The 56889-nt window shown below is 71.9% G+C and carries 50 protein-coding genes and 1 pseudogene (1 of these 51 only partly in view); 34 read left to right on the top strand and 17 right to left on the bottom strand.

Annotation, left to right across the window (positions count from 1 at the left end; genetic code table 11):
• The 6 genes from AB0I15_RS54765 to AB0I15_RS54740 form a co-directional block, all read left to right on the top strand.
• Positions 1-509: the 3' portion of a hypothetical protein gene (locus AB0I15_RS54765; RefSeq protein WP_358115687.1), read on the top strand. It extends 400 nt beyond the left edge of the window; the window shows 509 of its 909 coding nt (coding positions 401-909); its start codon lies beyond the left edge, outside the window; its stop codon occupies positions 507-509.
• Positions 510-578: 69 nt separating this feature from the next.
• On the top strand, positions 579-845 hold the full coding sequence (locus AB0I15_RS54760) for a hypothetical protein (RefSeq protein WP_358115684.1): 267 nt from the start codon (positions 579-581) through the stop codon (positions 843-845).
• 17 nt (positions 846-862) lie between these two features.
• Positions 863-2263, top strand: coding sequence for an FAD-binding oxidoreductase (locus tag AB0I15_RS54755; RefSeq protein WP_358115681.1), 1401 nt, complete (start codon positions 863-865; stop codon positions 2261-2263).
• 83 nt (positions 2264-2346) lie between these two features.
• Positions 2347-3927, top strand: coding sequence for an MFS transporter (locus AB0I15_RS54750; RefSeq protein WP_358115678.1), 1581 nt, complete (start codon positions 2347-2349; stop codon positions 3925-3927).
• Between the two features lie 26 nt (positions 3928-3953).
• A complete protein-coding gene (locus tag AB0I15_RS54745; protein ID WP_358115676.1) occupies positions 3954-5105 on the top strand; it encodes an FAD-dependent monooxygenase in 1152 nt (383 codons plus the stop codon).
• A gap of 221 nt (positions 5106-5326) precedes the next feature.
• A complete protein-coding gene (locus tag AB0I15_RS54740) occupies positions 5327-6358 on the top strand; it encodes an acyl-CoA desaturase (protein ID WP_358115673.1) in 1032 nt (343 codons plus the stop codon).
• On the opposite strand, the gene AB0I15_RS54735 is transcribed toward AB0I15_RS54740, so the two are convergent.
• On the bottom strand, positions 6348-6638 hold the full coding sequence (locus AB0I15_RS54735; protein WP_358115671.1) for a hypothetical protein: 291 nt from the start codon (positions 6636-6638) through the stop codon (positions 6348-6350). The genes AB0I15_RS54740 and AB0I15_RS54735 overlap by 11 nt on opposite strands.
• A gap of 63 nt (positions 6639-6701) precedes the next feature.
• Here AB0I15_RS54735 and AB0I15_RS54730 point away from each other — a divergent pair, with 63 nt between their 5' ends.
• From AB0I15_RS54730 to AB0I15_RS54720, 3 genes are all read left to right on the top strand, one after another.
• Positions 6702-7298, top strand: coding sequence for a hypothetical protein (locus AB0I15_RS54730; RefSeq protein WP_358115669.1), 597 nt, complete (start codon positions 6702-6704; stop codon positions 7296-7298).
• 96 nt (positions 7299-7394) lie between these two features.
• Complete coding sequence (locus AB0I15_RS54725) at positions 7395-7997, top strand: copper resistance protein CopC (RefSeq protein WP_358115667.1); 603 nt, start codon at positions 7395-7397, stop codon at positions 7995-7997.
• Positions 7987-8976 carry a hypothetical protein gene (locus AB0I15_RS54720; RefSeq protein WP_358115665.1) on the top strand — a complete coding sequence of 330 codons (990 nt, stop codon included), beginning with the start codon at positions 7987-7989 and terminating at the stop codon, positions 8974-8976. Before AB0I15_RS54725 ends, AB0I15_RS54720 begins: the two co-directional genes overlap by 11 nt.
• Before the next feature lie 22 nt (positions 8977-8998).
• On the opposite strand, the gene AB0I15_RS54715 is transcribed toward AB0I15_RS54720, so the two are convergent.
• Together AB0I15_RS54715 and AB0I15_RS54710 are read right to left on the bottom strand one after the other, a co-directional pair.
• The gene (locus AB0I15_RS54715) at positions 8999-9985 is read right to left on the bottom strand and encodes an aldo/keto reductase (RefSeq protein WP_358115662.1); all 987 of its coding nucleotides are present in this window, start codon (positions 9983-9985) and stop codon (positions 8999-9001) included.
• Positions 9986-9996: 11 nt separating this feature from the next.
• On the bottom strand, positions 9997-10206 hold the full coding sequence (locus tag AB0I15_RS54710; RefSeq protein WP_358115660.1) for a hypothetical protein: 210 nt from the start codon (positions 10204-10206) through the stop codon (positions 9997-9999).
• 103 nt (positions 10207-10309) lie between these two features.
• Between AB0I15_RS54710 and AB0I15_RS54705 the strand changes: the two genes are divergently transcribed.
• The gene (locus tag AB0I15_RS54705) at positions 10310-11167 is read left to right on the top strand and encodes a helix-turn-helix transcriptional regulator (protein ID WP_358115657.1); all 858 of its coding nucleotides are present in this window, start codon (positions 10310-10312) and stop codon (positions 11165-11167) included.
• Between the two features lie 10 nt (positions 11168-11177).
• On the opposite strand, the gene AB0I15_RS54700 is transcribed toward AB0I15_RS54705, so the two are convergent.
• From AB0I15_RS54700 to AB0I15_RS54685, 4 genes are all read right to left on the bottom strand, one after another.
• Entirely contained in the window at positions 11178-13079 is a 1902-nt protein-coding gene (locus tag AB0I15_RS54700; protein ID WP_358115654.1) for a hypothetical protein, read from the bottom strand.
• A 159-nt stretch (positions 13080-13238) separates the two neighbouring features.
• A complete protein-coding gene (locus AB0I15_RS54695; protein ID WP_358115651.1) occupies positions 13239-13856 on the bottom strand; it encodes a pentapeptide repeat-containing protein in 618 nt (205 codons plus the stop codon).
• A gap of 56 nt (positions 13857-13912) precedes the next feature.
• Entirely contained in the window at positions 13913-15073 is a 1161-nt protein-coding gene (locus AB0I15_RS54690; protein ID WP_358115649.1) for a cation:proton antiporter, read from the bottom strand.
• A gap of 8 nt (positions 15074-15081) precedes the next feature.
• Entirely contained in the window at positions 15082-15453 is a 372-nt protein-coding gene (locus AB0I15_RS54685) for a TrkA C-terminal domain-containing protein (RefSeq protein ID WP_358115647.1), read from the bottom strand.
• Positions 15454-15961: 508 nt separating this feature from the next.
• On the opposite strand from AB0I15_RS54685, the gene AB0I15_RS54680 reads away from it, so the two are divergent.
• The 3 genes from AB0I15_RS54680 to AB0I15_RS54670 all read left to right on the top strand — a co-directional run bounded on the left by AB0I15_RS54680 (position 15962) and on the right by AB0I15_RS54670 (position 18200).
• Positions 15962-16606 (top strand): response regulator transcription factor, encoded by a 645-nt coding sequence (locus tag AB0I15_RS54680; RefSeq protein ID WP_358115644.1) that lies wholly within the window; start codon positions 15962-15964, stop codon positions 16604-16606.
• A 96-nt stretch (positions 16607-16702) separates the two neighbouring features.
• A complete protein-coding gene (locus AB0I15_RS54675) occupies positions 16703-17119 on the top strand; it encodes an ATP-binding protein (protein WP_358115642.1) in 417 nt (138 codons plus the stop codon).
• A 70-nt stretch (positions 17120-17189) separates the two neighbouring features.
• A complete protein-coding gene (locus AB0I15_RS54670; RefSeq protein WP_358115640.1) occupies positions 17190-18200 on the top strand; it encodes a PAS domain S-box protein in 1011 nt (336 codons plus the stop codon).
• Positions 18201-18275: 75 nt separating this feature from the next.
• Here the strand turns inward: AB0I15_RS54670 and AB0I15_RS54665 are convergent, their stop codons facing one another.
• A complete protein-coding gene (locus AB0I15_RS54665; protein WP_358115638.1) occupies positions 18276-19472 on the bottom strand; it encodes an acetate kinase in 1197 nt (398 codons plus the stop codon).
• Positions 19448-21751, bottom strand: coding sequence for a phosphoketolase family protein (locus tag AB0I15_RS54660; protein WP_358115635.1), 2304 nt, complete (start codon positions 21749-21751; stop codon positions 19448-19450). The genes AB0I15_RS54665 and AB0I15_RS54660 overlap by 25 nt, the downstream gene beginning before the upstream one ends.
• Before the next feature lie 54 nt (positions 21752-21805).
• Between AB0I15_RS54660 and AB0I15_RS54655 the strand changes: the two genes are divergently transcribed.
• The 5 genes from AB0I15_RS54655 (at position 21806) to AB0I15_RS54635 (ending at position 27962) form a co-directional block, all read left to right on the top strand.
• A complete protein-coding gene (locus tag AB0I15_RS54655; protein ID WP_358115632.1) occupies positions 21806-23512 on the top strand; it encodes an IlvD/Edd family dehydratase in 1707 nt (568 codons plus the stop codon).
• A 156-nt stretch (positions 23513-23668) separates the two neighbouring features.
• Positions 23669-25300: a glucose-6-phosphate isomerase gene (pgi, locus tag AB0I15_RS54650; protein ID WP_358115629.1), complete on the top strand. Its 1632-nt coding sequence runs from the start codon at positions 23669-23671 to the stop codon at positions 25298-25300.
• 1 nt (position 25301) lies between these two features.
• On the top strand, positions 25302-26669 hold the full coding sequence (zwf, locus tag AB0I15_RS54645; RefSeq protein ID WP_358115627.1) for a glucose-6-phosphate dehydrogenase: 1368 nt from the start codon (positions 25302-25304) through the stop codon (positions 26667-26669).
• 27 nt (positions 26670-26696) lie between these two features.
• Complete coding sequence (locus AB0I15_RS54640; RefSeq protein ID WP_358115624.1) at positions 26697-27050, top strand: spore germination protein GerW family protein; 354 nt, start codon at positions 26697-26699, stop codon at positions 27048-27050.
• 276 nt (positions 27051-27326) lie between these two features.
• A complete protein-coding gene (locus AB0I15_RS54635) occupies positions 27327-27962 on the top strand; it encodes a LysE family translocator (RefSeq protein ID WP_358115621.1) in 636 nt (211 codons plus the stop codon).
• 68 nt (positions 27963-28030) lie between these two features.
• Here the strand turns inward: AB0I15_RS54635 and AB0I15_RS54630 are convergent, their stop codons facing one another.
• A complete protein-coding gene (locus AB0I15_RS54630) occupies positions 28031-28753 on the bottom strand; it encodes a VIT1/CCC1 transporter family protein (protein ID WP_358115619.1) in 723 nt (240 codons plus the stop codon).
• A gap of 220 nt (positions 28754-28973) precedes the next feature.
• Here AB0I15_RS54630 and AB0I15_RS54625 point away from each other — a divergent pair, with 220 nt between their 5' ends.
• The 3 genes from AB0I15_RS54625 to AB0I15_RS54615 all read left to right on the top strand — a co-directional run bounded on the left by AB0I15_RS54625 (position 28974) and on the right by AB0I15_RS54615 (position 32036).
• A complete protein-coding gene (locus tag AB0I15_RS54625; RefSeq protein ID WP_358115616.1) occupies positions 28974-29858 on the top strand; it encodes a Gfo/Idh/MocA family oxidoreductase in 885 nt (294 codons plus the stop codon).
• Positions 29859-29934: 76 nt separating this feature from the next.
• Complete coding sequence (locus AB0I15_RS54620; protein ID WP_358115614.1) at positions 29935-30942, top strand: NAD-dependent epimerase/dehydratase family protein; 1008 nt, start codon at positions 29935-29937, stop codon at positions 30940-30942.
• 38 nt (positions 30943-30980) lie between these two features.
• Positions 30981-32036: a dihydrodipicolinate synthase family protein gene (locus AB0I15_RS54615; RefSeq protein ID WP_358115612.1), complete on the top strand. Its 1056-nt coding sequence runs from the start codon at positions 30981-30983 to the stop codon at positions 32034-32036.
• A 173-nt stretch (positions 32037-32209) separates the two neighbouring features.
• Here the strand turns inward: AB0I15_RS54615 and AB0I15_RS54610 are convergent, their stop codons facing one another.
• Positions 32210-33415: a hypothetical protein gene (locus tag AB0I15_RS54610; protein ID WP_358115610.1), complete on the bottom strand. Its 1206-nt coding sequence runs from the start codon at positions 33413-33415 to the stop codon at positions 32210-32212.
• Positions 33416-33462: 47 nt separating this feature from the next.
• On the opposite strand from AB0I15_RS54610, the gene AB0I15_RS54605 reads away from it, so the two are divergent.
• The 5 genes from AB0I15_RS54605 (at position 33463) to AB0I15_RS54585 (ending at position 38672) form a co-directional block, all read left to right on the top strand.
• Positions 33463-34620, top strand: a complete 1158-nt coding sequence (locus tag AB0I15_RS54605) for a DegT/DnrJ/EryC1/StrS family aminotransferase (RefSeq protein WP_358115607.1) — start codon at positions 33463-33465, stop codon at positions 34618-34620.
• An 86-nt stretch (positions 34621-34706) separates the two neighbouring features.
• Positions 34707-35954 (top strand): sugar ABC transporter substrate-binding protein, encoded by a 1248-nt coding sequence (locus tag AB0I15_RS54600; RefSeq protein ID WP_358115604.1) that lies wholly within the window; start codon positions 34707-34709, stop codon positions 35952-35954.
• Positions 35955-36011: 57 nt separating this feature from the next.
• On the top strand, positions 36012-36878 hold the full coding sequence (locus AB0I15_RS54595; RefSeq protein WP_358115601.1) for a sugar ABC transporter permease: 867 nt from the start codon (positions 36012-36014) through the stop codon (positions 36876-36878).
• Entirely contained in the window at positions 36875-37741 is an 867-nt protein-coding gene (locus AB0I15_RS54590) for a carbohydrate ABC transporter permease (RefSeq protein WP_358115598.1), read from the top strand. Before AB0I15_RS54595 ends, AB0I15_RS54590 begins: the two co-directional genes overlap by 4 nt.
• A 55-nt stretch (positions 37742-37796) precedes the next feature.
• Positions 37797-38672 (top strand): dihydrodipicolinate synthase family protein, encoded by an 876-nt coding sequence (locus tag AB0I15_RS54585; RefSeq protein WP_358115596.1) that lies wholly within the window; start codon positions 37797-37799, stop codon positions 38670-38672.
• Between the two features lie 57 nt (positions 38673-38729).
• On the opposite strand, the gene AB0I15_RS54580 is transcribed toward AB0I15_RS54585, so the two are convergent.
• Genes AB0I15_RS54580 through AB0I15_RS54570 form a run of 3 tightly spaced genes read right to left on the bottom strand, consistent with a single transcriptional unit; the run spans position 38730 to position 42155 of the window.
• The gene (locus AB0I15_RS54580) at positions 38730-40661 is read right to left on the bottom strand and encodes a hypothetical protein (RefSeq protein WP_358115593.1); all 1932 of its coding nucleotides are present in this window, start codon (positions 40659-40661) and stop codon (positions 38730-38732) included.
• 43 nt (positions 40662-40704) lie between these two features.
• A complete protein-coding gene (locus tag AB0I15_RS54575) occupies positions 40705-41433 on the bottom strand; it encodes an amidohydrolase family protein (protein WP_358115590.1) in 729 nt (242 codons plus the stop codon).
• On the bottom strand, positions 41430-42155 hold the full coding sequence (locus AB0I15_RS54570) for a hypothetical protein (RefSeq protein ID WP_358115588.1): 726 nt from the start codon (positions 42153-42155) through the stop codon (positions 41430-41432). The genes AB0I15_RS54575 and AB0I15_RS54570 overlap by 4 nt, the downstream gene beginning before the upstream one ends.
• A gap of 74 nt (positions 42156-42229) precedes the next feature.
• Between AB0I15_RS54570 and AB0I15_RS54565 the strand changes: the two genes are divergently transcribed.
• From AB0I15_RS54565 to AB0I15_RS54550, 4 genes are all read left to right on the top strand, one after another.
• Entirely contained in the window at positions 42230-44284 is a 2055-nt protein-coding gene (locus tag AB0I15_RS54565; RefSeq protein WP_358115585.1) for a hypothetical protein, read from the top strand.
• 9 nt (positions 44285-44293) lie between these two features.
• A complete protein-coding gene (locus tag AB0I15_RS54560; RefSeq protein WP_358115582.1) occupies positions 44294-44989 on the top strand; it encodes an amidohydrolase family protein in 696 nt (231 codons plus the stop codon).
• An 82-nt stretch (positions 44990-45071) separates the two neighbouring features.
• On the top strand, positions 45072-45791 hold the full coding sequence (locus AB0I15_RS54555) for an amidohydrolase family protein (protein ID WP_358115579.1): 720 nt from the start codon (positions 45072-45074) through the stop codon (positions 45789-45791).
• Positions 45788-47056, top strand: coding sequence for a DegT/DnrJ/EryC1/StrS family aminotransferase (locus AB0I15_RS54550; RefSeq protein WP_358115576.1), 1269 nt, complete (start codon positions 45788-45790; stop codon positions 47054-47056). Before AB0I15_RS54555 ends, AB0I15_RS54550 begins: the two co-directional genes overlap by 4 nt.
• A 58-nt stretch (positions 47057-47114) precedes the next feature.
• Here the strand turns inward: AB0I15_RS54550 and AB0I15_RS54545 are convergent, their stop codons facing one another.
• From AB0I15_RS54545 to AB0I15_RS54535, 3 genes are read right to left on the bottom strand one after another with little or no spacing between them, the layout of a single operon-like run.
• Complete coding sequence (locus AB0I15_RS54545; protein WP_358115573.1) at positions 47115-47969, bottom strand: carbohydrate ABC transporter permease; 855 nt, start codon at positions 47967-47969, stop codon at positions 47115-47117.
• On the bottom strand, positions 47966-48952 hold the full coding sequence (locus AB0I15_RS54540) for a sugar ABC transporter permease (protein WP_358115570.1): 987 nt from the start codon (positions 48950-48952) through the stop codon (positions 47966-47968). The genes AB0I15_RS54545 and AB0I15_RS54540 overlap by 4 nt, the downstream gene beginning before the upstream one ends.
• 3 nt (positions 48953-48955) lie before the next feature.
• The gene (locus tag AB0I15_RS54535; protein ID WP_358115567.1) at positions 48956-50245 is read right to left on the bottom strand and encodes an extracellular solute-binding protein; all 1290 of its coding nucleotides are present in this window, start codon (positions 50243-50245) and stop codon (positions 48956-48958) included.
• A 356-nt stretch (positions 50246-50601) separates the two neighbouring features.
• Here AB0I15_RS54535 and pulA point away from each other — a divergent pair, with 356 nt between their 5' ends.
• From pulA to AB0I15_RS54515, 4 genes and pseudogenes are all read left to right on the top strand, one after another.
• Entirely contained in the window at positions 50602-53259 is a 2658-nt protein-coding gene (pulA, locus tag AB0I15_RS54530; protein WP_358115565.1) for a pullulanase-type alpha-1,6-glucosidase, read from the top strand.
• A gap of 117 nt (positions 53260-53376) precedes the next feature.
• Entirely contained in the window at positions 53377-54021 is a 645-nt protein-coding gene (locus tag AB0I15_RS54525) for a hypothetical protein (RefSeq protein WP_358115562.1), read from the top strand.
• A 110-nt stretch (positions 54022-54131) separates the two neighbouring features.
• Positions 54132-56435: a hypothetical protein gene (locus AB0I15_RS54520; RefSeq protein ID WP_358115559.1), complete on the top strand. Its 2304-nt coding sequence runs from the start codon at positions 54132-54134 to the stop codon at positions 56433-56435.
• A gap of 73 nt (positions 56436-56508) precedes the next feature.
• A pseudogene (locus AB0I15_RS54515) lies at positions 56509-56889 on the top strand (hypothetical protein); the annotation flags it as partial.

Here is a 56889-nt window from a genome sequence, read left to right as displayed (position 1 = left end):
ACGGCCTCAGCCCGGACGACAAGCTCGCCGGTCAGCCCCCGGCGATGCTCGTCGCGGACGTGTGCGCCGCGATCGAGCGGCGGCTGCGCTGGCCCGAGCGGCTGGCCGAACTCGGCGGGTTCGAGCGGGCCTCCGGCCTGCCGCACCTGCAACTGCTTCTCGCCCAGGTCGTCGGCCTGGAGGCGAAGGTCGCGGGCGCCTGCGAAGAGCACCTCGTCATGGCACGGGTGCTGGCGCGGGCCGTCTGCGAGCACTACGCGCGGCACACGGACCTGCGCCGCGCGCAGCGCGAGGTGCTGGTGGAGTCGCACCGATGGGTGCACGCCAGCTCAATGATCCGCGGCTCGGTCACGACGAGGCCGAGTCCGCACGGTGCCGGCCGTCCCCACATGGGGCTGGCGGAGCGCCGCATCGCCGCGAGCGTCATCAACCACGGCGTGCCACGGGCCACCCCCGCGGCCGTCACTCCACGAGCCGAACACAACGGCATCGAGGAGGGCGCGCGCTGACCTCGACCCGCTCAACGGCGAGCGGTCGCCCGGAAAACCCCATACGAGTCCGGTAGGAGAGCTCCCGTCATGCGAACCCCCCCGCATCTTCCCGCCCGAACCAGGCGCGAGCACCGAGACACCGACCATGTCCGGCGCCACCCGTACGGCCTGCACGAGATCCCCGTCCAGTCGCCGCCGCGCGGCACGCTCGACCTCCCCGCCGCGATCCCGCCCGCCGAATCCACCGAACCCACCGAACCAGACGAGTACGTCGAGCGGCGCCTGCTCGGGATCAGGGAAATGTCCAACCAGGCCATCGGTTCCATCGACGACCTGCTCCAGCACACCGCCTAGACCTGGTGAGGAGAATCATGCAGGGACTATCGCGAGTGGAGCTGAAGTCGCGGGACGTCGGCGGGCACCAGCCGCGTTCCGTGACGGGCGTGGAGAGCCCGCGCAGCCTGGACGAGGTACGCGCACTCGTACGACGGGCCATGACGGACAAGCTTCTGCTGTACCCGATCAGCACCGGCAGGAACTGGGGCATGGGCTCCGGCATGCCGGTCACGGACGACAACCTGGTCGTCGACCTCAGCGGCATGAACCGGGTGCGCAGCCTCGACCTGGAGGCCGGCTTCGCCGTCATCGAGCCGGGCGTGACCCAGCGGCAGCTCGCCGCCGTGCTGCGCGACACCCCGTGGATGCTGAACGTCACCGCCTCGTGCGCCGACACCTCCGTGGTCGGCAACGCCCTCGACCGCGGCGACGGCTGCATCCGCTCCCGGGTGCACGACGTGGCCGGGATCGAGGCCGTGCTGGCCGACGGGAGCGTCATCACCACCGGCGGGCTCGACCCGGCGGGGCGCTATCACGGCCGGGTCGCCGGGCCCGACCTGACGGCCGCCTTCGTCCAGCACAACCTGGGCATCGTCACCGCCATGGCCGTGGCTCTGGTGCCGCGCCCGCAGACGGTCGCACTCGTGCACGGCCGCCTGGGCCGCGACCAGGTAGGCGTCACGCTCGGGGCGATCACCGGGTTCCTGCGCCGGGGTAACCCGGCCGAAGGGCTGCTGCGGGTGCGCGAACTCTCGCTCACCCCCGGCGAAGGCGACTGGACGCTGCCCGCGGGCGTCGACCCGAGCCTGTTCACCATCCTGGGCCCGCTCATGGGCAGCGACGCCACCGTCGAGCTGGCCGAGGAACTCCTGCGCAAGGCGCTCATCGAGGTCGAGGGCGCCGAGGCGCTGCGCGTGATGGACGCGGCCGAGGTCGGGCCCGACGATCCGCTCTACCCCAGGGCGCTCATGGCGCAGGGCATCCCCACCTGCCGCGGCGTGCACAACGCGCTCGGCGTGACCTCGTGCGACCAGATCGACGAGGGCGCGATGGGCTTCCTGGCGCTGCTCCCGCTACTCCCCATGCACGCACGCAGGACCGAGCACATCCTGGCCGCCCTGCAGACGGCCGTGGACGCGCACACCACCGCGCTCATGGTCGAGTGGAACCTCGTCAGCAGGCACCTGGCCAACGGCGTCATCCAGATCTTCTTCGAACGCGGCGCGCCCGAGGCGGCGTACCGGGCCCACCAGCTCCGCAACGACGGCAACTGCCTGCTGCGCGGGCACGGCTGCGCCATCTACCGCTCCGACATCGACCACGCCGCCGCCGACGTGTGGTCGGAGACCAGCACGGCCGGTCTCGGCATGCTCCACCGGCTCAAGACCGCGCTCGACCCGGACGGCCTGCTCTCGCCCGGCCGGTACGGCGCCTGAAACACCCCCACCGGCTCCGCCGTTCGCACAGCCGGAGTGTGCCCCCGGCGGAGACCATCCAGAGGTTCTCGAGGAGGCAACACGTGCGTTCGTCACCAGCGGCCGTCCGGGGGACGGGCTCGACCGGCGTGGACCGCCGTCACGGAGTGATGTTGCGGCTGGTCGGCGCGGGCGTCATGTTGACGGTGATGGCAGATACCACGGCCACCACACTGGCGGTCGGGGTCCTGCGGTACACCCCCGCGGGCACCGGCATGCCGCTCGGTGACCTCGTCTGGCTGACCAGCGCGGCGTTCATCCCGATCGCGGCGCTGCTGGCCACCGCGGGGCGCTGGGCCGACCTGTTCGGCCGCCGCCGGGTGCTGGCGGTCGGTCTCGTGGTGTTCGTGCTGGGCGGGATCGCCACCGTCACCGTGGAGTCCTGGTCGTCCGTGCTGGCCGCACGGGCCGTCCAGGGCGCCGGTGCCGCGGCGATGATCCCGGCCAGCCTCGGACTGCTGCTCGGGGAGCTGCCGGAGTCGCAGCGCCGCGGCGCGATCGCGCTGTGGAGTTCCGCCTCCGGGCTCGGCTGCCTGCTCATGCAGGCGGGCGGCGGCTGGCTGGCCGCCACCGTCGGCTGGCGGTCCCTGTTCGTGCCCGACGTCATCATCGGCATCGCGCTCCTGATCGCCTGCGTCGCGCTCCCGCCGGGCCGGCGCTCCGCCGCCAAGGGCGTGCCCGACGTGCTCGGAGCCTGGCTGCTGGCCGCCGGCATCGCCGTGGTCGTCCTGGCCATCTCCAAGGCCATGGCCTGGGGGATGGACGTGGTGTGGCTCGGGCTGGCCGCCCTGGCCCTGCTCGGTGGCGCGCTGGCGCAGGCCAGGCATCACCGGCTGCCCGCGATCGACCTGGCCCTGTGGCGGCGTCCCCGGTTCGTCTGGGGCTGGCTGGCCACCTGGGGCTTCGGCGCTCTGTCGTACGGGCTGCTGACCGTCCAGCCCCTCTACCTGCTCCACCTCGGCTACCCCATGCTCGAAGTGGCCATGTGGCTGACCCCCACGTCGGTGGCCGTCGTCATCACGAGCTTCCTGGCCGGGCGCATCGTGAAACGGGTCGGCGCGTACGGGCTCATCTACGCCGGCTCCCTGCTCTGCGGCGGCGCGTGCGTGCTCGTGCTGACGCAGGCGGGTCCCACCGTGTGGGGCCTGATCGCCAGCGTCGTGGTCGGCATCGGCGTGGGCGCGCTCGCGCCCGGCACCTCCGTCGCCACCACCCTGGCCGCCCGCCCCCACCAGTACGCCTCCGCCGTCGGCGCGGCCACCATGGCGCGCATGGTCGGCGGTGCCGTCGGCATCGCGGTCGTGTCGGTCGTGATCGACCACCCGTTCATGACCGGCCCCTTCGCCGGCCTGGCCGGAGCGCTCGCGCTCTGCGTGGCCATCTCGGTGCTGATCGGCGCACTGGCCCTCACCAAGATCACCCGGCAGCGGCCGGACCCGGGTGACGTCATGATCAAAGTGCCGCGCCGGCTGCTGCTCGAGCTGCGCATGACCCTCGCCACGGTGGCGGCGGAGGCCGATGCGCTCCTGCCAGTCGAGACCCGCACACCCCCCACGGACCCTATCCCGCGGCAGCGGACGGCCGAACCTGGTCCGCTCGCCGGAACCCGCGGGCATACGAACTAGTTCAACCATTCGAAAGGGCTCTCGTCATGGCAACCTCATCGTGCGACGTAGCCATCGTCGGCGCCGGGCTCGGCGGCTGCTTCCTGGCCTTACTGCTGGGCCGCCGCGGCCGGCACGTCGTCGTCATCGAGCAGGGACCCTCGGTCCCGAGCGCGGGTGCCGACTTCCTCAAGCCCCCTGGGCTGCGAGTGCTCGCCCGGCACGGACTGGCGGGCCTCGTCGGCCGCCACGGCCTCAGGCGCGACCTCATCCGCTACTACCACGATGGCGAACCCATCAAGGAGTGCCGCTTCCCCGACGGCGGCTTCCTCATCCGCCCCTACCGGGAGCTCGTCGAGCTCATCTACACCTCCTGCGTGATGGAGGGCGTCGAGTTCCGGTTCGACGCGAGCATCGATGACATCGCCTTCGGCGACGGCCCCGTGGGCCGCCAGGTGGAGGAGCTGACGCTCAGCGACGGCCGGCGGCTGCGGGCCGGCGTCGTGATCGGCGCCGACGGCACCAAGTCCGCCGTACGCCAGGCGCTCGGCATCGAGCAGCAGACGATGCCGTACGAGCGGCTGCTGATGCGGGTGGCCACCGTGCCGCTGACCGCCAGCGTCGCCGAGCTCAACCGGCTCTACTTCAGCTCCGACGGCTGGCTCACCTACCTCTACCCGCTCAACAGGGACCAGGCCAGGGTGTTCGTCGGCTTACCCCCCGAAGACGACAAGGAGATCTTCCAGGACGGCGTCCCCGCGCTGCTCGACGAGCTGAAGAAGTTCGTCACCGACAGCCCCGACGCCTTCGACTCCCTGCACCCCGCCACCTGGCAGCGGATCAAGGTCTCCTCGCTGCGGGTGGGGGCCTACCACAAGGGCAACGCCGCCCTGCTGGGCTCGGCCGCGTTCGCCTGCCACCCGATGACGGGCATGGGCATGAGCTACACGCTGCACGACGCCGAGATCCTGGCCGACGTCATCTGCGCGGCCGGGGACGACGCCGAACTGCTCGACCGGCTGCTGACCGCCCGCTACGAGCCGCGCCGGCACGCGCACCGGCAGCTCATCGACTACGGGGACGCCCTGGCCGCGACCTTCCGCGACCGGGAGGCGTATCTCGCGGCCTTCCGCCCGGACCTGCACGTCCACGGTGAGGCCGCGGCTCCGGCGCGCATGCCGGTCCTGCAGCTCACGTGAGCCGGCGCCCCCGCCGCCCGCCATTCCGACAGGTGAGGTCGCCCCCTGCAACGCTGAGTGCGCTGGGCCGGACCGATCCCCAGGCGGCGGGGGAGTCGTTTCCGTTCCCATGGTAGGGCCTGCACTACCGGGAACCAGGGTGACAGCGGGGGTCCGGACACGCCGGCGCCTCGCGATGCTGATGAGACGACACGAACGCCTCGTCGGCATCGGAGGAAATCTTGACTGTGGTGGACACGCCCCGCGCACGGGAACGGGGGAGCGACTTCGCGAAGCTGTCACGCCGCGTCGCTCAGGAGGGCCTGCTGGACAAGCGGCCCGGCTACTACGTGGCCAGGATCACGCTGGTGGCCGCCCTGTTCGCGGGAAGCTGGGCGGCCTTCGCCATGATCGGCGACTCCTGGTGGCAACTTCCCGTCGCGGTGCTGCTGGCGGTGGCGTTCGCCCAGGTCACCCTGCTGGCCCACGACCTGGCGCACGGGCAGATCTCCCGGTCGCGGCGCACGAGCAGAGCGGCCGGGCTGCTGGCCGGCAACCTGGCCGTCGGGCTCAGCTACGGCTGGTGGATGGACAAGCACACCCGCCACCACGCCAACCCCAACCATGAGGACCACGACCCCGACGTCTCGCCCGACATCCTCGTCTGGTCGGAGAAGCAGGCCGAGCACAGCCGGGGGATCGCCCGGTTCATCGGCCGGCGGCAGGCGTACCTGTTCTTTCCCCTGCTCACGCTCGAGGGGCTCAACCTGAAGGTGTCGAGCTTCCGCGCGCTGCGCCGCGCCTCGCTCAAGAGCCGGGGGCTCGAAGGGCTGCTCCTGACGGCGCACGTCGTGCTCTACCTCGGCGCGGTCCTGCTCGTGCTGCCCCTGCCGATGGCCCTGCTGTTCGTCGCCGTCCACCAGGCCTGCTACGGCGTCTACCTCGGGTGCACGTTCGCGCCCAACCACAAGGGCATGCCGGTGCTCACCGCCGAGGACGAGCTGGACTTCCTCCGCCGCCAGGTGCTGACCTCCAGGAACGTGCGCGGCGGCCGTTTCGTCAACACCGCGCTCGGCGGCCTCAACTTCCAGATCGAGCACCACCTGTTCCCCAGCATGCCCACGGCCAACCTGCGCAGGGCGCAGCCCATCGTGCGCGAATACTGCGAGTCGCTCGGCGTCGACTACGTTGAGTGCGGCCTGTTCGAGTCGTGGGGCCAGGCGCTGCGCCACCTGCACGAGGTGGGCCGGCCGCTGCGCGAGGTCAGGACGTGACGATCAGCTCCAGGCCGCCGAAGTCCTCCCTGAACTGATGACCGGCCTCGGCCAGGATCGTTCTCAGCGCCAACTGCACCGCTTCGCGGATGGTGGCGTACTTGACCAGTTGGTCGGCGGCGGTGTCCCAGGTGATGACCACACCCCGCGTGGGATCGTGCCAGACGCCGAGCCCGCCGTCGGCGGACATCAGGGACGGCTCGATGGTGAAGCCCGCGTCCGTTAGCTCCTGGCGGACCAGCCGTTCCAGGTCCGGGCCAGCGCTGAAGGCGGTGTCCATCGCGGTCCGCTGCCCCTGCGAGCGGGTTGTGAACCTCCGGGACCGGGCGAACCATGTGTAAGGATGGCGGCTGTGTCCTTCGCGCTACGTGCCACCCGGTGCGCCGCCCCGCCGGTGGCCGCCGCGGTGCTGCGCCTGGCGCGGGCCGTGGTGTTCGCGACGGTGTGCGGCGCGGTGTCCGCGGTCGGGCACGCGCTGGCCGGCGGGGCCATGGTGCCGTTCGGGGTCTGCCTGGGCGGGGTGCTGGCGGCGCTGGGGCTGGCCTACCTGATCGACGGGCGCGAGCGCGGCCCGGCGGCCGTGCTGGTGGCGACGGTGAGCACCCAGATGGTGCTGCACCAGCTCTTCGAGCGGCTGGCCCCCGGCGGCGGGCCCGAGCAGGCGCACGGGCATCCCGCTCCCGGCATGGTGCTGGTCCACCTCACGGTGGCGGGGCTGACGGCGTGGTGGCTGCACCGCGGCGAGTGCGCGCTGTGGCTGATGATCCGCCTGTACGCCGCGCCGCGCCCGGTCCTGCGGCTGCTGGTCGCGGCCCCCGCCGGGGAGATCGCCGGGCCGCCGGCGTGGCGCCCGGCGACGTACGACGTCCCCGCGTACGCGGGAAGGCTCGTCTCCCGCACGATCAGCAGGCGGGGCCCGCCCGTCGCGGCGCGTCACTGACGCCGCGCGTGTGCTCCTTTTCCCCATAGCCCTGCCTGTGTCCGGACGCCGGCGCCGCGGGCCCGGTCGTCCGGAAGATCATTCTGGAGACCCATCATGGCTTTCTCGCCGCGACACGTCCTGGGGGCGGCGTTCGCCTGCGCCCTTTTCCTGACTTTTCCAGCTCTGCCCGCCTACGCGCACGACACGCTCAAGAGCAGCTCACCCGCCAAGAACGCCCAGGTCTCCTCCGTGGAGAAGATCGAGCTCGAATACACCGCGAGCGTCAAGTTCCCGTTCGTCGTGCTGCACGACGAGGCCGGCAAGGAGGTCTCCCTCGGCAAGCCGCGACTCGCCGGGCCCAAGGTGTTCGCGGAGATCGCTCAGCCGCTCACGCCGGGTTCGTACGTGATCGCCTGGCGTGTCGTGTCCTCTGACGGTCATCCCATTGAGGGCGAAATCCCCTTCCGCGTGAAAGGATCAGCTTCTCCCTCGCCCTCCGGCGAGGGGAGCACGGCGGGCAGCGCGTCCAGTGCGCCCACCGGACCGGCCACGGGGGCGGCGGAGCCCTCGCAGGCGGCCGGGGAGCGGACCGTGGCGGCGGCGGGCATCCCCGGCTGGATCTGGGGCGGGCTGGCCGTGCTCGTCGTGCTGGGTGCGTTCGTCCTGCTCAGGACGTCGCGCCGCGGCTCGGACCGGGAGGACGTGAATGCGGATTGAGCAGGCCAGACAGCTCGCGCGCAAGTGGGTGCTCGAGGAGGGCGCCGCGCTGCCCGGGTTCGACGGGGCGTTCCTGACCGGGTCGGCACTGTGGGCCGACCCGGGCGACGAGCTGCCCCCGACCTCCGACGTGGACGTCACGCTGATCGCCGGCCCGGCCGCGCACCTCGGGAAGTTCCTCTACGAAGGGACGCTCCTCGAGGTCTCCGCGATCTCCGGGCTCGGCTCACCGCACGAGGTGCTCAGCGACTACCACCTGGCCGGCAGCCTCCACCTGCCCGGTGTGCTCGCCGACCCCTCCGGGCGGCTGGGCGAGCTGCAGCGCGTGGTCGCCCGCGACTTCGCCGAGCGGCCCTGGATCCTGGCGCGCTGCACCAACGCCATGGACCGGGTCCGCGGCTGGATCAACGGCATGGACGAGTCCGCGCCGCTGCCCGACCAGGTCAACTCCTGGCTGTTCGGCACCGGGGTGACCGCGCACGTGCTGCTGGTGGCCGCGCTGCGCAACCCCACCGTCCGCCGGCGCTACGCCGACGTCCGGGAGCTGCTCGCCGAGCACGGGCGGCTGGACCACTACGAGAACCTGCTCGACCTGCTCGGCTGCCGCCACCTCGACGCCGCCCGGGTGGAGTGGCACCTGGCGGCGCTGGAGCGGGTGTTCGACGCCGCCGCGCCGGTACGGGCGCCGTCGTACCGGTTCGCCTCGGACATCACCGAGGTGGCGCGGCCCGTCGCCATCGACGGCACCCGCGAGCTCGTCCGGCAGGGGCTGCACCGCGAGGCCGTCTTCTGGCTGGTCGCCACGTACGCGCGCGCCCTGGCCAAACGGGCGGCGGCCGGGGAGAGCGGCTACGAGGACGGCCTGCTCGAACTGCTCGCCGACCTGGGCGCGGAGACCTTCGCCGACCGCCGCCACCGGGGGGACCTGGTCCTGACGGCGCTGCCCGGACTGTGGCAGACCGCCATGGCGCTGTGCTGACCGCGCGCGGCCCCGCCTTCCGTCAGCGGCCGTCCAGGCGGTGGAGGTCGTCGCCGTAGATGTCGGGGCTGCGGTCGACCTCCCCGACGAAGTCGCCGGGAAAGCCCAGCTCGAACTCCACCGCCGACTCCAGCCGCCGCATCGCCTCCTCCGGCAGCTCCACCGCCGAGGCCCCCAGGTTGTCCTTGAGCTGCTCGGCGCTGCTCGCCCCGATGATCGGATGCACCCCGCGCCGCAACGCCCACGCGAGCGACACCTGCGAGGCCGTGACGCCCAGCTCGCCGGCCACCTCCAGCACGGCCCGGACCACCGTCCGGTCCCGCTCGGAGATCGCGTCGGGCGACACCCGCGAGGCCGCCGCGCCCGGCTGGGCGTACCGGCCGGACAGCACGCCGCGCGCGAGCACCCCCCACGCCGCCACGCTGATCCCGTACGCCCGCGCCATCGGCAGCAGCTCCCGCTCCGCGTCCCGCTGCAGCAGGCTGTAGGGCACCTGCAACCCCGCGAACGGCGTCCACCCGCGCCACTCCGCCAGCGTGTTGGCCCCGCTGACCACCCACGCGGGCGCGTCGGACATCCCGGTGTAGAGCACCTTGCCCGCGCGGACCGCGTCGTCCATGGCGCGCATCGTCTCCTCGATCGGCGTATGCCGGTCCCAGACGTGCACCCAGAACAGGTCGATGTAGTCGGTACGCAGGCGCCGCAGGCTCCGCTCCAGCGACAGCGTCAGGTTCTTGCGGTGGTTCCCGGCCGCGTTCAGGTCGGTGCGGTCGCGGGTGGGGGTGTACTTGGTAGCCACGACGAAACGGTCACGGCGGCCCTCCAGGAGCTCGCCGACCACGCTCTCGCTGTCGCCGTACATGGAGGCGGTGTCCACGACGTTGCCACCGGCCTCGGCGTACAGGTCGACGACGCGCCGCGCCTCGGCGGACGGCTCGTGGTAGGTCATCGCGCCCAGGAACATCTCGGAAACCCTGAGCCCGGTACGGCCCAGCAGTCGGTAACGCATCACAAAACCTCTCAAGCCTGATAGGGACTGGTCGGCCGGGCCTCGCGCAGGGCGCCGCTGTACCGGCCGAGCCGGTCCAGCGGCGCGCCGGCCAGGTCGATGACGTCCAGGCCGGGCAGCCCACGCGTGCGCGCCCGCTCCGTGAACCCCCGGGTGAGCGCGGGGACGAACCGCGTTTTGCGGACGCCGCCCGTGATCACCGCCGACCTCATGTTCGTCATGGCTCCCAACCTGCCCAATCTCCGCCCGCGGAGGAAGGCCGGGCGGAGACTGGCCCTGGGAGGGCCACGATAAGGACCGCGCCGGGACCCTAGACTCGGGGCCGTGAGCGACAACGAGCTGGGCGCCTACCTGCGCGTCCGCCGCGAGGCCCTGCAGCCCGCCGAGGTCGGGCTGCCCGGCGGCAGCAGGCGGCGCACACCCGGGCTGCGCAGGTCGGAGCTCGCCACGGTGGCCGGGGTGAGCGTCGAATACCTGACCCGGCTGGAGCAGGGCCGCGACCGCAACCCCTCGGTCCAGGTCCTCGTCGCGCTCGCCGAGGCGCTGCGCATGACCCCGGAGGAGCGCATCCACCTGCGCCACCTGGCCAAGATGACCAACGGCGGCATCGAGCTGTGCCCGGCCGCGGGCCAGATGCCCGCCCGCGTCGTGCGGCCCACCGTGCACGCGCTGCTCGACCGGCTCGAGCCCGCGCCCGCCGTGCTGCTCAACCGGGTGGGCGAGGTGCTCGCCCACACCGCCGGGTTCGAACGGCTCTGCGGCCCCATCGGGCTGCTCGACGGCGAGGGCCCCAACCTCTTCTACCACCTGTTCACCGACGCGCGGGCCCGCACCGCCTACCCCGACTGGGACCAGGTCGCCGACGAATACGCCGCCACGTTCAAATACGAGGCCGGCACCGACGACCCCTACGCCGGCGAGCTGATCGACGAGCTGTCGTTCGCCGCCGGTGAAGCCTTCACCGGGCGCATGGCCGGGCCGCCCATGCCGCCCCAGATGGCCCCCGTCCAGCGCATGGCGCACCCGCAGGCCGGGGAGCTGCGGCTGGCCCGCGAGGCGCTCGACGTGTCCGGCGGCGAGCAGCGCATCCTCGTCTACCTGCCCGCCGACGCCGCCACCTCGGCCGCCCTCGACCGCCTCACCGGCCGCCTGCCCGGCGCCCTGCGCGCGGTCGGCGGCTGAGCCCCGGCCCTCACGCGCGCCGCAGCGACCTCGTCAGGCCGGCGGCGATCGTGGTGGCCAGCACCCAGCCCGCCGCGATCAGCCCGTACGCCAGCCACTGCGTCCCGCCGCCCGGGTTGAACGCCCTCTCCTGCCCGAAGTCGATGATCGGCAGCAGCAGGTCCAGCGCGTAGATGAGCGCGTTGAACTCCGGCGCTTCACCCCGCTTCAACGGCGGCGGCTCGACCAGCGTGAACACCAGCGTCCCCAGGGCCAGCAGCGCCGCCAGCCAGCCGGCCGCGCGCAGGGGGCGGAAGCCGTACCCGACGGTGACGTCCTGGAGGTGGCCCCAGAACCTGGCGTACCCCGGCAGGACGGCGCGGTGCTGCCGCTGGCTGGCCAGGAGCGTGTCGCGGGCGTCGGCGTCGCTGCCCAGCCGCCGGTACATCGCGGCGAGCTGCTCGTAGGCGTTCGGCAGGTAGCCGTCGGGCTCGCGGCACAGCCAGTCGAGCCTCCTGGCGGCCGGGAGCATGGGCTCCAGCACCTCGTACGCCAGCCCGTCCATGCGCAGCTCGTCGGGCCACACCTCGGGATCGTCGCGCAGCACCCCGATCCGCGCGTGCCGCAGCTCGACCGTGCCCCGGATCGGCTTGGCGGTCCGCAGCGCCAGCTCGCGCGTCTCCATCCGCCAGCATTTGAGCGCCTCGTCGCCCGGCGCCTCCAGCGTGGCGTCGTTGAGGCACAGACGGCTGCCGATCTGGGCGTTGGTCAGCCGGATCCGGCCCTGCGCGGAGAAGCCCTCACACAGGTTGAGCACCTTGCCGACCGTGATCCCGTTGGCCGACAGCGCCGCGCCGCCGGGGTTGGCCAGCCGGGCGCCCTCGAAGTGGACGGGGCCGGTGACGGAGGCGTCCAGCAGGCTGATCTCGCCCTCCGCCGACATCCCGTCGCGGGCGTGCAGGGCCCCGTCCACCACGATGCCGTCGCCGGCCAGCGCCAGGCCGCCCGGGCTGCGCAGCCGCGCCCCGTCCAGGGAGAGCGTGCGCAGGGTGGCCGACTCCAGCCAGATGATGCCCTCGGCCTCGACCAGCGAGAGGAACAGGCCCCCTTCTGCGTTCAGCCCGCCGCCGCGCAGCGCCAGGGCGCCGGGGTTGCGCAGCCGCGAGCCGCGCAGCGTGAGCGGCCCGCTGACCCGGGCGAAGCGCAGGCTGAACTCGCCCTCGACCTCCATCGCCCGCGCGAACAGCCCCACCTGGATGACCATGTTGGACCCGCCGAACGCCATCCCGCGCGGGGCCCGCAGGCGGGCGCCGTCGATGTTGACGGCCGCGCCGATCCTGGCCGCGGTGAGGATGATCTCGCCGTCGCAGGAGAAGCCGTCCTGGGCACGCAGGTGGCTGCCGACGTCGAGGTGCTCGGCGCTGATGGCCGCGCCGTCCGGGTTGTCGAGGTGGGCGCCGTTGAGCGTGAGGTTGCCGTTGACGCGGGCGCTGGGCAGGCGCAGCTCACCGGTGACGTGGCAGCCGGTCAGGCGCAGGTTCCCCTCGACCTGGATGTTCGAGGCGATCAGGCCCGGCAGCCTGGAGCCGGCGAAGCTGAGGAAACGGGTGCGGGCCTGGTAGAGGTCGGGGGCCTGGTCGAAGGCGCAGTCCTGGAACGTGACCGGGAAGTCGATCTCGGCGAACGCCAGGTGGAGCAGGCCCGTGATCCGCGCCCCGACCAGGCGCAGGCCGGGTTTGTCGGCCGGGTCGGCGTATTCGGCGAGCAGCAGGTCCGCCAGCACCTCCGCCCGGACGCTGCGGCCCGGCTCCCACGAACCGGCGTGGGCGGGGGAGTCGTGGGCCGGGTTGCCCGAGCGCAGGTCCACTTCCTGCCCGCGGGCGACCGCGGCGGAGACGGCCTGCTCGGCCGGCGTCAGTTCAGCGATACGCACACGGACATACTGGGTGAAGCACGGGCGGGGCGTGCCGGGAATGGCCCTTATTCGCGGGCATCGGGGCTCACGCCTCGCGCGGCGTCGCCACCCGCGCCCGCCTCGGCCTGGTCACCCGCGCCCGCATGGGCCTGGTCACCCGCGCCTGCCTCAGCGCGGTCATTCGCGGACGTCGAACCCCAGAGCCCCGGCCACCACCATCGCCTGGAACGGGTCGATGACCGCGTCCTTGATCGAGACCGTGTGCGGATCGAGCGTGCTCAGGTCACTGCCGCGCAGGTCGCACCTGGTGAGGTCGGCCTCGCGCAGCCACGCCCCCGACAGGTCGGAGCGCCGCAGCCCGGCACCCTCCAGCCGGACCCCGGTCAGGTCGGCCTCGCGCAGCCGGACCCCGGTGAAGGCGCTGCCCCGCAGGTCGGCGCCGGGCAGCCCGACGTAGGACCAGTCGCCGCCCTCGACCTTCAGCAGCCCGTAGGTGCAGCCGTCGAACATGCTGCCCGTCAGCTTGCACCCCCTGAACGTGGCGTCGAAGAACGAGCAGCGCGAGAACGTGCAGTTGAGGAAGCGCGCGTCCTCGTGCACCGACACGTTGAACCGCACGTTCCTGAACTGGCACTCCTCGAACGAGGAGCCCTGGTTGACCAGCTCGGTCATGTCCACGTCCTGGAACAGCACCCGATGGTGGCTCTCGCCGGAGATCTCGAGGCTGTCCCAGTCGGCGGACCTGATCGTCTTCTCCGTGGGAGGCGCGGAGGCGCCGTGCTTGCGCTCTGCCATGCGAACAAACTAGCGGAACGGACTCTCTTTTTCGGGCTCGCCCTTCGCGCACGGCCTCAGGCGCGTTTGGCGATCGCGGTGATGAGCGGCTGTACGAGCTTGGCCGCCAGGGGGCCGAACGCCGCGAGGATCAGCACGTACGCCGCCGCGAGCGCGCCCAGGTCGGGATGAACGCCCGCGCCGACCGCCAGCCCGGCGATGACGATGTTGAACTCGCCGCGCGGGATGAGCGCGATGCCCGCCCGCGCCTGGCCCGCCTTGGCGATGCCCGCCCGTCTGGCCGCGTACGCGCCGGTCAGAAGCTTGGTGATCATGCTGACCAGGGCGAGCAGCGCCGCCAGGCCCGCCACCGGCAGGATCTTCGCCGGATCGGTCTGCAGGCCGAAGAAGACGAAGAACACCGCCGCGAACAGGTCACGCAGCGGCGCGAGCAGCGCCTGCGCGTCCTCGGCCAGTTCCCCGGACAGCGCGATGCCGACCAGGAACGCGCCGACCGCCGCCGACACCTGGAGCTGCTGGGCCAGACCCGCCACCAGCAGCGCCAGCCCGACGACCTTGAGCAGCAGCACCTCGGAGTTGGGGCTGGACACGAACGCCTCGATGAAGCGCCCGAAGCGCAGCGCCACGATCAGCACCACGCTGACCGTGAGCAGCGCGATGCCCACCGAGATGGCCCCGCTCACCAGGCTCAGCCCGGCCAGCATGGTCGTCAGGACCGGCAGGTAGACCGCCATCGTGAGGTCCTCGAAGACCAGCAGCGACAGCACGGTCGGCGTCTCCCGGTTACCGATCCACCCCAGGTCGGACAGCACCTTGGCGGTGATCCCCGACGAGGTGGCGTAGGTGACGCCGGCCATGGCCACGGCCGCCACGGGACCCCAGCCCAGCAGTAACGCGCAGATGGCGCCGGGGGCGGCGTTGAGCACCAGGTCGACGATGCCCGCGCGGGCGTTGCTGGTCAGGCTCGTGACCAGCTCGTCGGCGTTGTATTCGAGGCCGAGCGTGAGCAGCAGCAGGACCACGCCCAGCTCCGCGCCGATCGAGAGGAACTCGTCGCTCGTCGCCAGCGGCAGCACGCCGCCGGTGCCGAACGCCAGCCCGGCGATCAGGTAGAGCGGGATGGGGGAGATCCCGGCGCGCAACGCCAGCGCGCCCAGGACTCCCAGGCCAAGGAGGACAGCACCGAACTCGAGAAAAATGACAGCGGTATGGTGCACCCGCGGCCCTAACCGTGAGCCAGGATGTCGGCGACCTCGCCTGTGGTGTCCTCGCTGCCCACGACGACCACCACGTCCCCGATGCCGAACACGAAGTCCGGTCCGGGGCTGGCGAACACCTGCCCGCCGCGGACGACCGCGACGATGGAGGCGCTGGTACGCGTACGGACCCGGGCGTCACCCATGGGACGGCCCGCGTACGGGGAGCCGGCCGGGACGGGGAGCTGAACGCTGACCAGGCCCTCGACCTGCTGGTGCAACTGGTTGAGCCGCGCCACGATGCGGGGGGCTCCGAGGAGCTCGGCCAGGGCGTCGGCTTCCTCGTCGTTGAGCCTGACCGTCTGGCAGACCGCGTCCGGATCTTCCTTGTCGTAGATCACCAGGTCACGGCGTCCGGTGCGATGGGAGACGACGCCTACCCGCTGTCCTTTGCGGGTGGTGAAATCGTGTCGTAGTCCTATCCCCGGCAGTGCTGTTTGTTCGACCTCCACCTATCCCACCCGTCCAGATCCGCACATTTCCGGACAACCCTATCAATGGCATACCCCGCCAATGCCCGCACCACTTGTTGGCCTTGACGTTGTTTTCGAATGACTTCCCCTCATCCAACGCTCACCCCCTTCGAGGGACCCTGGCCCCGAGCGGTGGTGCGGTCACCTCTTTCGCCCGCTTCTCTCCCTTCGAGGGACCTCAGTCCGGGCGGTCGCGCGCCTTTCCTTCGCCCTCTTCCTCCGAAGGGCCTTGGCCGGTCGATGGGATGGACGGCAGGTGAGGTGGTGGTTCCCCTTCGTGTGCAAGCGGTGCCCATACGTGCGAAACTGCTGGTGCCCGAGCCGTCAACGCGGCGAACACGGCAACAGCAGCGGCGACACCAAAGGGACACACACCATGCCGACCGCCCCTCCGATCAGGCTGGTCCTCGTGGAAGATCACGCCATGGTCGCCGAGGCCATCGGCATGGCCCTCGCCCGCACCCCCGACATCGACGTCGTCGCCAAGGCGGGCAGCATCGCCGGCGCCCTGGCCGACACCAGCCGCTGCCAGCCCGACGTGGTCGTGCTCGACCGCCGCCTGCCCGACGGCGACGGCATCCTGGCCATCGAACAGCTCTCCGCCCTCGCCCCCCGCGCCCGCGTGCTGGTGCTCACCGCCGAGGCGACGGCCTCCGTGGCGGCCCGGGTGGTGGCGGCAGGCGGAGCGGGACTGGTGGTGAAGTCGTCCCGGCTGGGCGATCTGGAGTCGGCGGTGCGCGAGGTCGCGGCCGGCGGGGTGGTGTTCGCGCCCGGTCTGCTGCCCGGCGTGCTCGCCCGGCTCACCGGCCGTGCGGGGCACGTGGGCTCGGCGCTGACCGCGCGCGAGCGCGAGACGCTGCTGCTCCTGGCCGAGGGCGCCAGCACGTACGAGATCAGCGAGCGCATGGGCGTGACCCGCAACACGGCCCGCAACCACGTCCAGCACGTCCTGGAGAAGCTGGGTGCGCGTTCCAAGCTCGAGGCCGTGGCGTTCGCGCGCAGGGACGGACTGCTGGATTGACGCAAACGCACTAGACCGCTTCCCACACATGTATCAGTGCACATGGCGCGGTTGCGTCTCGTGACTGCTGGCCACCTCCCCGAAAGTAGATGCGTGGTGAGTAAGGAGGCGGAGCCGTACCTGGTGGACACGCGCTTGCCCAAGGAGATGAACAGCATCACGGTGGCGCGCGGCCTGGCCCGCCGGGTCATGGACGAGTGTGATTACCAGGGACGTTACGAGGACGTTCTGCTGGTGGTGTCGGAGTTGGTGACCAACGCGCTCGTGCACGGAGACGGATCGCCCGCCCTGCGCCTGCGGGGCACCCCCGCGCGGATACGGATCGAAGTGAGTGACTCGGGCACCGAACTGCCCGAGCCCCGTGAGCCCGGCCCGGCCAGCGGCTGGGGGCTGCACGTGGTCCGGCTGCTGTCCGCCGGCTGGGGCATCTCCCCGAGCGAGAGCGGCAAGGTGGTGTGGTGCGAGCTGGCCGCCGTGCTGGCGCCGCTTCAGGTCCGTCCCTCCGAGGCCTGATCGGGTTTGGTTCCCCCGCCGGGCCGTGAAAGGCTGCGGTATGCCCGCGCGTGACCAGCCGCAGGAGGATATGAAGCTCCTCGTTCAGAGCATCCGCGACTATGCCATCTTCATGCTCGATCCGGACGGCGTGGTCGTGAGCTGGAACATCGGCGCGCAACGGATCAAGGGCTACACGGCCGACGAGATCATCGGCACCCACTTCTCCGCCTTCTACCCGCCCGAGGACGTGGCGGCGGGCAAGCCGGCCATGGGTCTGCGCGAGGCCGCCGCCGAGGGCCGGTGGGAGGAGGAGGCCTGGCGCGTGCGCAAGGACGGCACCAGGTTCTGGGCCAGCGTGATCATCACCCCTCTCTACGACGACCACGGCGGCCTGCGCGGATTCGGCAAGGTCACGCGCGACCTGACCGAGCGGCGCAGCATGTCCAGGGCTCTGGACGAGCGCGGGGTGCTCCTCGCCCGCCTGGTGCAGGCGCAGGAGCGCGAGCGCCGCCGCATCGCCTCCGACGCGCACGACGACACCATCCAGTTCATGGTCGCGGTGGGGACGCGGCTGCGGCTGCTGAAGGAGAGCCTTCCCGACGAGTACGCCGCCGCCGTCGACGGCCTCGACGACGCCGTCGACGACGCCGTGCGGCGCCTGCGCGACCTGACCTTCAGCCTGCGCCCGCCCGGTGACGGACTGGTGGAGAGCCTGACCGGCTATCTGCGGCAGACGATGCCCGGCGCGGGCCTGACGTTCGAGCTGATCCACGACCTGGAGGGCGAGCCGCCGGCCGAGACCGTGATCACCGTCTACCGCATCTGCCAGGAGTCGCTGACCAACGTGCGCAAGCACGCCAGGGCCGCCGGTGTCGTCGTGGAGCTGCTCTCGCTGCACCGGGGGGTGCACGTCCGCGTCCGCGACGACGGTGTGGGCATCACCTCTAAAGACGGGCAGGTCGGGCATTTCGGGCTGGTGGAGATGCGGGAGCGCGCGGAGGCGGCGGGCGGCTGGTGGAACATCACCGGCGAGCCGGGCGTGGGCACGACGGTCGAGTTCTGGGTGCCCGCCGTGCCCCGCGCGCCACTGGACCTCTGACCGGCCGATCGGCTCGGCGGTCGGTTCGGCGATCGGCCGGGCGAGGAGCCGCCCGGGGTCCGGCCGGGCGATCGGTCAGGGGGCGTCGCCGAGCAGGTCCAGGGTCTGGCGGGCGATCTCCCACTCCTCGTCGGTCGGGATGACCAGCACGGCCACCTCGGCGTCCGGTGGCGACACCGTACGCTCCCGCGCCGCCCCGGCCTCGTTGAGCGCCGGGTCCACGACGATGCCGAGGCGTTCCAGCCCGGCCAGGGACGCGGCCCGCGTGGCGGCGTCGTGCTCGCCCACCCCGCCGGTCAGCACGATCGCGTCCACCCGGCCGAGCAGCGCGTAGTAGGCGCCGACGTACTTGCGGATCCGCCGCGTGTAGACCTCCAGGGCCAGCCGCGCCCGGGCGCCGTCGGAGGAGCGGGCGCGGGCGCGTACCTCGCGCATGTCGCCCGTGCCGGCCAGCGCGAGCAGGCCGCCCTCGCGGCTGAGCAGGTCCTCCACCCGCTGGGCGTCCAGCCCGTCCACACGCGCGAGGTAGCCGGCCAGCGCGGGGTCCACGTCGCCCGAGCGCGTGCCCATCACCAGCCCTTCGAGCGGGGTCAGGCCCATGGAGGTGTCCACGCTGCGCCCGCCGGAGATCGCGGTCGCGCTGGCGCCGTTGCCCAGGTGCAGCACGATCAGGTCGAGGCCGGCGAGGTCGCGGCCGAGCAGGGCGGCGGCGCGGCGGGAGACGTAGGCGCAGGAGGTGCCGTGGAAGCCGAAGCGCCGTACGCCGAGCCGCTCGCGCCAGTCGAGGGGCACCGCGTACGTGTACGCCTCCGGCGGCAGCGTGAGCTGGAACGCCGTGTCGAACACCGCCACCTGCGGCACCCCCGGGAACGCCGCGCGGGCGACCCGGATGCCGGTCAGGTTGACCGGGTTGTGCAGCGGCGCCAGCGGGGCCAGCTCCTCGATGGCGCCGATCACGCCGTCGTCGATGAGCGCCGCCTCGGTGAACCGCTCGCCGCCGTGGACGACGCGATGCCCGACCGCGACGGGGCTCGGCTCCGGCCCGGCCTCCTTGAACGCCTCCAAGACCGCGGCCAGCCCGTCGGCGTGCGTGGCGAAGCGGCCCTCGCGCTCGTACGGGGGCCCGTCGCCGGAATGGTGCGTGAGCCGGCCGCGTTCCTCGCCGATGCGCTCCACCACCCCCCGTGCCGGGCGCTCGCGGGTGCCGACGTCCACCAGCTCGTACTTGATGGACGACGAGCCCGTGTTCAGGACGAGGATGGGCCCGGCCATGTCCACGTCCTGATGTGCTCGGGGTCCTGCCCGTGGTCGCGCGTGTGGGCGCGGGCGTGCAGCCGCTCGTCGCTCATGCGCTGGCGCAGGTGCGCCTGCCGCTCGCCGAGCCCGGGGACGCGGTCGATGACGTCCATGACCAGGTGGTAGCGGTCGATGTCGTTGAGCATGCACATGTCGAACGGCGTCGTCGTGGTGCCCTCCTCCTTGTAGCCCCGCACGTGGATGTTGTCGTGGTTGTGGCGGCGGTAGGTGAGCTGGTGGACGAGCGACGGGTAGCCGTGGAAGTTGAAGATGATCGGCCTGTCCGTGGTGAACAGCGTGTCGAACTCGGCGTCGGACATGCCGTGCGGGTGCTCCGACGGCGGCTGCAGGCGCATGAGGTCCACGACGTTGACGACCCGTACCTTGAGTGAGGGGATGTGCTCGCGCAGCAGCGCGGCGGCGGCCAGCGTCTCCAGGGTGGGCACGTCGCCGGCGCAGGCGAGCACCACGTCGGGCGCGCCGCCCTGATCGGTGGAGGCCCACGGCAGGATGCCCAGGCCGCGCGTGTTGTGGGCGATGGCCTCGTCCATGGTGAACAGGTCGAGCACCGGCTGCTTGCCCGCGACGATCACGTTCACGTAGTCCCGGGAGCGCAGGCAGTGGTCGCCGACCGAGAGCAGCGTGTTGGCGTCCGGCGGCAGGTAGACGCGGACGACCGCGGCCTTCTTGTTGACCACCACGTCGAGGAAACCGGGATCCTGGTGGCTGAAGCCGTTGTGGTCCTGGCGCCACACGTGCGACGACAGCAGGTACGTCAGCGACGCCACCGGCCGCCGCCACGGGATCTTCCGCGACGACTCCAGCCACTTGGCGTGCTGGTTGAACATCGCGTCCACGATGTGGATGAACGCCTCGTAGCAGTTGAACAGCCCGTGCCGCCCGGTCAGCAGGTAACCCTCCAGCCAGCCCTGGCACAGGTGCTCGCTCAGCACCTCCATGACCCGCCCGCCGGGCGCGAGGTTCTCGTCCGTCGGGAGCGTCTCGGCGTTCCAGGCCCGGTCGGTGGCCTCGAACACCGCCGACAGCCGGTTCGAGGCGGTCTCGTCCGGGCCCATCAGCCGGAACGTGCGCGGGTTGGCCGCGATCACGTCGCGCAGGAACGCCCCCAGCACCCGCGTGGGCTCGCTCGACTGCGCCGCGGGAGCCTTGACCTCGACCGCGAGGCCGCGGAAGTCCGGCAGCCGGAGCGGCTGCAGCAGCTCGCCGCCGTTGGTGTGCGGGTTCGCGCTCATCCTGCGCGGGCCGCGCGGCACGGTCTCCAGGACCGCCTCGACCGGCCTGCCGTCCGGGCCGAACAGCTCCCCGGGACGGTACGAGCGCATCCACTCCTCGAGCATGGCCAGGTGCTCGGGGTTCTCGCGGACCTTGGACAGCGGCACCTGGTGCGCCCGCCACGTGCCCTCGACGGGCTTGCCGTCGACCTCGCGGGGTCCCGTCCAGCCCTTCGGCGTGCGCAGGACGATCATCGGCAGCCGCTCGGCGTCGCCCGCCTTGTACGCCGCCATCTCCTCGAACGCGGTGTCCAGCGCCCCCGCCATCTCCCCGTGGTCGGCACCGACCAGGTGGGGGCGGTAGCCGTACCCCTCCATGAGCCTGAGCAGCTCGGACTCCGGGATGCGGGCCAGGACGGTCGGGTTGGCGATCTTGTAGCCGTTCAGGTGCAGGATCGGCAGCACGATGCCGTCGCGGCGGCGGTCCAGGAACTTGTTCGAGTGCCAGCTTCCGGCCAGCGGCCCCGTCTCGGCCTCGCCGTCGCCGATGACGCAGGCCACCACCAGGTCCGGGTTGTCGAAGGCGGCGCCGTACGCGTGGGCGAGCGAGTAGCCCAGCTCACCGCCCTCGTGGATCGAACCGGGCGTCTCCGGCGCGACGTGGCTCGGGATGCCGCCGGGGAAGGAGAACTGGCGGAACAGCCGCCGCATGCCCTCCACGTCCTGCGACACGTCCGGATAGAGCTCCGAGTACGACCCCTCCAGCCACGCGTGCGCCACCGCCGCCGGGCCGCCGTGTCCTGGACCGGCGATGTAGATCAGGTCCTGGTCCCGCTCGCGGATCACCCGGTTGAGGTGCGCGAAGCAGAAGTTCAGGCCCGGCGTCGTCCCCCAGTGGCCCAGCAGGCGCGGCTTGATGTGCTCGGGCCGCAGCGGCTCGGTGAGCAGGGGATTGTCCAGCAGATAGATCTGCCCGACGGACAGGTAGTTCGCCGCCCGCCAGTACGCGTCCACATGGTCCATACCTCCCCTGCTTCCTCCAGGGGGCCGCACTGAACCCCCTATAAGGTGTCGGATATGGAATTGAGGAGTTCACGGTGGTATTCAGGAAATGACCGGAACTCCTACATCCATCGAGCGTGGATGCGGCGCGGGCTGCCGCAGGAGGCGTTCGAGGGCCGCAAACCGCACATCGCGATCGCCAACACCGCCTCCGACCTCACCCCCTGCAACTCCCACCTGAACGAGGTGGCCCAGAGCGTCACGCACGGCGTCTGGGAGGCCGGCGGCATACCGCTCAACCTGCCCGTCGTGTCGCTGGGCGAGACGAACGTGCGCCCCACCGCGATGCTCTGGCGCAACCTGGCCGCCATGGCCACCGAGGAGATGCTGCGCGCCAACCCCATCGACGGCGTGGTGCTGCTCGGCGGCTGCGACAAGACGATCCCCTCGCTGCTGATGGCCGCCGCCTCCGTGGACCTGCCCGCCGTCGTGATGCCCGGCGGCCCCATGCTGACCGGCCACTTCCGCGGCGCGCCGCTCGGCTGCGGCACCGACGTGTGGCGCCTCAGCGAGGAGGTACGCGCGGGCACGCTCTCCCGCGAGGCGTTCCTGCGGTCCGAGTCGTCCATGATCCGCAGCCGCGGGCACTGCAACACGATGGGCACCGCCTCCACCATGGCCTGCATGGCCGAGGCGCTCGGCATGACACTGCCCGGCACCGCCGGCACCCCCGCCCCCGACAGCCGCCTGCTCGAACGCTCCCACGAGAGCGGCCGCCTGGCCGTCGAGCTGGTCAGGGAGGGCCGCCGCCCGAGCGAGGTGATGACCAGGGGCTCGTTCCTCAACGCCATCGTCACCCTGGCCGCCGTCGGCGGCTCCACCAACGCCGTCGTCCACCTGCTGGCCATCGCCGGCCGGCTCGGCGTCGAGCTGAGCCTGGACGACTTCGACCGCACCGGCGCGGGCGTGCCGCTCCTGGTCGACCTGCAGCCCGCCGGCCGGCACCTGATGGACGACCTGTTCAGGGCGGGCGGCCTGGCCGCCGTCCTCAAGGAGGTCGAGGACCTGCTCGACCCGGCCGCGATCACCGTCACCGGCCGGCCGCTCGTCGAGCACCTGGCCGGGGCCGACATCTGGGACGAGGACGTGATCAGGCGCCGCGCGAACCCCCTGCTGCCCGACGCGGGCATCGCCGTCCTGCGCGGCAACCTCGCGCCCCGCGGCGCCGTCATCAAACCCGCCGCCGCCTCACCCGAGCTGCTGCGCCACCGCGGCCGGGCCGTCGTCTTCGACAGCGTCGAGGACGTGTACGCCCGCCTCGACTCGCCCGACCTCGACGTGGACGAGACCTCGGTGCTCGTCCTGCGCGGCTGCGGTCCCAAGGGCTACCCGGGCATGCCCGAGGTCGGCAACCTGCCGCTGCCCGCCAAGCTGCTGGAGAAGGGCGTGCGCGACATGGTCCGCATCAGCGACGCCCGCATGAGCGGCACCGCGTACGGCACCGTCGTCCTGCACACCGCGCCCGAGGCGGCGGCCGGCGGCCCGCTGTCGAAGGTGCGCACCGGCGACCCGATCGTGCTCGACGTGGCCGCCCGGCGGCTCGACGTGGACGTGCCCGACGCCGACCTGGCCGCCCGGCAGCCGGTCATGAACGGGCACGCCCAGCCCGTACGCGGCTGGGAACGCCTCTACGTCGACCACGTCACCCAGGCCGACCGCGGCGCCGACCTCGACTTCCTCATCGGCTCCAGCGGCGACCACGTGGGCCGCGAATCCCACTGACCCGAATCCCGCAGGCCCGGCCGGGCCGCCGAGCCGACGGAACCCACTGAGCTGATAAAACTCCGCTCCGCCATGCGCGGAATCAACCGCGCCGGGTATGGGGTTGCGGGACGATGAGACCGGCATGATCGGTTTGACGACGCGAGGAGGACGAGCGTGAGCGGCGACATCACCCAGAGCCAGGAGTGGGCGGCCCTGGGCAAGCACCACGAGGAGCTGGCGGGCAGGCGGCTTCGCGAGCTGTTCGCGGAGGATCCCGACCGGGCCGGGCGCATGACGGTGACCGCCGGCGACCTCTACCTCGACTACTCCAAGCATCGCGCCACCCAGGAGACCCTCGGCCTGCTGGTGGCCCTGGCCGAGCGGGCGGGGCTGCGCGAGCGGATCGAGGCCATGTTCCGCGGCGAGCACATCAACGTCAGCGAAGACCGGGCCGTCCTGCACACGGCGCTGCGCATGCCCCGCAACGCCGAGCTCGTCGTCGACGGGCAGGACGTCGTGGCCGACGTGCACGCCGTGCTCGACAAGATGAGCGGCTTCGCCGACCGGGTGCGCTCCAAGGAGTGGAAGGGCGCCACGGGCCGGCCGATCGAGACCGTCGTCAACATCGGCATCGGCGGCTCCGACCTCGGCCCCGCGATGGCCTACGAGGCGCTGCGCGACTACGCCGACGCCGGCATCGCGGCCCGGTTCGTCTCCAACATCGACCCCGCCGACATCACCGGCAACCTGACCGGCCTCGACCCCGCGACCACGCTGTTCGTGGTCAGCTCCAAGACCTTCACCACGCTCGAGACCCTCACCAACGCCAGGGTCGCGCGCCGGTGGCTGGTCGACGCGCTCGGCGAGGACGCGGTCTCCAAGCACTTCGTGGCCGTCTCCACCAACGCGGCCAAGGTCGCCGAGTTCGGCATCGACACCGACAACATGTTCGGCTTCTGGGACTGGGTCGGCGGCCGCTACTCCTACGACGGCGCCATCGGCCTGTCCCTGATGATCACCGTCGGGCCCGAGCGGTTCCGCGAGATGCTGGCCGGCTTCAACGCCATCGACCAGCACTTCCGCACCGCCCCGTTCGCGGCCAACATGCCCGTGCTGATGGGCCTGCTCGGGATCTGGTACAACGACTTCTTCGGCGCCGAGACCCGCGCCGTGCTGCCCTACAGCCAGCGGCTGCACCGCTTCCCCGCCTACCTGCAGCAGCTCACGATGGAGTCCAACGGCAAGTCCGTGCGCGCCGACGGCACCCCCGTCACCGCCGACACCGGCGAGATCTGGTGGGGCGAGCCCGGCACCAACGGCCAGCACGCCTTCTACCAGCTCCTCCACCAGGGCACCCGCCTCGTGCCGGCCGACTTCATCGGCTTCGCCGAGCCCCACGAAGACCGCGAGGGCATGCACGACCAGCTCACCGCCAACCTCTTCGCCCAGACCACGGCGCTGGCGTTCGGCAAGACGGCCGAGGAGATCGCCGCCGAGGGCACGGCGCCGGAGATCGTGCCGCACAAGGTGATGCCGGGCAACCGTCCCACCTCCACGATCCTCGCGCCCAAGCTGACCCCGTCCACGCTGGGCCAGCTCGTCGCGCTCTACGAGCACATCGTGTTCGTCGAGGGCACGATCTGGGGCGTCGACTCCTTCGACCAGTGGGGCGTCGAGCTGGGCAAGAAGATGGCGCTCGACCTGGCGCCCGCGCTCGTCTCCGAGGAGCCGCCCACCACCTTCCCCGACCCCTCCACGGGGCAACTGATCCGCAGATACCGCGAGCTGCGCGGAAGGCGGGTCTGACATGGGGGAGGCGGGCGCGCTCGTCCTGTTCGGCATCACCGGTGACCTCGCGCGCAAGATGCTCCTGCCGGCGCTCTACCACCTGACCGCCGAGAGCAGGCTCGACCTGCCGATCATCGGCGTGGCCAAGACCGACATGGATCTCGACGGGCTGCGCGACTTCGCCCGCCAGGCCTGCGGCGGCCCCGACGACGCGGCGTTCGAGAAGCTGGCGGGCAACCTGCGGCTGGTCTCCGGCGACTACCGCGACCCCGCCACGTTCGCCGAGCTCCGCGAACAGACCGAGGGCAAGGGCTTCCTCGTCCACTACCTCGCGGTGCCGCCGGTGCTGTTCTCCGTGGTCGCCGAGGGCCTGGCCGGGGCGGGGCTCAACCACGAGGCCCGCCTCGTCGTGGAGAAGCCGTTCGGCGAAGACCTCGGCTCGGCCCGCGAGCTCAACGCGGAGCTGCTCAAATACTTCGACGAAGACCATTTGCGCCGGGTCGACCACTTCCTGGGCAAGGAGCCGGTCGAAGACCTCATGGTCTTCAGGTTCGCCAACATGCTGCTCGAGCCGATCTGGAACCGCGCCCACATCCGCAGCATCCAGATCACCATGGCCGAAGACTTCGACGTGCGCGACCGGGGCGGCTTCTACGACGCCAACGGTACGATCCGCGACGTGGTCCAGAATCACCTGCTGCAGTTGCTGGCCATCCTCGCCATGGACCCGCCGCCGTCCACCGACGCGCGGGCCCAGCTCGACGAGAAGTGGCGGGTGCTGCGGGCGGTCCAGGCCATCCAGCCCACCGACGTCGTACGCGGCCAATACGCCGGCTACCTCGACACCCCCGGCGTGCGCTCCGGCTCCACCACCGAGACCTACGTCGCCCTGCGCGCCTACATCGACAACTGGCGCTGGGCCGGGGTGCCCTGGTGCATCCGCTCCGGCAAGGCCCTGCCCACCACCGACCTGGAGATCGTCGCCGAGCTGCTCCGGCCGCCGGTGACGATGTTCGGCAGCGACGGCGCCCCCGACAGCCCCAACCTCATCAGGTTCCGGCTGCAGCCCGACGCCGGGGTGACCTTCGACCTGCTGGCCAAGGAGCCGGGCAAGATGCACGCCAGGCCCGTGCCGGTGAGCGTCGACTTCACCAAGGTGCTCGGGCCGATGGAGGCCGCCTACGAGCGCATCCTGGCCGACGCCATCAGCGGCGACCCGCGCAGGTTCGCCAGGTTCGACCTGGTGGAGGAGTCGTGGCGGATCGTGCAGCCGGTGCTCGACCTGCCGGAGCAGCCGTTGCCGTACACGAAGGGCTCCTGGGGCCCCGAGCCGGCGGAGGACATCGCCCCGGGCGGCTGGCACGAGATCTCCACGACATTCGACTGAGCCGCCCGGCGGGGTGACGATGGTGGCATGGACTTCATGGAGCTGGTGGAACAGTCGAAGGACGCCGCGACCGTCAAGCGCGTCTTCGGCGAGCCGATCCAACACGGCGACATCATCGTCATCCCCGTCGCCCGCGTCGCTCAGGGGGGCGGCGGCGGGCAGGGGCAGGGCAAGGGGGAGAAGGGCGAGGAGGGAGGAGGCAGCGGCGGCGGGTTCGGGTTCGGCGCTACGCCCGCGGGCGTGTTCGTCGTCAAGAACGGCGACGCGGTGTGGCGGCCCGCGGTCGACGTCAACCGCATCGTCATCGGCGGCCAGGCGGTGGCCATCGTTCTCCTGCTGACCCTGCGCGCCATCTTCAAACGCCGCCGCCGCAAGCGCTGACCCCCCGCACGGGCCCGTAGACCCCCTCAGGCACCGGCCCTCGACCGATCGGCCGAGGGCCGCCCACGCGAGCTGCCAAAGGCGGCACCGCCGAGCATCACTGAGGGATGCCCCCGCCCCCCGCGCTCAGGCCGCCGGCATGCTCGGGACACCGGCATGCTCGGGAGGTCGGTGCGGTCGGGCGGCCGGCACGTTTGGGGCGTTGGTGTGCTTGGGCGCCCGCGTGCCTTGGGGCCTTGATTCTCTTGGATGGTGGGCGCTCATAAGGTGGACGCCATGACGTCAATGACGCAGATCGTGGCATTCGGTGGAGTGGTGCTGCTCGGGGCGATCTCGCCCGGCCCCGATTTCGCGGTCGTGGTGCGCCGGTCGGCCGTGTCGGGGCGCGGGCATGGCATGGCGGCCGCGGTGGGGATCGCCGTGGGGGTGTCCGTCTGGGTGGTGGCGGCGGCCACGGGCATAGCGGCGCTCCTGGCCGCCTCGGCCATGGCGTTCACCGTGGTCAAGGTGGTCGGTGCGGCCTATCTGCTCTATCTCGGGATCAAGGCGCTGCGTTCGGCGTTGCGCGGGGGAGGGGAGCTCATGCTGGACGTCCCCGACCCGGGTGGGCGCGGCTCCTGGGCGGCGTTCGCGGAAGGACTCCTGACGAACGTGCTCAATCCCAAGGCGGCGCTGTTCTTCGTGGCCCTGGTCCCGCAGTTCGTCAGCTCGGGCGCGACCTTCAGGGACACGCTGGTGTTCTCGGCGGTGGCGCTGGGCGGGACGGTCGCGTGGTTCCTCGTGGTGGCCAACATCGTGGGCACCCTCCGCCAGGTCTTCGCCCGACCGGCCGTCCGCAGGACCGTGGACGGCCTGACCGGCGCCGCCCTCATCGGCCTCGGCATCAAACTGGCCGCCACCAACCGCCCATAGCCCGCCACCGTTACATGCGGGAGATCGTCACCATCCAGGGCGTCGCCGCATCCAGGGCGGCGTCACGGCTAGGACACCGTGACGCCGAGGAGGTGGCCCAGCCCGTACGTGACGGTGGCCGCGCCCACGCCGAGTGCGAGCTGCCGTAGCCCGCCCAGCCACCACGGCCGGGCGGTCATCGCCGCCACCGCCGACCCGAACCCGAACAGCGCCACCACGCTCGCCACCAGCGCCACCACCAGCCCCGACGCCCCAAAGAGGAACGGCACCAGCGGCACCAGCGCCCCCGCCGCGAAGGCGCAGAACGACGAGCCGGCGGCCACGTACGGCGACGGCAGGTCGTCCGGGTCGACGCCGAGCTCCTCGCGCACGTGCACCCGGAGCGCCTGCTCGGGATCCGCCGACAACCCCTTGGCGACGCGTTCCGCCAGGTCGGCGTCGAGCCCGCGGGACCGGTAGAGGGCCGCCAGCTCGGCCTGCTCGCCCACGGGGTTGCGGGCCAGTTCCCGCCGCTCGACGGCGATCTCCGCCCGCATCAGCTCGGTCTGGGACTTCACCGACGTGTACTCCCCGGCCGCCATGGAACAAGCCCCCGCCACCAGCCCGGCGAACCCGGCCAGCACCGCCCCCTGCCCGGCCCCCGCGGCGCCGACGACACCGGCGATCAGCGCGAAGTTGGACACGAGCCCGTCCATCGCCCCGAACACCGCGGGCCGCAGCCAGCCACCGGTCACGTCGCGGTGGCGGTGGTGCCGCTCAGGGGAGTGCGGTCGGTCGAGCTCGATGGTCATGCGTGCCCTCCAATAATTGTCCTTATGTCGTAAATGTGGCATATCCGCCACAAGATCCGCAACGAAGGAGAGGCTTCCCTGAGCTGCGCAAACCGCTTTCACGACGGGGTTGGAAGCCCGGCAGGCGGCACGGAGAATCGGCCGCGCGGGCCCCGCCGTGGACGCGCTGCCATGATGGTCTGCACTTCCGACAGCCGTGCACGAAACGGAGACCACCACCGTGCGTATCGCTCTCGCCGGGCTCGCCACCAGCCACCCCTACACCGACGCCCGCACCCTGGCCCGCCACGCCGAGCTCGTCGTCTGGGAGCGGGATCCCGAGCGGCTGCGGCGCTTCACCGACGAACACCCCCAGGTCAAGGTGGCGGGCAGCCTGGAGGAGGCGCTGGCGGGGCCGCTCGACGGGGTGGTGCTGACCGTGCCCAACCCGCAGGTGCCGCAGGCGCTGGCCAAGGTGCTGGAGACCGGGGCGGCCTGTTTCGTGAACAAGCCCGCCGCCGCCAGCCGCGAGCAGCTCGAGCGGCTCGACCGCCTGCCGATCCACGACCGCGTCCTGTCCGGCTCGGTGCTGCGCTTCGCGCCGGCCTTCGCGGGGAGGCGGGTCGAGCGGGACGAGGTGCTGGCCGTGCGGGCGACCGTACGGCATGACGTGGGGATGTGGGCCAACGGCTACAACGCCTGGCAGGACACGCCCGGCGAGGGCGGCGGGACGATGGTGACCATGGGGATCCACGGCGTGGAGTTGCTGGTGGCGCTGCTGGGACCCGACGTACGGCTGGCGGGGGCCGCCGGGGCGAGGCGGCACTACCGGACGCTGCGATCGGAGGACACCGGGGTCATGGCGCTGCGCTGGGACGACGGCATCACCGGCACGGTCGAGATCCTCGGCGTCTCCGAGTCCGAGCAGTACAGCGTCACCCTGCACAAACGCGACTCCACCGAGACGATCGTGATCGAGTGCGGCGACGATCCGATCAGGGGCCTCGGGTACGAGGGCACGATCGAGGCGTTCCTCGCCATGGTCGGCGGAGCGCCCAGCCCGGTGCCGTGGCGGCAGACGAGGGCCGTGCTCGACGTGATCATTTCCGCACGTGAGGCCGTCTGAGCGGGCCCTGCCCGTTGACAGCGGAAGCCTCGCGCGGTTACGGTCTGGACCGTAAATCACGGATGGAGGAAACCGCGTGCGGACGACAGCGGAGCTCGAGGAACGGCTGGCACGGCCGAGCCCCGGGCTCGTCGACGATCTGGGCAGACTCGACGGCGACATCATGATCCTGGGCGCCGGCGGCAAACTGGGCCCCAGCCTGGTACGGCTGGCGCTGAACGCCTCCCAGGGCGACCGCCGCGTCATCGCGGTCTCCCGCTTCTCCGAGCCGGGCCTGGCCCAGGCGCTCCAGGACGAGGGCGCCACCGTGGTCGCGGCGGACGTCGCCGACGAGCGGGCCCTGCGCGACCTGCCGGACGCGCCCAACGTGGTGTTCCTGGTGGGCGCCAAGTTCGGCACGCAGGGCCGCGAGCACGCCACCTGGTTCACCAACACCTACCTGCCCGGCCGCGTGGCCGACCGGTTCGCCGGCAGCAGGATCGCCGCCCTGTCCACCGGGAACGTCTACCCCCTCGTCCCCGTCACCAGCGGCGGCAGCACCGAGGACGCGCCCGTCGGCCCCGTGGGCGACTACGCGATGAGCTGCCTGGGCAGGGAGCGCGTGCTGACGCACTTCGCCGAGACGACCGGCACGCCCCTGTCGCTGATCCGCCTCAACTACGCGGTCGAGCTCCGGTACGGCGTGCTCGTCGACCTGGCCCAGAAGGTGCTCGCGCAAGAGCCCATCGACCTGGCGACGGGTCAGGTGAACGTCGTCTGGCAGGGCTACGCCAACGAGGTCACGCTTAGGTCGCTGCTGCTGGCCGGCGTGCCCCCGTACGTGCTCAACGTCACCGGCCCCGAGCTCATCTCGGTACGGCAGGCGGCGCGCGCGCTCGGCGCCGCCCTCGGCAAGGAGCCGGTGTTCACCGGCGAGGAGGCCCCGACGGCGCTGCTGTCGAACGCCTCCCGCTGCCACCGGCTGTACGGCTACCCCGAGCTGACCCCCGCCGAGCTCATCGAGCACACGGCGCGCTGGGTCGCGGACGGCGGCCCGCTGCTCGGCAAGCCGACCAAGTTCGAACGCCGCGACGGGCGTTTCTGACCCGCGTGCTCACTCACGAAGAAAAAGGGGGACCTCACGTGCTCAGCACGGCTCCGGAGGCGCAGACGTCCGTGCGCGACCTGTTCAGGCGAGGGCTGGTGATCCCGGCCCATCCCCTCGCGCTCACCGAGGACAGGAAGCTGGACGAGCGCCGTCAGCGCGCCCTCACGCGCTACTACGTGGAGGCCGGGGCGGGCGGGCTGGCGGTGGGCGTGCACACCACGCAGTTCGCCATCCACGGCACCGACCTGCTGCCGCCCGTGCTCGAACTGGCCGCCGGCGCGGCCAAGGAGTTCCACCGCGAGGTCGTCCTGGTGGCGGGCGCGACCGGGCCCACGGCGCAGGCGGTCGCGGAGGCGGAGCTGGCCAGGTCGCTCGGATATCACATGGTGCTGCTCAGCCCGTACCGGGAGCTCGACGAGGACGGGCTGATCGAGCGGGCGCGGGCCGTCGGCGAGGTGCTGCCGGTGATCGGCTTCTACCTGCAGCCGGCGGTCGGCGGGCGCTCCCTGTCGCGCGAGTTCTGGACGCGGCTGGCGGCGATCGAGTCGGTCGTGGGCATCAAGGTCGCGCCGTTCGACCGGTACCGCACGCTCGATGTCCTGCACGGCGTCGTACGGGCGGGGCGGGCCGGTGACCTGGCGCTCTACACGGGCAACGACGACCACATCCTGGCCGACCTCATCACCACCCACCGCGTGGTCGTGGACGGGCGCGAGGTCGAGGTGGAGTTCGTCGGCGGGCTGCTCGGCCAGTGGGCGGTCTGGGTGCGGCGGGCGGTGGAGCTGCTGGAGGAGGCCACGCTGGCGCGGTCCGGCGACGACGCGGCGGTACGCCGGCTGCTCAGCCTCGACGGCCACCTCACCGACGCCAACGCGGCCATCTTCGACTCGGCGAACGGCTTCCACGGCTGCATCCCCGGCATCCACGAGGTGCTGCGCCGCCAGGGGCTGCTGGATGGCCGCTGGTGCCTGGACCCGGCCGAGGACCTCTCACCGGGCCAGCTCGCGGAGATCGACCGCGTGTGGGCCGCCTACCCATGGCTCCGCGACGACGACTTCGTGGCCGAGGGCCTGGACCGATGGCTGACATAGCAGAACCGGCCAGGGCAAGGCCGGCCCGCACACGACTGACCCGCACAGAGCCGACCGGCGCGGGATCGGCCTCGGCGGGGTCGGGCCGGTCGGCTCGGCTGCGAGGGCGCGGAAGGCCCGAGGGCCTGCGGGGTTCCGACGGGCTGTGGGGTTTCGAGGGGCTGCGGACGGGGCTACAGGGTGAGGCGGTAGAGGGTCAGGGGGCGGCCGCTGGAGCCGCTGGTCAGGTTGCCGGTGCGTTCGGCCAGCCCGGCCAGCTCCAGCCGGTGCAGCATGCGCCGCGCCGTCCGCTGCTGTACGGCGAGCCGCTCGGCGATCTCACGAGTCGTCAGCGCCTCCCCGCCCGCCGCCTCGCGGGCCTCGAGCAGCTTCTCCAGGGTGGGCACCGACAGGCCCACGCGCCGGGCCAGCACCGACAGGTTCTGCTCGCCGGAAGGTGCGCTGGTCACCGACTCCAGGACGATGTCGGTGTCGGCCCGCAATGACAGCACGGCCGCCACGTTCCCGATCCGCCGGGCCCTGGCCAGCGCCCGGCGGGCCAGGCTCTCGGCCTCCGCCGCGCTGCGACCGAGGCCGAAACCCACCCGGGCCACGCTCGTGTGGGCGGCCAGCCGGGCCAGCATGGGCAGCCCGGTGAAGCCGCCGGTGGCGTCGTACAGGGGGCCGCGGGTGGTCACCAGCAGGTGCGTGCCGCCGCGGAAGGCGGCCAGCGTGCCGCCCAGCGCGCCGGCCTCGCGCAGCAGCCCCTCCTCGCCGTCCATCTCGACCAGGCCGAGCGCGATCTGCGCGTCCTCCTGGGCCTGGCCCTCGGCGGTCAGCAGGAGCTGGCGCAGCGCCACGCGTACCGAGTGCACCGACGGCGCCAGCCGCAGCACCTGCATCTTGTCGCGCAGCTCCTCGTGCACCGAGCTGAGGCAGGTGATCACGGGGTGGGACGGGCCGCGGCGGTGGAAGTCGATGACCTTCTTGGAGGTGGTCTCCGGCCGGTAGCCGAGGGTGCGCAGCCGGTCGGTGGGCAGTCCGGCCTCGAGGAACGTGGCGGTGACGTCGGCGGGGGAGATGGTGTCGATGGACAGGCAGGTGATGTCGTGGCCTTCGTGCTGAAGGCGTACCAGGGCGCTGAGCAGTGTCGCGCCCGAGTAGTCGACGAACGCGGCGGGACGCGAGAGCACGTCGGCGTTGCGGGCCAGCATGTACGGGACGATGCCGGTGAACAGCCAGCCCTCGACCGCGGCGGTGTGGGCCTCGACGATGGCCGGGGCCTGCGACTCGTGGTCGTAGTCGAGCCGGAGCGTGCTCACCCCCGGCTGCTCCTCGCAGGTCGCCGCGACGTCGTCGACCAGATCGTGCGGGCCGACGACTCCGATGACGATACCCACCCGCGCCTCCTTCTCCCTCATTACGGACTAGACCGAAAGGTTAACCGGTGACCCTGCACTTTCCCAACATGGCCGAGCCCGCGGGCCGTACTCTCGGCGACGAGGAGGTGGCGGCACTGGAGCGGGTCATCCGCTCCGGCATGCTCAGCTCCGTCTGGGGGACCGAGACGCGGGCGCTCGAACGCGAGATCGGCGAGCTGTACGGCTCCCGCCACGCGATCGCGTGCAGCTCCGGCACCGCGGCCCTCCATCTGTCGGTCGTTGCGGCGGCGCCGGACCCCGGGGACGAGATCATCACGACACCGATCACGGATTTCGGGACCGTGGCCCCCATCTTGGCGCAGAACGCCGTTCCTGTCTTCGCGGACGTCGATCCGTCGGACGGCAACCTCGATCCGGACGCCGTGGCGAAGCTCATCGGCCCGCGAACCCGGGCGATCATGGCGGTCCACCTGTTCGGCGCACCGGCCAAGGTGGGCGAGCTGCGCGCGCTGGCGGACGAGCACGGCCTGACGCTCGTCGAGGACTGCGCCCAGGCCTGGCTCACCGAGCTGCCCGGCGGCCGCTACGCGGGCACCGCCGGCCACGTGGGCACCCTCAGCCTGCAGCAGTGGAAGCACATCACCTGCGGCGACGGCGGCCTGACCCTGACCGACGACGACGAGCTGGCCAGGCGGATGCGGCTGTTCGCGGACAAGGGCTGGGACCGGGCCGCGGGCCGTTCGCACGAGAGCCTGGGCCTCAACTACCGCATGACCGAGCTGCAGGCCGCGGTGGCCCGCGCCCAGCTCGAGAAGCTGCCCGGCGTGGTCGCCGCCCGCCGCCGCAGCGCCGAAGCCCTCGTCGCGGCCCTGAGCGGCGTCGAGGGGATCGGGCTGCCACGGCCCGGCGGGCACGCCTGGTGGCTGTTCCCGCTGGTGCTGCCCGGCGGCGGCGCGCCCGAGCTGGCGGCGCACCTGGGCGAGGCCGGGATTCCGGCGCGGGCGGGTTACCTCAAGGAGCCCCTCAACCGGGCCCCGCTGTGGGGCCGGCCGGTGTACGGCACGTCGGCCTACCCCCTCGACGGCTACCGTCCGGCCGCCTGCCCCGAGGCCGAGCGGCTCGTGGAGAGCACGCTCCTCGTCATCGACTGGAACGAGCACTACACGCCCGAGCACGTGGCGGCCATCGCGGACGCCGTCAGGAGCCGTCCCGGCAGGTCCTAGTTACGTTCATGTATCAGGCATTGACCCCGGTTCCTCCCGCTCACTAGGTTTCGGTCAGGACCGGTATTCATGAAAGGAAGCCACCGATGAGGAAGGTAGCGGCAGCCGGAATCGCGGCCGCCCTGAGCGTCGTGATCGCCGGGTGCGGGTCCGGTGGCTCGGGCTCGGACAAGAGCACGGTGACACTCTGGATGTATCCCGTCATCGCGGACCAGGCCAAGCACAAGGCCTTCTGGGACAAGGTCGAGAAGGACTTCGAGGCCAAGAATCCCACGATCGACGTCACCATCGACCAGCAGCCCTGGGACGGCCGCCAGGAGAAGGTCACCACGGCGCTGGCCTCCAGGAAGGGATTCGACCTGGTCGTGCTGGGCCCCGACCAGATCCCCCAGTACGCCCAGCAGGGCACGCTCGAGCCCGTGGACGACGTGATCACCGCCGACAAGGGCGCCTACCTGCCCAACTCGCTCACCGCGCTGAGCGTGGACGGCAAGCTGTACGGCGTGCCGATCTACCAGACGATCACGGCCCCCATCTACAACAAGAAGCTGTTCGCCGACGCGGGCGTCACCAAGGTGCCCGAGACGCTGGCCGAGCTCAAGGAGGCCGCCCCCAAGCTGGCCGCCAAGAAGGTCGCCGTCCTCGACTACCCGGGCAAGCCCGAGACCTCGCTCAACCAGAGCTTCTACCCGATCCTGTGGGCCAACGGCGGCTCGGTGTTCTCGCCCGACGGCAAGAGCGTGACCGTCAACGCCCAGCAGGGCGTCGACAGCTTGCAGCTTCTGCTCGACCTGAAGGCCGTCGGCGGCCTGCCGGAGAACACCGCCAGCAAGGCCAACGACATCGAGGGCGGCGCGCTCGCCGCGGGCAAGAGCGCGATGTACCACGCGGCCACGGCCCTCATGGCCGACCAGCTCGGCGCCGCCATCGGCGCGGAGAACGTGGGCATCGGCCTGCCGCTGGAGGGCACCAAGCGGGTCGCGTTCGGCATCCCGGGCGGGCTGGTCCTGGCCAAGCACTCCGAGAACAAGGACGTGGCCAAGAAGTTCGCCGCCTACATCGCCTCGCCCGAGGTGGCCGCGCCGCTGGCCAAGGAGTCGGGCTTCTTCTCCGCGCGCACCGATGTGACGATCCCCGACCAGTCGGCGGCGTCCAAGGAATTCGCCAAGTCGCTGGAGTTCGCCTTCCCCGGCGACACCCACCCGAAGGCCCGCCAGGTGATGGCGATGATCGCGACGCACGTACAGGCGGCGCTGATCGGCAAGGAAGACGCCAAGACGGCCCTCGACGCCGCCGCCAAGGAGGGCAACGAGCTGCTGGCCAGCGGCGGCTGACACGATCGGGGCCTCCCCCTCGGGAGGCCCCGTCTTTTCGGAAAGGTGTGAACCCCGGTGCGTCATCGCCTGCGCGATCCGATCACGGGACTGCTGTTCGTCCTCCCCATGCTGGTGCTGTTCCTGATCTTCAAGATCTTCCCCACCCTCGGGGTGGCCGGCATGAGCCTGACGAACTGGAACATCGGCGGCGAGTGGGACTTCGTCGGCGCCGACAACTACGCCCGGCTCGTGAACGACGCGAACTTCTGGTCCAGCCTGCGGGTCACGCTGGTGTACGCGGCCATCTACGTGCCGCTGGTCGTGCTGGTCTCGCTCGCGACCGCGCTGCTGCTCAACTCGGTCGTCTTCCTGCGCGGCCTGTTCCGTGGCATCCTCTTCCTGCCGTACGTCACCAGCTTCGTCTTCGCCGGCCTCATCTGGCGCTGGATCTACGAGTTCGACGGCCTCGTCAACGGCGTGCTGGCCAAGCTCGACCTCGCCCCCGTGGCCTTCATGGAACGCTCGGAGCTGGTGCTGCCCGCGCTGGCCCTCGTGTCGTGCTGGAAGGGCTTCGGCTACTCGATGCTGATCCTGCTGGCCGGGCTGAAGGCCATCCCCGGCTCGTACCTGGAGGCGGCCAGGGTCGACGGCGCCGGCCCCTGGCAGCGCTTCCGCAGCATCACGCTTCCCCTGCTCAAGCCCGCGCTCTTCTTCGTGCTCGTGATCGAGACGATCGCCTCGTTCCAGGTCTTCGACACGATCTACGTGATGACCGGCGGCGGCCCCGCCAAGGCCAGCTACACCCTGATCTACGGCATCTTCGAACGCGGCTTCAGGTTCTGGGAGTTCGGCTACGCGGCCACCTGGGGGATGGTCCTGTTCGCCGTCATCCTGATCATCTCGCTGATCCAGCGCCGCTTCGTCGGAAGGGGGAACACGTGACGTTGACGGCCACCCGCCCGGCCGCCGCCCGATCGGACCGGCGGGCCGCACCGCCCCGCCGCCGCGGCGGGAAGTGGGCCCTGTACACGCTGCTCTCGGTCATCTCGCTGCTGACCCTGGGCCCGTTCATCGCGATGATCATCGTGGCGCTCTCGCCGCGTGGCGAGCCGACCGTGCCCGCGCAGTGGCCCGACTCGCTCACCTTCGACAACATCACGCAGGTGCTGAACGCCTCCGGGTTCGCCGAGTGGACGCTCAACTCGTTCGTCTACTCGGCCGTCTCGGTGGTCGTCATCCTGCTGACCTCGTCGATGGCCGGATACGCGTTCGCCAAGAAGCGCTTCCCCGGCCGCGACACCATGCTGTGGACGTTCCTGGCCACGATGATGGTGCCGTTCCAGGCCACGCTCATCCCCCTCTACGTGCTGGTCTCCGACTTCGGCGGCGCCGACACCTTCTGGGGGCTGATCGTCCCGACGCTGGCCAACTCGCAGGCGGTCTTCCTGATGCGCCAGTTCATCCTGGGCCTGCCCGACGAGCTGTTCGACGCCGCCAAGGTGGACGGCGCCTCGGAGTTGCGCGTCTACTGGACGATCGTGGTGCCGCTGACCAAGCCGATCCTGGCCACGCTGGGCGTGTTCGTCTTCCTGTGGCACTGGAACGACTTCCTGTGGCCGCTGGTCATCTCGCAGAGCGACGCCACCCGCACGCTGACCGTGGGGCTGACGGTGCTGAAGACGGAGGAGCTGCAGTGGGCGACGCTGATGTCCTCCGCCGCCGTCTCGGCCGTGCCCTGCCTGCTGGTCTTCTTCCTGCTGCAGCGCTACCTGGTCAACAGCATCGCGATGACCGGGCTGAAGTGAGCGGCGACTGACGGCCTACGCTTGTCGCCCGGAACATCCGGTGAGGGGAGCGATGATGAGCACGCCGATCGACCCGCGCGCCGCACGGCTGCGCGAGCGCCTGCGCGGCGCCCTGGTGGCCGCCGCGGCGACGCCGATGACGCGGACGGGCGAGGTGGACCTCGACCTCGCGGAGTCGTACTACCGGCGCCTGATCGCCTCGGGCGCCGACGCGCTGGCCGTCCTGGCGCACACAGGGCGCGGCCCCTTCCTGACCCCGGACGTCCGCGCCGGCCTGATCACCCGTGCCCGCCGCACGGGCGTCCCGGTCATCGCCGGCGTCGGCACCCCCGAGGACGCCCGGACGGCCGCCGGCCTGGGCGCCGACGGGGTGCTGGTGTTCCCGACGGAGGGCGACCGGGTCGCGCTGCACGCGGAGGTCTGGGCGGCGGCCGGGGTGCCGATGATCGCCTTCGACCTGTACACCCGGCCGTGCCCGCCCGCCGTGCTGCGCGAGATCCTCGCCCACCCCGGCGTCGCCGGGCTCAAGACGGCGCTGCTGTCGGACGCGATGGGCTGCCAGGAGACGATCGCGCTCACCCACGAGGCCGGCCGGCTGGCCATCACCGGCGAGGACCGGATGTTCGGCCCGTCGCTCCTGTGGGGCGCCCAGGCGGCGCTGGTGGGCCTGGCGGCCGCGTCGGTGGAGACGACGGCGGCGGTCCTGCGCGCGTTCGCGGGCGAGGACCTGCGCGATTTCGAGAAGGCCTCCGCGCGGCTGGACCGGCTGGCGGCGGCCACGTTCACGGCACCCATGGAGGGCTATGTGCAGCGCATGCTGTGGCTGGCCGCCGAGGAGGGGCTCATCCCGGAGTCGCACGCCTGCGACCCGTACGGCCCCGCCCTGCCGGACGGGGAACGCGCCACGGTCATCGCGGCCGCCTCGGGCTGAGACGGCCTGAGCGGCCTGAGCTGAGCTGACTCAGGCCGCTCAGATGGTTCAGGTGGCTCAGATGGCGATGCGGATGAGGTTGCGGCCCTTGAGGCCGTACAGGGCCCGGCGGGAGGGGTCGATGTTGAGGCGGGAGCCGCCGCCGAACCAGTCGCTCGCCAGCCCCTCGGCGATCCGCTTCGACGTGAACGAGATCAGGTTGATCTTGTAGACCGCGTCCTCGTCGCTGGTGTAGGCGTTCAGCCCGGACAGCAGCAGGTCCCCGCCGCGCTCGCAGACCTTGAGCGTGCGGGTGACCTTGCGCCTGCGCAGGTCGTACTCGAACAGGACGCCCTTGTCGGTGATCCCGTACACGGCGAGGGGCGTGTGCTTGAGGCTCATGACGGCGTTCGCGCCCGGCACGGGCTCGATCTCCCACTTCACCCTGCGGGTACGCAGGTCGAAGGCCGCCAGTCTGGCCGTCGGGGTCACCGGCGGCGAGCCCAGGCCCTCCTGCGTGCTGGTGCCCAGGTAGGCGGTGCCGAGCAGGGTGGTCAGCGAGAACACCGTCTGGCGTTCGACGACCGGGCGGTAGGTGTCGAGCCTGCCGGTCCTCGGGTCGTAGACGTCGAGGGAGCCGTTCTGGTGCCCGGGCTCCGGCTGGGTGGACATCACGATCAGCCCGGTCAGCGTGTCGTGGACCAGGTCCTTCGGCCGGTCCTGGTTGTGGCCGGTGCGGAACAGCAGCTTGGCCTCGGGATCGCCGGCCTGGTGGGAGTAGAGGGCGGCCTGGGTGTAGACCCCGAGGTACGTGGTGTCCTTGACGGTCATGATGGTCTTCGGCTCGCCGGGGATGGGCAGCCGGGTGACCTTGCCGGTCGCCAGTTCGTGGACGTCGCAGCCGCCCTTGCCGCCGACGTAGACGCGCTTGCCGTCGGAGTGCACGGACATGGGCTCCTCGGGGGCCGCTCGGAACCCCTTCTGCACGTGGCTCACGTAGTCGATCGCGCCGGTGGCGGGGTCGTACACGAAGACGCCCGGGTCCTGGATGCCGTAGATCAGGCCGCCGTGCTCGAGGATGCGGACGGTGGCCGCCTCCGGGTACGGCACGCCGAGCACCTCGTAGGCGCCGTCCGCGATCCGGTAGCGGTAGAAGGTGCCCGTGGGCCGGCCCGCGAAGTACACCCAGCCGTCGTGGACCAGCACCGAGACGACGTACTTCTCGCCCGGTGCCGTGGCCTTGACCACCTTGTACGCGGCCGGGTTCGCCTTCTCCAGCACCAGCAGCTCGGCCAGGGAGTTCATCCCGCCCGCCACGTGCGTGTCGCTGATGGACATGCTCGACACCCAGTCGCGGTCGGCCACCTCGGCGGGCAGCAGCTCGCGCTTCTCGCCGGTCCGCCTGTCGATGGCGACGAGGTGGGCGTTGCTGCCCACGCCGGCGTACACGTGGGTGTCGTCGGCCTGGATGCTGCGGACGTACGCCTCGCCGGGCGCCGGCTGGCCCAGGTCGCGGCTGGCGCCGGTGGCGGGGTCGTACTCGACCACGCGCCCCGGCTGCGACATGCCGAGGTAGACCTTGCCGTCGGGAGAGGCGGCCATGGTCCAGATGTACGGGTCGGGGTACTCGGCGACCTTCGTGGTGGTGCCGGTGAGCGTGTCGATCTTGTACAGGTCGGACCGCGAATGGGTGCCGGCGTAGACGTCGGTGCCCACCTTGCACATCGCCCAGATGCCCACCCCGGTGGGGATCTCGAAGTGGGCCGTGACCTTGTCCTGGCCCAGGTCCCAGGCCCCGACGACGTTCGGCGCCAGGCCGCGCGAGCCCATGTAGAGCACGTCGCCGACGAACTCGCCGTTGCCCAGGGGGCTGGCGACGCTGGCCGGGCCGAGGTCGGTGATCGTGCCCTCCGGCTCGCGGCCGAAGGCTTGCGCGGGCGCGGCCGGGAGGGCTGCCGCGACGGCCACGGAGGCGGTGGCGGCTTGGAGGAAACGGCGGCGGGGGATCATACGCGGGTTCTCCTCGTGAAGGTTGGCCGCACGCTATAACGGCCTAGGCCGTAATGTCCAGATCGAAAAGCCGGACGGCGTTGCGCCACGCGACCAGCTCGGCCGTCTCCGCGTCCAGGCCGGCCGCCGCCACCGCGCCGAACGCCGAGGCCGGGTCGATGAGGGTCGAGTCGGTGCCGAAGAGCAGGCGCGTGGGGTCCACCCCGGCCGCCACCTGGGCGATGCGGCCGGCCGGGGCGTGGGAGTAGCAGGGCTCCAGGTAGAGGCGGTCGCAGGCGTTCGCGGCCTCCACGGCGTGGGCGAAGCCGTCGGCGCCCATGTGGCCCGCGATGACCCGCAGGCCGGGCGTGTCGATACAGGTCTGGGCCAGGTCCAGGACCGTGGTGCCCCAGGTGTGGACGAGCGCGGGCACCCCGGCCGCCGCGACCATGGCCAGCGCCTCGCGCGTCTGGGGAGAGTCGGCGGGCGACCTGGTGTAGTCGGTGTGGATCTTGACGCCGACGAACCTGCCGGTGGGAAGGTGTTCGCGCAGGTCCCGTTCGCCGTCGGCGAGCCTGCGGGGGTTGATGGTGACGTAGCCGAGGTGGCGGTCCTGGGTGGCCAGCCAGGCCGCCAGGGCGCGGTTGCCGGCCGGGGCGTCGTAGATCACCGCCTCGGTGGCCGACACGATCGACAGGTCGATGCCGAAGCGGTCCATGGTGGCCACGTTGGCGCCGGCCACGTCCATGGTGAAGAACCACGGGCCCCAGTGCGCGTGCACGTCGATGATCATCCGAGCAGCCTCCTCGCGTTGCCGCCCGCCACGGCGGCGATCTGGTCGGGCCCGAGCCCGCCGGTCGCCAGGCGCAGGAGGGGGACGAGCGGTTCGTAGTGGGGGGTGCGGGAGCCGTACAGGAGCCGGTCGGCCGGTACGGTCTCCAGCGCGTCGGGGGAGTTGAGCAGGCGGGTCGAGGTGTGGAAGCCCGGCTCGTCGGCGGCGGCGACGAGGAAGTCGCCGAGGTGGTAGAAGTGCGTGTCGAGGAAGACCACCGTGGCCTCCAGGCCGCTGAACGGCTGCCAGAACCGCCGCACGTCCCCGCCGGTCAGCACGACCAGGCCGAGCGCGGCGGCCCGCTTCGCGACGTGCCGGACCGAGGGGAAGCCCGCCTCGACGCCCTGCTCGTCGGGGAAGAGCCGGATGGCCTTGACGCCCAGGGGCGCGAGCCGGTCGATTTCGCGTACGGCGCCGATGGGGTCGCGCAGGTCCACCGCCCCCACCGGGACCACGGCGTCGCCCAGCGCCAGCACCTCGTCGTTGCCCGAGCGCATGTCGAACAGGGCGGCTCGCAGGGACGCCACCGCGCCCCTCCCGATACGGTGGTCGGTCAGGGTCTTCAGGACGGACTCCGGTGTCCCCGGCGGGCCGTCGCGGTCGGGATACGCGCCCACCAGCACGTCCACGTCGAGGGTCACCTCGAGCTCGCCGACCAGTTCCCATGCGTCGAACGCCGTCACGCGCGCCTCCATTGACTAATCGCGTTCAGCAGATTACGGTCTGGGCCAAAATTGGGCAACAAGGAGGTGCGGCGATGCCGCGCAGTTCCCTCGCGGTTTTAGCGGCCCTGGCCGCCACCCTTTCCCTGACGGCCGTCCCCGCCGAGGCCGTCACCCCTTCCCGGACGGCCGCCCCCGCGCAGGCCGTCACCCTTTCCCCGGCGGCCGCGCAGGCCGTCTCCCGGGGGCCCTCGTGCGACCGGCCCCGGGTGGAGACGTTCGGGCCGGCCTCGGTGACCGGGGCGATCGTGGGCGCCGTCGTCCACGAGGGCAAGGCCTACGTCGTCACCCGGGGCCAGAAGCCGCCCGTGCTCGCCGAGATCGACCTGAGCACCCGGAAGGTCGTCAGGAGCGTGTTCCTGCCCGACGCCCCGGCGACCGGGGAGCCGGAGGGCGGCTGGGCCACGGCGGTGTCCGGTGGCAAGGTGTACGTCGGGACGTACCCCGTGCCCGATCTCTACCGCTTCGACCCGGCCACCGGTGAGGTCGCGCACCTCGGCTCGTTCGGACGGAACGGCGGCTTCATCTGGAGCCTGGCCGCCGCCCCCGACGGCACCCTGTACGCCGGCACCTACCCCGACGGCCGGGTCAAGGAGTACGTCCCCGCCACCGGCGCCGTACGCGACTTCGGGGTGCTGGCCGCCGGCGAGCGCTACGTCAGGGCGGTGGCCGCCGACGCCGAGAACGTCTATGCGGGCCTGCTCGACAAGGGCAAACTGGTCGCGATCAACCGCGCGACGGGCGCCGTCAAGGAGCTGGCCCAGGGCACGGCGGGTATCGGCGTCGTGGCCGACCACGGCGACCGGGTGCTCGCGGTGAGCGGGCTGACGCTGATCGACGTACGCAAGGACGGCACCGACGCCCGGCACGTCCCGCTCGGCTCGGGCAGTCTCGACGCGCTCACCGTGGCCCCCGACGGCACCGTGTACGGCACCTCGCGCCCCGACGGCGCGGTCCACCGCTACCGCACCGGCGACAGCGCGCTCACCAAGGTCGCCGAGCCGCCGTCGCAGGACGACGAGACCAGGCGGCTGGCGCTCGTCGACGAGCACACCCTGGCCGGGTTCGCCGGCAGCGGCGGCATGTGGTGGCTGGACCTGCGCACCGGCCGCTCCGAGTTCACCGACCTGATCGAGGCCGGCCTGCCGACGGGTGCCGAACGGCCGCAGAGCATGCTGCTGGTGCCCGGCCGGGCCGTCTACGTCGGCGGTCACTTCTTCATGGACGTGCGCGACCTGCGTACCGGCGACAAGCGCAGGTTCCGCGTCCCGGGTGAGCCCAAGGACCTGGTGCGGCGCGGCGACAAGATCTACGCCGCCATCTACCCCAGCGGCCAGATCATCTCCATGGACCTGCGCACCGACAAGGTCCGCAGCCTCGGCCGCCTGGGCAACGACCAGCAGCGCCCCTGGGACATCGAGTACGACCCCGTGACGGACAAGCTGCTCGTCGCCTCCGCCCCGCTGGGCGCCAGGCTCGAGGGCGCGCTGTCGATCGTGGACCCCGACACCGGCCAGATCGACTCCTACCCGGGCGTCATCCCCGGCCAGAGCCTGATGAGCCTGTCGCTCGACTCCCGCAAGGGCATCGTCTACCTGGGCGGCGACGTCCTCGGCGGGGGCGGTGTCCCGCCGGTCAAGACCTCGGCCTCCGTCGCGGCCTTCGACCTGCGCTCCCGTACGGTGCGGTGGCAGGCGGACCCGGTCGCGGGCCTGCGCACCTTCCAGGACATCAAGGTGCACGGCGGCCTGCTGTACGGCCTCTACAAGCGCGACTCCGGCACCTGGATCGCGCTCGACCTGGCCACCAGGACGGTCAAGCACCAGGGCACCCTGTCCGGGTACGGCGAGCTGACCGTCCACCGGGGCAAGGTGTTCGCGAGCACGTTCTTCGGCGGCGGCAACGCCTACGAGCTGGGCACCGAGGCCAAGCACCTGGCCACCGGCCTGGGCGACGACTGGTACACCAACCCGCAGCTCCACTTCGAGCCCGGCTCCTGGCGGGCCTGGGCGCTGAGCGGCCGGCACCTGGCCAGGATCGACCTCGATCCGCGCTGCCCGCTCTTGACCGTTACTCCACCTCAGGGCTAATTTCGGTCCGTGCCGAAATTCGTCTTGGATGCCCACCGGCTCATCGGTCCCGTCCCCTTCGACGACCTGCCGCAGGACCCACGGCCCGACATGGACCGGCTGGGCATCCACCAGGCTTGCGTGACCCACACCCTCGGCCTCTACTCCGACGTCCGCGCCGGGAACGAGGCCCTGCTCACCCTCACCGACCCCCGGCTCCGCCCGGTGCCCGTCCTGCTCCCGGAGCCGTTCGAACCCGTGCCCCGCTGGGACGTGCCCATGGTCCGGCTCTGCCCGGCCCGGCACCGCTTCGACCTGACCGGCCCCACCGCGCTGCGCTGGCTGGGCGCCGTGGGCGCCACGGGCGTCACGGTGGCGATCGAGCTGGACGAGACCTCGCCGGGGGAGCTGCTCGGCCTGGCCGGGCGGCTGCCCTCGCTGCGCGTCCTGCTGCTCAACCCCGGGTACCGCAGGCTGCGCGCCGTCGGCGAGCTCATGGCCGAGATGCCGAACCTGTGGCTGGAGATCGGCACCGTCAACACGCAGCGCGGGGTCGAGTGGCTGGCGGGGCACGTCGGGGCGGAGCGGCTGGTGTTCGGCACCGGCGCGCCCGTCATGGACGACTGCGGGCCCCGCTTCCTGCTCGACCACCTGGAGCTCCCGGAGGCCGACATCGACCTGATCGCCTCCGGAGGAAGCCTGCTCGACCAGGGAGGTACGCGATGATCGCGCCGCAAGGACGTCGGTCCGGTCGGGGAGGTGCCGCGATCGTTCCGGAAGAACGTCGGTCCGGCCTCGGGGGTGTGTCGTGATCCTGGACGCGCACGGTCACCTCGGGCCGTGGCCCGATTTCCTCATCCCCGACCAGTCGGCCGACGGCATGGTCACCCTCATGGACCGCCTCGGCATCGACGCGATCGGCATCAGCCACCTGCTCGGCGTCGGGCCCAGCGCCGAGGAGGGCAACCGGCTGGCGTTCGCCGCCGCCGAGCGGCACCCCGGCCGGTTCGGGGTCTGGCAGGTCTACAACCCGCACCACCGCAACCGGCTCACGCGCGAAGGCGTCTGGGGCGTCAAGCTCCATCCGGACGTGCACCAGTGCCGCCTCGACGACCGCCGCTACGACCCCGTCTGGGAGCTCGGCCTCCCCGTGCTCGCCCACGGCCAGACCGACTCCCCGTGGAGCGACCCCGAGCAGTTCGCCACCGTGGCAGGTCGGCACCCGGGCGTGCCGCTGCTGCTCGGGCACGCCGGGCTGTGGCCGTACGGGTTCGCCCGCGCGGCCGACCTGGTGGGCGGGCACCCGAACGTCCACCTGGAGATCTGCGGCTCGAAGATGACCGGCCGCTGGATCGCCCGCCTGGCCGCCCTCGTCGGCGCCGACCGTGTCGTCTACGGCTCCGACGCCTGCTTCCTGGACCTGCGGATCGGCTTCGGCCGCGTCGCCCTGGCCCCCCTCGACGACGCCGACCGCGCCCTCATCCAGGGCGGCAACCTCGCCCGCCTGCTGGAAGGACCTCTCGCATGACCCTCGCCATCCACGGCGGCACCCCCGTGCGCGCCACCTCCTGGCCCGAATGGCCGCCGCCCCTCGACGACGCGCAGCGCAAGCTCGTCACCGCCGTGCTGGAGAGCGGCCGGTGGGGCGCCACCCAGGGCGGGTCCACCTGCACGGACCTGACCGAGGCGTTCGCCCGCCGCTCCGGGGTCGCGTACGGGGTGGCGGTCGGCAACGCCACGCTGGGCCTGTTCGCCGCCCTGCGCGGCCTGGGCGTCGGGCCCGGGGACGAGGTGATCGTGCCGGCGTACACGTTCGTCGCCTCGGCCACGGCCGTCCTGCTCGCCGGCGCCACCCCCGTGGTCGCCGACGTGGACGCCGGTGACCTGCACCTGTCGGCCAGGGCGACGGAGGCGGCGATCACCCCGCGCACCGCCGCGATCATGCCGGTGCACCTCGCGGGCAGCCCCGCGGACATGGACGCGCTCAACGCCGTCGCCGCCCGCCACGGCCTGGCCGTGGTCGAAGACGCCGCCCAGGCCCACGGCGCCGTCTACCGGGACCGCCCGGTCGGCGGTCTCGGCGACGCGGGCGTCTACAGCTTCCAGGCGAGCAAGGCGATGACGGCGGGGGAGGGCGGGCTCATCGTCTGCCGCGACGAGGCCGTGCACGAGGCCGTCTGGTCCGTCTGCAACCTTGGCCGCCGGCTCGGCGGCGCCTGGTACGGCCATCCCACCGTCGGCTGGAACCTGCGGCTGACCGAGATCCAGGCCGCGCTCCTGCTGCCCTGGCTGGACCGGCTCGACGAGGAGATCGACCGCAGGAACGCCTTCTGCGCGGCCCTCGAACGCGAACTGGCCACCCTCCCGGCACCCACCCGCCACGACGGCGCGACGGCGTCCTCTCCGGCAGCCACCCGCACCGGCGGCGCGACGGCGTCCTCTTCGATGCCCACCCGCACCGACGGCGGGGGCCGGCCCGTGACGGTGGTTCCGCAGCCGCCCGGGACCACGCGCGACTCGCGGCACCTGCTCATGCTCCGCCTGCACGTCCCCGTCGACCGCGCGTTCCTGCTCGAGGCCATGGCCGCGGAAGGCGTGCCCCTCGACGGCGGCTACCCGCCGCTCGGCACCCTCCCCGCGCTGGTCGAGGCGGGCACCCGCGCGGAGCCCTGCCCGGCCGCCGAGGCGGCCTCCCGCGAGGTCTACTGGGTCCGTCAGTCCATGCTCATGGACGACCCGGCGAACGCCGCCTGCGTCGCCGAGGCCCTGGCCAAGGTCCTGTCGGCCAGGTGAGACGGCGCCGGCGGACGGCGCCGGCCGCGGGATCCGCCGGCGCCGTCCGGCCGGTGGGCTACGACTTGGTGGCGCCGGCGGTGAGGCCGGTGATCAGGTGGCGCTGGACCAGCAGGAACACCGCGCCGGCCGGGATGGCGATGAGCACCGCCGAGGCGGTCATCAGCCCCCAGTCCGACCAGTGCTGGCCGATGAACTGCTGCAACCCCACCCCGAGCGTGCGCTTGTCCTCCTGCGACATGAACACCGTGGCGTAACCCACCTCGCCCCAGGCGGTCATGAAGCAGTAGAAGGCGGTCACCGCGATCCCCGGCCGGGCCAGCGGCAGCACCACCCGCCAGAACACGCCGAACGGGGTGAGCCCGTCGACCATGCCGGCCTGGTCGATCTCCACCGGCACGGTGTCGAAGTAGCTCTTCATCATCCAGGCGCAGAACGGCACCGCGATCGTCATGTACGCGATCACCAGCCCCGGGATCTGGTTCAGCAGCCCCAGCCCGGCCATCAGGTTGTACAGCGGCACGATCAGGATGGCCACCGGGAACATCTGCGTGATCAGCAGCAGCCACATCACGCCCCGGTGCCCGGGGAAGCGGAAGCGGCTGACCGCGTATCCGGTGGTGGCCGCCAGGAACACGCCCAGGATCATGGTCAGCCCGGCCGTCAGCACGCTGTTGAGCAGCCACTGCGGGAACTGCGTGCCGGTCAGCACGCGGGCGTAGTTGTCCAGCGAGGAGTCGTTGAACAACTGCAGCTCGGCCGACAGCCAGCTATCGCGCGGCTTGAGCGAGGTGAGCACCAGCCACACCACCGGGAACAGCGAGATCGCCACCGCCAGCAGCAGCCCGGCGTGCAGGCCGACGGAGGCCAGCGGGCCCCGCTCGCCGCGAGGACGGGTCTTCGTCGCGCTCACCACGGATCTCCTTGACTGCGCAGCGTACGCCGGTAGCCGACCGCGAGCACCACCAGCATGGCCAGGATGAGCACGCCCCAGGCCGCCGAGCCCGAGTAGTTGCGGATCCCGGTGAACGCCTCGCGGAACGCGTACGTGACCAGGATCTCCGTCTCGCTGCCCGGCCCGCCCCGGGTGACCAGGAAGATGATCGGGAACATGTTGAACGTCCAGATCGTGCCGAGCAGGACCACCGTGCCGGACACCTGCCGCAGCCCGGGCAGCGTGATCGACCTGAACCGCTGCCACGGGCTCGCCCCGTCCACCTCGGCGGCCTCGTACAGCTCGGCCGGGATCGACTGCAGCCCGCCGAGCAGGGCGACCATCATGAACGGGACCCCGATCCAGACGTTGACCGCGATCACCGCGATCTTCGCCGTGAGCGGGTCGTCCAGCCAGCCGACGCCGCTCAGCCCGGCCAGCTTGAGGAAGCCGTTGATCACGCCGTAGTCGCTGTTGTAGAGGTAGCGCCAGATGAACGCGGCCACGAACGCCGGCACCGCCCACGGCAGGATCAGCAGCACCCGGTAGAGCGAGCGGAACCGCATCCGGCGGTTGAGCATCACCGCCAGGCCCAGGCCGATGCCGTAGTGCAGGGCGACGCAGGCCGCCGTCCACACCACGGTCCACAGGAGCTTGTCCCAGAACAGGCTGCTGGTCAGGATCTGCAGGTAGTTGTCCAGGCCGACGAACTCGTAGGTGGACGGGATGACGTTCACGCCGATGGTGCGGCCGATGTTCGCCTCCGTCGCGTCCGTCAGCGACAGATAGATCCCGCGCGCCAGCGGCCAGCCGATCAGCACCAGCATCACGACCAGCACCGGCGCGATCATCGCCCACGCGTACCAGTGGGTGGACATGGAGCGCCGCTGCCGCCGCTTGTCATGGCGGCTGCCGCGGGCGGAGTCGCCCGCGGCGGTCACCCGTCCGGTCGAGACCGCCACGGGTCAGCTCCAGTCCTTCATGATCCCGCGGTACTGCTGATCGACCTGCTTGAGCATGTCCGCGGGCGCCGACTTGCCGCCGACGAGCGACTGGTAGCCCTCCAGCAGCGGCTGGAAGAGCTGCCCGCCCTCAGGGATCCACGGGCGCGGCACCGCCGTGTCCATGATCGGCTTGAAGACGGCCACGTCGGCGTTGCCCTTGACGTCCGCGTTGTCGTAGGCGGAGGTGCGGGTGGGCAGGAGGCTGATCTCCTTGGCGATCTTCGCCTGGGCCTCGACCGCGGTCATGAAGCGCACGAACTCGTACGCCGCCGGGATGTTCTTCGACCCCGCGTAGATCGCCAGGTTCCAGCCGCCCGTGGGGGCCGCGGCCTTGACCGAGCCCGCCGGAACCGGCGCGATGCCCAGGTTCGCCTTGTCCTTGAACTCCTTGCCCTGGTAGATCTCCGACAGCGCCCACGGGCCGTTGTAGATCATCGCGGCCTTGCCCTCCTTGAGGGCGGTCATGGCGTTGGCGTAGCTCTCGGTGGTGGCGGGCTTGGGCGCGGCGCCCGAGGTGATCAGGTCGGAGACCGTCTCGACCGCCTTCACGTTGGCGGGCGAGTTCACCACGATCTTCTTGCCGGCCACGTCGAGCAGGTCGCCGCCCTCGCCGTACATGAAGGGCAGCAGGAAGTAGGAGTCGACGTTCAGCGCCAGCCCGGCCGCGCCGGTCTTGGACTTGACGTCGAGGGCGGTCTGCTTCAGCTCCGGGATCGTCTTGGGCGCCTCCTCGTGTCCGGCCTCCTTCAGCAGGCGCTTGTTGTAGATCAGCGCCAGGGTGTCGGTGACCTGCGGCACGGCGTACGTCTTGCCGTTGAACTTCGTGCTGCTCAGCGGCCCCGCCAGGAAGTCCTCGGGCTTGTCCACCGCCCGCGAGCCGTCCAGCGGCTGCAGATAGCCCAGCGACGCGAACTGCGACGTCCACGCCACCTCCGAGCGGATCACGTCGGGCGCTCCCGTGCCGGCCTGCGCGGCCGTCTGGAACTGGTTCTGCGCCTGATCCGACGGCACGTTCACATATTTGACCTTGATCTGCGGATACTTGGCCTCGAACTCCTTGATCAGCGCCTGGAAGGTCGGACCCTCACTGTCCGGGCGCGTCGTGTCCCACCATGTCACCTCGCCACTGATCTTCGACGGATCGGAGACCGACGTGGCCGGGGCGGCGGTCTGCCCGCCACCACCGCCACAGGCGGAAACCGTCAGAGCGCATGCCGCAACGACCGCTGCGGCCGTTAAGAGCCGTCGCATGTCCTTCTCCTCACAGCTCGTCGGAGGTCGGAGTAAGCCGGAGGTTACGCCGACGTGACGCGCATCGGTAGATGGAGGCGTAAGGTTTCTGCAAGTTGTTACATTGATCGACAGGCGGGGCGGCCGGTGGGCCGCTGCCCACTCGGCCAGGCGTTTGCACAGGTCAAAAGCTTAGGTCGGCAGGCCGCCCCTCATTGTGGACCCTTCCCCGGCGCGCGTCTGCTGGCGTGCCCGTGAGGAAGCGGTTTGTGGCCTTTCAGAAATTTCCTGAAAGACTTGCAGGCGTCCGGCCGTTCAGGGACGCTCTGTGCATCACCGCCTCCCGGGACGGGAACGACGACGGCAGGGGAGCGCACGTGCGGGGCGGCCTCGAGGGGGCGAAGAGCCTGAGTCACATCACGCGCAAGAGCGACGACGAGGACCTGCTGCCGCGGGCCGCCACCCCGGTGGCGGACGCCGACCTGAGCAAGGCCAGGGCCCACTGGATCGACCGCGACACGGTGACCTGGCGTGCCGAGCCGGAGGCCCGGCACTTCCTGGCCTTCGGCCCGGAGGGCGACATCACGTATGACGGCGGTGACCTGACCGGTGACCTGCGGCTCATCCGGCTGGTCCCGGGGACGCTGAGCGAGGAGCAACGGCGCGCCTGGCCGCACCTGGCCGGACACCCGGCGTGGAAGGTGGACCCGCGCGACGCCGGCCACGTACGCCGCGCGCTGCGCGCCCAGGTCGTGGCCGTCGAACGGGACGCCTCCGGCGCGCTGCTGGCCGCGACCGGCGTGCAAATCGCCGGCGTGCTCGACGACCTCTACGCGGCCAAGGCCACGGCCGCCACACTGGGCCCCTCGGGCCGGGTGGTCCCCAAGCTGGCGCTGTGGGCGCCGACGGCGCTGAAGGTGGAGCTGGCCCTCTACGGCCCCGGCCGGAGCGTGCACCGGATGCGGCGCGACGACGAGAGCGGCGTGTGGTCGGTGCACGGGCCGCCGTCGTGGATGGGACGCGAGTACACGTACCTGGTCACCGTCTACTCGCCCAAGGCCGGAAAGATCGTGACGAACGAGGTCACCGACCCCTACAGCCTGGCGGTCACCGCCGACGGGGTCCGCAGCCGGCTCGTCAGCCTGGACGCCGCCGCGCACAAGCCGCCCGGCTGGGACCGGCTGGCCAAGCCGCCCGCCGTGCCGCAGGAGCGGGCCTCGATCTACGAGCTGCACGTGCGTGACTTCTCCGCCTCCGACGCGAGCGTGCCGGCCGGGCGGCGGGGCACGTACACGGCCTTCGGCGGCGACTCCGCCGGGATGCGGGAGCTGCGGGCCCTGGCACGTGACGGGCTGACGCACGTGCACCTGCTGCCGGTGTTCGACGTCGCCAGCATCCCCGAGCGCGCGGCCGACAGGACCGAGCCGGACGGCGACCTGGCCGCGCTGCCGCCCGACTCGGAGCGGCAGCAGGAGTGCGTGGCGCGCACGGCCGCCACCGACGCCTTCAACTGGGGCTACGATCCGCTGCACTACACGGTGCCCGAGGGGTCGTACGCGACCGAGCCCGACCGCCGGATCAAGGAGTTCCGCGGCATGGTCGCCGGTCTCAACGAGGCCGGGCTGCGCGTGGTGATGGACGTGGTCTACAACCACACCTCCTCCACCGGCGTGCTCGACCCGATCGTGCCCGGCTACTACCACCGGCTGCTGGACGACGGCACCGTGGCCACCTCCACCTGCTGCGCCAACACCGCGCCCGAGCACGCGATGATGGGCAAGCTCGTCGTGGACTCGGTGCTCACCTGGGCCAGGCAGTACAAGATCGACGGCTTCCGCTTCGACCTCATGGGCCACCACCCGAAGGCGAACCTGCTCGCCGTCCGCCGCGCCCTCGACGGGCTGACCCTCGACAAGGACGGCGTGGACGGCACGTCGATCATCCTGTACGGCGAGGGCTGGAACTTCGGCGAGGTGGCCGACGGGGCCCGGTTCGAGCAGGCCACGCAGGCCAACCTGGCCGGGACCGGCATCGGCACGTTCAACGACCGGCTGCGCGACGCGGTACGCGGCGGCGGCCCCTTCGACGCCGACCCGCGCGTGCAGGGCTTCGGCTCCGGCCTGGCCGGCGCGCCCAACGGCTCCCCGGCCAACGGCACGCCCGAGCAGCAGCGGGCCAGGCTGGCCGGCTACGCCGACCTGATCAGGATCGGGCTGACCGGGAACCTGCGCGACTACGTGCTCCCCTCGGGCCGGAAGGGTTCGGAGATCGACTACAACGGCTCGCCCGCCGGGTACGCCGCCGCGCCGGGGGAGGTGGTGACGTACGTGGACGCGCACGACAACGAGACGCTGTTCGACGCGCTGGCGTACAAGCTGCCGCGGGACACGCCGATGGCCGACCGGGTGCGCATGCAGGCGCTGTCGCTGGCCACGGCGGTGCTGGCGCAGGGGACGATGTTCGTGCACGCGGGCAGCGAGCGGCTGCGCTCGAAGTCGCTCGACCGCAACTCCTACGACTCGGGCGACTGGTTCAACCGGCTGCTGTGGGACTGCTCGGCGGGCAACGGCTTCGGCGCGGGCCTGCCGCCCCGGGCGGACAACGGGCCGAGGTGGCCCTACGCCAGGCCGCTGCTCGCCGACCCCGCGCTCAGGCCCGGCTGCGCGGAGATCGGCGCCGCCCGCGCCAGGTACGGCGAGCTGCTGCGGATCAGGGCCTCGACCCCGGCGTTCGCGCTGGGCTCGCTGACGGAGGTGCAGCGGAGGCTGTCGTTCCCCGGCTCCCCTGAGGGCGTGATCGCCCTGCACGTGGACACGGCGGGCCTCGACCCGCGCTGGACGTCGGTCACGGTCGTCTTCAACGCGACCCCGTCCGAGCAGACGCAGCCGATGCCGGCGCTCGCGGGGCGGGAGGTGGCGCTGCATCCCGTGCAGGCGGCCTCGGACGACCCGGTCGTGCGCGCGTCGGCGTTCGATCCCGCCACCGGCGCACTGACGGTCCCGGCGCGCACGGTGGCGGTATTCGTGCGGTCATAAGTGTCTGACTGTGACCTTTCGGGGTATTCACTTGGATTGAGCGGCACGACGGCGCAGACTGGATGAACGGCGATCGCGTGAAGCAGTGGAGCACCTGTGGACAATCACCTTGATCACATGCCGGTCCTGTCCCGTGGCAGGCATCGCAACCCCAAACGTGGCGCCTGCTTCATGGAGCTGGCCTCCTACCTGGCCGGGGAACGCTGGAGCGACCATCCGGCCTGCACCCATCCGTTGCTGGCGGCCCTGGCCCGGCTCGTCAACGACAACATCGGCGACCAGAGCCGGGCCAAGCTCGTCCGGCTCGTCCCGTCCATCATCGGCCTGGCCAGCGACGACCTGCGGGTGGACGCGCGGATAGCGCTGCGCTGCGCAACAATGGCGCTGCCCGTGGCGGCGGCCGAGCGCCAGCTCGCGCTGGCGGTGTCGGTGCTGGCGGCCGAGGAGATGCTGGCCAGGCTCGAGGGAGCGCCGTCGGGACGGCTCAGCGAACGGAGCCTGCGGGCGATGCGGGAGGTCCCGCACGCCGCCGAGCAGGCCAGGCGCTTCAGCCGGGCCGCCCGGATCACGGAAAAGGGCTTCCGCCGCTACGCCGCCCCCAACGCGGTGCAGCTCGCGGTGGTGGGGATCGTGCAGGCGTGCATCGCCGACCCGGACACGCTGCTGCGCAGGCTGCTGGAGGAGGCGATCGCCGACTGCGAGGCCGTGATCCACGGCACGGAGACGGCCGCCCCCGAGGTCGTCACCCCGGTCCACGCCTGACCACTTTTCACCCCGGCCCCGGCCCGGTTTCAGGCATGTCCGCAACCCTTTCCGATGAGTAATCGAACAATCACTGTACGCGACCACGTCCAGCGTCCGATCCTGAGGTCATGGACGGATTCATCGACGAGACCTGCGGCGGTGTGACCGAGCTGCGCGTGCACGGGGTCTCCGGCACGCCCCCGGCCGGCATCCTCAACCATCCCTGCCCCAGGCTCGTCGCCGGCGACGGCACCACCGGGTTCTACCGGCGCTGGTGGGCGGGCGGCCGCCCGGCGGGCGACGAGCCGGACGTGCCGGGCGTCCGCCGCCGGGAGGCGTACGCGTGGGGCAACCTCACCTCCGGCGGCCGGACGATCGCGCTGTGGCTGCTCCTGCTGCCGTTCTCGCTGGCCAACCTGTCCTACTTCATGCTGCCCCGCCCCGCGGGCGGGACCCGGCTGCGGCACGCGACCGAAGCCGCGCAGCGGCTGTTCGCCCTGCTGCTCACCGGGACGCTCGTCGGCGCCGTCACCCTGGCCTGCGTGGATCTCATCGGCTGGCAGTGCACCGCCGCCGGGCGGGCCTGCGCCCTCGACACGGCCCCGGTCTGGGTGCGCTGGCTGGGGCAGCTCTGGGGCGGCGAGCCGTCGAAGCGGCTGGCGGTCACGGCGCTGGCGCCGCTGCTGGTCGTCGTGGTGCTGTGGTGGATCGCCCGCCACACGTGGCGGCGGGACGAGCGGATGGTGCCGCCCGGCGGCGGGCCCCAATCCAGGTCCCAGCCTGGGTCCGCATCCGGGTCCGCATCCGGGTCCGCATCCGGGTCCGGGTCCGGGTCCGGGTCCGGGCCGCTGCTGGGGCGGGGGCGGCTGTGGCACGGCGGCGCGCCGGTGTGGCGGCTGCGGGTCGTGCACGTGGCCTTCTCGATCGGCTCCATCGGCCTGGCCGTGTCCGCGCCCTTCGCCGGCACCTCCGCCGGGCTGGCGCTGACCCTGGCCAACGCGGGCGTGCAGGTGGCCGCCGTGGTGCTGGTGACGCTGCCGTCGATCGCCCGGCGGATCGACCCGCACACGGGGGAACGGACGCCGGGCGGGCTCACGTTCGCCTGCCGGGCGCTGCGGGCGACCGCGCCGCTGGTCTTCCTCGCCACGTTCGGCGCGGCGCTCGCGGGCCTGCCGGGGAGCGCGAACCCGCCGCTGCGGCTGCCCGGGATCGGCATTGGAGCGTTCCAGTTCGTGCTGACCATCGGGATCGGGGTGTTCATCCTGGTGGCCACCTGCGTGCTGGCCCGGATGGAGCGGCGGCAGCGGCCGGGGGAGCGGCGGGCGCTGGGCGGGGTGGCGGCCTGGTTCACGTTGATGGTGGCGGCGGGCGGCGTCAACGTGCTGGCGCTCGGCGTACTGTTCTGGACCGCCACCTTCTTCGGCGTCCCCGGCACCTCCGCCGACCGTGAGCCGCCCGGCAGGAGGCTCTTCCTCGACGACCCCGTCTGGTGGACGGCGGCCCTGGCGCCGCTGCTGGTGCTGGGGCTGGCCGTCGTGGCCGGCGTGCTGTACCTGGGCAGCCGGGGCGAGGCGGCCCGGCTGGCGCCGGAGCTGAAGGCGTACTACGGGCAGCGGGACGACGCCGAGGTGGTCGCGGGCAGGTGGGCGCTGGCCGCGCTCACCGACCGGGCCGGCTTCGTGATGGCGGTGCTCACCGGGATCGGGGTGGCCGGGTTCGCCGCCGTCACCGTGATCTACGCGCTGCGGCTGCTCACCCCGGACGGGGGGATCGCCGGGCTGCTCGCCTCCGTGGGGAGCTGGGCCATGACGGCGATCATCATCGGGCTGGCCCTGCTCGGGCGGCGGACGTACAGCGACTCGCGGCTGCGCAGGACGATCGGGATCCTGTGGGACGTCTCCACCTTCTGGCCCCGGGCCATCCACCCGCTGTCGCCGCCCTGCTACACCGAGCGGGTCGTCCCCGAGCTGATGTCGCGGGTCGGCACGCTCGCCCGGAACGAGCGCGACCAGGTCGTGCTGTCCGGGCACAGCCAGGGGAGCGTCATCCTCGCCGCCCTGGCCCTGCAACTCCGGCCGGAGCTGCGCGGGCGGGCCCGGCTGCTCACCCACGGGTCGCCGCTGCGCCGCCTGTACGCGCCCTTCTTCCCCGCCTACTTCGGCGGGGAAGGGCTGGCGGCCGTGCGGGACGCGGTGGCCTGGAGCAACCTCTACCGGCTGAGCGATCCGATCGGCGGATCGGTGTTCCGGCGGGTCGACCCCTTCACCTGCGAGCCCGACGGGCAGGACGTGGTCGACCGGTTCTGCTGGGACCCGCGGCCGCCCGCTCCCGGGGAGGCGCTGCCGGAGACGCGCTGGCACTCCGGCTACTGGCTCGAGAGCGCCTACGAGGAGGAGCTGGCCCGGTTGATCGCCGTGAAGCCCGCCGCCTGAGCGGCCCGGCCGGTAGGGTGTCCCGCGTTCCTGGTCGATCGCCACGTCCGAATGGGGGCCGCCGGTGAGGTGGGTGCTGCTACTGCTGGCGGTGTTGGGGGTGTGCTCACCCGCTCTGCCCGCCCAGGCGGACGAGACGGCCGGGCGGGTGGCGTTCATCGGGGTGACGGGCCTGCTGTGGGCCGATCTCAACGCGCGTGACACGCCGCGCATGTGGGAGCTGGCCGGGCGGAGCGGGATCGGGTCCGTGTCGGTCAAGGCCGTCGGCACCGTGACGTGCCCCTACGACGGGTGGCTGACCGTGGCGTCCGGGGTGCGCTCGGCCGTGGGGCGGCGGTGCGGGCTGCCGCCCGAGCCGATGTCGTCGAGGCGCTGCTGGACCCGCAGGCTGAGGGAGGGGTCGAGGCGCGGCTGGACGGGATCGCGGCGCGGGAGCTGTCCCCGGTCGAGTACC

This window comes from Nonomuraea sp. NPDC050643 (assembly GCF_040654715.1).
Taxonomy (GTDB): Bacteria; Actinomycetota; Actinomycetes; order Streptosporangiales; family Streptosporangiaceae; genus Nonomuraea.
The sequence above is the reverse complement of the archived record's forward strand: the minus strand, read 5'-3'. Positions and strand labels throughout refer to the sequence as shown.

Excerpts from the sequence above, each read along its gene's own strand:
- AB0I15_RS54585 (WP_358115596.1), top strand. The coding sequence starts at position 37,797 with ATGAGCACGCCGATCGACCCGCGCGCCGCACGGCTGCGCGAGCGCCTG.
- AB0I15_RS54760 (WP_358115684.1), top strand. The coding sequence starts at position 579 with ATGCGAACCCCCCCGCATCTTCCCGCCCGAACCAGGCGCGAGCACCGA.
- AB0I15_RS54550 (WP_358115576.1), top strand. The coding sequence starts at position 45,788 with ATGACCCTCGCCATCCACGGCGGCACCCCCGTGCGCGCCACCTCCTGG.
- AB0I15_RS54665 (WP_358115638.1), bottom strand. The coding sequence starts at position 19,472 with ATGGCCGGGCCCATCCTCGTCCTGAACACGGGCTCGTCGTCCATCAAG.
- AB0I15_RS54600 (WP_358115604.1), top strand. The coding sequence starts at position 34,707 with ATGAGGAAGGTAGCGGCAGCCGGAATCGCGGCCGCCCTGAGCGTCGTG.
- AB0I15_RS54630 (WP_358115619.1), bottom strand. The coding sequence starts at position 28,753 with ATGACCATCGAGCTCGACCGACCGCACTCCCCTGAGCGGCACCACCGC.
- AB0I15_RS54680 (WP_358115644.1), top strand. The coding sequence starts at position 15,962 with ATGCCGACCGCCCCTCCGATCAGGCTGGTCCTCGTGGAAGATCACGCC.
- AB0I15_RS54575 (WP_358115590.1), bottom strand. The coding sequence starts at position 41,433 with ATGATCATCGACGTGCACGCGCACTGGGGCCCGTGGTTCTTCACCATG.
- AB0I15_RS54520 (WP_358115559.1), top strand. The coding sequence starts at position 54,132 with ATGGACGGATTCATCGACGAGACCTGCGGCGGTGTGACCGAGCTGCGC.
- AB0I15_RS54655 (WP_358115632.1), top strand. The coding sequence starts at position 21,806 with ATGGAATTGAGGAGTTCACGGTGGTATTCAGGAAATGACCGGAACTCC.
- AB0I15_RS54525 (WP_358115562.1), top strand. The coding sequence starts at position 53,377 with ATGCCGGTCCTGTCCCGTGGCAGGCATCGCAACCCCAAACGTGGCGCC.
- AB0I15_RS54640 (WP_358115624.1), top strand. The coding sequence starts at position 26,697 with ATGGACTTCATGGAGCTGGTGGAACAGTCGAAGGACGCCGCGACCGTC.
- AB0I15_RS54745 (WP_358115676.1), top strand. The coding sequence starts at position 3,954 with ATGGCAACCTCATCGTGCGACGTAGCCATCGTCGGCGCCGGGCTCGGC.
- AB0I15_RS54755 (WP_358115681.1), top strand. The coding sequence starts at position 863 with ATGCAGGGACTATCGCGAGTGGAGCTGAAGTCGCGGGACGTCGGCGGG.
- AB0I15_RS54670 (WP_358115640.1), top strand. The coding sequence starts at position 17,190 with ATGAAGCTCCTCGTTCAGAGCATCCGCGACTATGCCATCTTCATGCTC.
- AB0I15_RS54715 (WP_358115662.1), bottom strand. The coding sequence starts at position 9,985 with ATGCGTTACCGACTGCTGGGCCGTACCGGGCTCAGGGTTTCCGAGATG.
- zwf (WP_358115627.1), top strand. The coding sequence starts at position 25,302 with ATGGGGGAGGCGGGCGCGCTCGTCCTGTTCGGCATCACCGGTGACCTC.
- AB0I15_RS54580 (WP_358115593.1), bottom strand. The coding sequence starts at position 40,661 with ATGATCCCCCGCCGCCGTTTCCTCCAAGCCGCCACCGCCTCCGTGGCC.
- AB0I15_RS54565 (WP_358115585.1), top strand. The coding sequence starts at position 42,230 with ATGCCGCGCAGTTCCCTCGCGGTTTTAGCGGCCCTGGCCGCCACCCTT.
- AB0I15_RS54720 (WP_358115665.1), top strand. The coding sequence starts at position 7,987 with ATGCGGATTGAGCAGGCCAGACAGCTCGCGCGCAAGTGGGTGCTCGAG.
- AB0I15_RS54735 (WP_358115671.1), bottom strand. The coding sequence starts at position 6,638 with ATGGACACCGCCTTCAGCGCTGGCCCGGACCTGGAACGGCTGGTCCGC.
- AB0I15_RS54710 (WP_358115660.1), bottom strand. The coding sequence starts at position 10,206 with ATGACGAACATGAGGTCGGCGGTGATCACGGGCGGCGTCCGCAAAACG.
- AB0I15_RS54730 (WP_358115669.1), top strand. The coding sequence starts at position 6,702 with ATGGCGGCTGTGTCCTTCGCGCTACGTGCCACCCGGTGCGCCGCCCCG.
- AB0I15_RS54535 (WP_358115567.1), bottom strand. The coding sequence starts at position 50,245 with ATGCGACGGCTCTTAACGGCCGCAGCGGTCGTTGCGGCATGCGCTCTG.
- AB0I15_RS54660 (WP_358115635.1), bottom strand. The coding sequence starts at position 21,751 with ATGGACCATGTGGACGCGTACTGGCGGGCGGCGAACTACCTGTCCGTC.
- AB0I15_RS54725 (WP_358115667.1), top strand. The coding sequence starts at position 7,395 with ATGGCTTTCTCGCCGCGACACGTCCTGGGGGCGGCGTTCGCCTGCGCC.
- AB0I15_RS54695 (WP_358115651.1), bottom strand. The coding sequence starts at position 13,856 with ATGGCAGAGCGCAAGCACGGCGCCTCCGCGCCTCCCACGGAGAAGACG.
- AB0I15_RS54635 (WP_358115621.1), top strand. The coding sequence starts at position 27,327 with ATGACGTCAATGACGCAGATCGTGGCATTCGGTGGAGTGGTGCTGCTC.